At 61.1% G+C, this 48,676-nt stretch carries 46 protein-coding genes and 1 other RNA gene (1 of these 47 running past the window's edge); 21 read left to right on the top strand and 26 right to left on the bottom strand.

The features are described from left to right. On the bottom strand, window positions 1-1,100 hold a 1,100-nt coding region (locus G365_RS24325; protein ID WP_019645143.1), incomplete at its 3' end, for a pseudouridine synthase. Next, entirely contained in the window at window positions 1,097-1,858 is a 762-nt protein-coding gene (locus G365_RS0108755; RefSeq protein ID WP_245554721.1) for a gamma-glutamyl-gamma-aminobutyrate hydrolase family protein, read from the bottom strand. The genes G365_RS24325 and G365_RS0108755, both read right to left, overlap by 4 nt. A 111-nt stretch (window positions 1,859-1,969) precedes the next feature. Here G365_RS0108755 and G365_RS0108750 point away from each other — a divergent pair, with 111 nt between their 5' ends. From G365_RS0108750 to G365_RS0108740, 3 genes are all read left to right on the top strand, one after another. Next, the gene (locus tag G365_RS0108750; protein WP_019645141.1) at window positions 1,970-2,398 is read left to right on the top strand and encodes a nucleoside deaminase; all 429 of its coding nucleotides are present in this window, start codon (window positions 1,970-1,972) and stop codon (window positions 2,396-2,398) included. A 49-nt stretch (window positions 2,399-2,447) separates the two neighbouring features. Continuing rightward, the gene (locus tag G365_RS0108745; protein WP_019645140.1) at window positions 2,448-2,828 is read left to right on the top strand and encodes a carboxymuconolactone decarboxylase family protein; all 381 of its coding nucleotides are present in this window, start codon (window positions 2,448-2,450) and stop codon (window positions 2,826-2,828) included. Between the two features lie 76 nt (window positions 2,829-2,904). Then, window positions 2,905-3,405 carry a hypothetical protein gene (locus tag G365_RS0108740; protein WP_019645139.1) on the top strand — a complete coding sequence of 167 codons (501 nt, stop codon included), beginning with the start codon at window positions 2,905-2,907 and terminating at the stop codon, window positions 3,403-3,405. A gap of 89 nt (window positions 3,406-3,494) precedes the next feature. Here the strand turns inward: G365_RS0108740 and lpdA are convergent, their stop codons facing one another. The 11 genes from lpdA to ffs all read right to left on the bottom strand — a co-directional run bounded on the left by lpdA (window position 3,495) and on the right by ffs (window position 17,470). After that, window positions 3,495-4,895 carry a dihydrolipoyl dehydrogenase gene (gene lpdA, locus G365_RS0108735; protein WP_019645138.1) on the bottom strand — a complete coding sequence of 467 codons (1,401 nt, stop codon included), beginning with the start codon at window positions 4,893-4,895 and terminating at the stop codon, window positions 3,495-3,497. Between the two features lie 147 nt (window positions 4,896-5,042). Beyond that, entirely contained in the window at window positions 5,043-6,311 is a 1,269-nt protein-coding gene (gene odhB, locus G365_RS0108730) for a 2-oxoglutarate dehydrogenase complex dihydrolipoyllysine-residue succinyltransferase (protein ID WP_026345208.1), read from the bottom strand. Between the two features lie 66 nt (window positions 6,312-6,377). Then, window positions 6,378-9,323, bottom strand: coding sequence for a 2-oxoglutarate dehydrogenase E1 component (locus G365_RS0108725; RefSeq protein WP_043741859.1), 2,946 nt, complete (start codon window positions 9,321-9,323; stop codon window positions 6,378-6,380). Between the two features lie 188 nt (window positions 9,324-9,511). Then, window positions 9,512-10,387: a succinate--CoA ligase subunit alpha gene (gene sucD, locus G365_RS0108720; RefSeq protein WP_019645135.1), complete on the bottom strand. Its 876-nt coding sequence runs from the start codon at window positions 10,385-10,387 to the stop codon at window positions 9,512-9,514. After that, window positions 10,387-11,586: an ADP-forming succinate--CoA ligase subunit beta gene (gene sucC, locus G365_RS0108715; protein WP_019645134.1), complete on the bottom strand. Its 1,200-nt coding sequence runs from the start codon at window positions 11,584-11,586 to the stop codon at window positions 10,387-10,389. Before sucC ends, sucD begins: the two co-directional genes overlap by 1 nt. Before the next feature lie 115 nt (window positions 11,587-11,701). Continuing rightward, entirely contained in the window at window positions 11,702-12,664 is a 963-nt protein-coding gene (gene mdh, locus G365_RS0108710; RefSeq protein ID WP_019645133.1) for a malate dehydrogenase, read from the bottom strand. A 521-nt stretch (window positions 12,665-13,185) separates the two neighbouring features. After that, window positions 13,186-14,319 (bottom strand): cell division protein ZapE, encoded by a 1,134-nt coding sequence (gene zapE / locus G365_RS0108705; protein ID WP_019645132.1) that lies wholly within the window; start codon window positions 14,317-14,319, stop codon window positions 13,186-13,188. Between the two features lie 45 nt (window positions 14,320-14,364). Beyond that, window positions 14,365-14,958, bottom strand: coding sequence for a recombination mediator RecR (gene recR / locus G365_RS0108700; protein ID WP_019645131.1), 594 nt, complete (start codon window positions 14,956-14,958; stop codon window positions 14,365-14,367). A gap of 22 nt (window positions 14,959-14,980) precedes the next feature. Further along, a complete protein-coding gene (locus G365_RS0108695; protein WP_019645130.1) occupies window positions 14,981-15,304 on the bottom strand; it encodes a YbaB/EbfC family nucleoid-associated protein in 324 nt (107 codons plus the stop codon). A 22-nt stretch (window positions 15,305-15,326) separates the two neighbouring features. Further along, window positions 15,327-17,318, bottom strand: a complete 1,992-nt coding sequence (locus G365_RS0108690) for a DNA polymerase III subunit gamma/tau (RefSeq protein WP_019645129.1) — start codon at window positions 17,316-17,318, stop codon at window positions 15,327-15,329. A 55-nt stretch (window positions 17,319-17,373) separates the two neighbouring features. Next, window positions 17,374-17,470, bottom strand: an RNA gene (ffs, locus tag G365_RS23495) — signal recognition particle sRNA small type. Between the two features lie 189 nt (window positions 17,471-17,659). Between ffs and nudC the strand changes: the two genes are divergently transcribed. After that, window positions 17,660-18,577: an NAD(+) diphosphatase gene (gene nudC / locus G365_RS0108685; RefSeq protein WP_019645128.1), complete on the top strand. Its 918-nt coding sequence runs from the start codon at window positions 17,660-17,662 to the stop codon at window positions 18,575-18,577. Window positions 18,578-18,587: 10 nt separating this feature from the next. Here nudC and G365_RS20870 read toward each other — a convergent pair whose 3' ends face one another. Next, complete coding sequence (locus G365_RS20870; RefSeq protein ID WP_043741858.1) at window positions 18,588-19,754, bottom strand: DNA polymerase IV; 1,167 nt, start codon at window positions 19,752-19,754, stop codon at window positions 18,588-18,590. Between the two features lie 144 nt (window positions 19,755-19,898). On the opposite strand from G365_RS20870, the gene G365_RS0108675 reads away from it, so the two are divergent. Further along, window positions 19,899-20,456 carry an NUDIX hydrolase gene (locus G365_RS0108675; RefSeq protein WP_019645126.1) on the top strand — a complete coding sequence of 186 codons (558 nt, stop codon included), beginning with the start codon at window positions 19,899-19,901 and terminating at the stop codon, window positions 20,454-20,456. Window positions 20,457-20,625: 169 nt separating this feature from the next. Here G365_RS0108675 and G365_RS0108670 read toward each other — a convergent pair whose 3' ends face one another. Beyond that, window positions 20,626-21,771 carry a porin gene (locus G365_RS0108670; RefSeq protein WP_019645125.1) on the bottom strand — a complete coding sequence of 382 codons (1,146 nt, stop codon included), beginning with the start codon at window positions 21,769-21,771 and terminating at the stop codon, window positions 20,626-20,628. Window positions 21,772-22,217: 446 nt separating this feature from the next. On the opposite strand from G365_RS0108670, the gene G365_RS0108665 reads away from it, so the two are divergent. From G365_RS0108665 to holA, 4 genes are all read left to right on the top strand, one after another. After that, window positions 22,218-22,814 carry a DUF3576 domain-containing protein gene (locus G365_RS0108665; RefSeq protein ID WP_019645124.1) on the top strand — a complete coding sequence of 199 codons (597 nt, stop codon included), beginning with the start codon at window positions 22,218-22,220 and terminating at the stop codon, window positions 22,812-22,814. Between the two features lie 131 nt (window positions 22,815-22,945). Next, entirely contained in the window at window positions 22,946-25,522 is a 2,577-nt protein-coding gene (gene leuS, locus G365_RS0108660; protein WP_019645123.1) for a leucine--tRNA ligase, read from the top strand. Further along, window positions 25,509-26,066 (top strand): LPS assembly lipoprotein LptE, encoded by a 558-nt coding sequence (gene lptE, locus G365_RS22850; protein ID WP_019645122.1) that lies wholly within the window; start codon window positions 25,509-25,511, stop codon window positions 26,064-26,066. The genes leuS and lptE overlap by 14 nt, the downstream gene beginning before the upstream one ends. Then, entirely contained in the window at window positions 26,063-27,109 is a 1,047-nt protein-coding gene (holA, locus tag G365_RS0108650) for a DNA polymerase III subunit delta (RefSeq protein ID WP_019645121.1), read from the top strand. The genes lptE and holA overlap by 4 nt, the downstream gene beginning before the upstream one ends. 117 nt (window positions 27,110-27,226) lie before the next feature. Here the strand turns inward: holA and G365_RS20860 are convergent, their stop codons facing one another. The 7 genes from G365_RS20860 to G365_RS0108615 all read right to left on the bottom strand — a co-directional run bounded on the left by G365_RS20860 (window position 27,227) and on the right by G365_RS0108615 (window position 34,258). Then, on the bottom strand, window positions 27,227-28,471 hold the full coding sequence (locus G365_RS20860) for a ParB/RepB/Spo0J family partition protein (protein WP_245554720.1): 1,245 nt from the start codon (window positions 28,469-28,471) through the stop codon (window positions 27,227-27,229). Window positions 28,472-28,591: 120 nt separating this feature from the next. Continuing rightward, window positions 28,592-29,419 (bottom strand): ParA family protein, encoded by an 828-nt coding sequence (locus G365_RS0108640; protein ID WP_051089862.1) that lies wholly within the window; start codon window positions 29,417-29,419, stop codon window positions 28,592-28,594. Continuing rightward, window positions 29,394-30,017, bottom strand: coding sequence for a 16S rRNA (guanine(527)-N(7))-methyltransferase RsmG (rsmG, locus tag G365_RS0108635; RefSeq protein WP_019645118.1), 624 nt, complete (start codon window positions 30,015-30,017; stop codon window positions 29,394-29,396). The genes G365_RS0108640 and rsmG overlap by 26 nt, the downstream gene beginning before the upstream one ends. A gap of 112 nt (window positions 30,018-30,129) precedes the next feature. Further along, complete coding sequence (mnmG, locus tag G365_RS0108630) at window positions 30,130-32,004, bottom strand: tRNA uridine-5-carboxymethylaminomethyl(34) synthesis enzyme MnmG (RefSeq protein WP_019645117.1); 1,875 nt, start codon at window positions 32,002-32,004, stop codon at window positions 30,130-30,132. 248 nt (window positions 32,005-32,252) lie between these two features. Beyond that, window positions 32,253-33,587 (bottom strand): tRNA uridine-5-carboxymethylaminomethyl(34) synthesis GTPase MnmE, encoded by a 1,335-nt coding sequence (gene mnmE, locus G365_RS0108625; RefSeq protein ID WP_019645116.1) that lies wholly within the window; start codon window positions 33,585-33,587, stop codon window positions 32,253-32,255. Beyond that, window positions 33,587-33,967, bottom strand: a complete 381-nt coding sequence (locus G365_RS0108620) for a (2Fe-2S) ferredoxin domain-containing protein (RefSeq protein ID WP_019645115.1) — start codon at window positions 33,965-33,967, stop codon at window positions 33,587-33,589. Before G365_RS0108620 ends, mnmE begins: the two co-directional genes overlap by 1 nt. 39 nt (window positions 33,968-34,006) lie before the next feature. Beyond that, complete coding sequence (locus G365_RS0108615; RefSeq protein ID WP_019645114.1) at window positions 34,007-34,258, bottom strand: DUF6489 family protein; 252 nt, start codon at window positions 34,256-34,258, stop codon at window positions 34,007-34,009. A 301-nt stretch (window positions 34,259-34,559) separates the two neighbouring features. On the opposite strand from G365_RS0108615, the gene G365_RS0108610 reads away from it, so the two are divergent. The 3 genes from G365_RS0108610 to hemW all read left to right on the top strand — a co-directional run bounded on the left by G365_RS0108610 (window position 34,560) and on the right by hemW (window position 37,309). Beyond that, window positions 34,560-35,012 (top strand): methylated-DNA--[protein]-cysteine S-methyltransferase, encoded by a 453-nt coding sequence (locus G365_RS0108610; RefSeq protein WP_019645113.1) that lies wholly within the window; start codon window positions 34,560-34,562, stop codon window positions 35,010-35,012. A gap of 52 nt (window positions 35,013-35,064) precedes the next feature. Further along, entirely contained in the window at window positions 35,065-36,045 is a 981-nt protein-coding gene (locus tag G365_RS0108605; RefSeq protein ID WP_019645112.1) for a quinone oxidoreductase family protein, read from the top strand. A gap of 79 nt (window positions 36,046-36,124) precedes the next feature. After that, a complete protein-coding gene (gene hemW, locus G365_RS0108600; RefSeq protein ID WP_019645111.1) occupies window positions 36,125-37,309 on the top strand; it encodes a radical SAM family heme chaperone HemW in 1,185 nt (394 codons plus the stop codon). 7 nt (window positions 37,310-37,316) lie between these two features. Here the strand turns inward: hemW and G365_RS0108595 are convergent, their stop codons facing one another. From G365_RS0108595 to G365_RS22845, 3 genes are read right to left on the bottom strand one after another with little or no spacing between them, the layout of a single operon-like run. Beyond that, window positions 37,317-37,724 (bottom strand): helix-turn-helix domain-containing protein, encoded by a 408-nt coding sequence (locus G365_RS0108595; protein WP_019645110.1) that lies wholly within the window; start codon window positions 37,722-37,724, stop codon window positions 37,317-37,319. An 18-nt stretch (window positions 37,725-37,742) separates the two neighbouring features. Continuing rightward, complete coding sequence (gene secB, locus G365_RS0108590; protein ID WP_019645109.1) at window positions 37,743-38,225, bottom strand: protein-export chaperone SecB; 483 nt, start codon at window positions 38,223-38,225, stop codon at window positions 37,743-37,745. Beyond that, window positions 38,222-38,818, bottom strand: coding sequence for an FxsA family protein (locus tag G365_RS22845; RefSeq protein WP_019645108.1), 597 nt, complete (start codon window positions 38,816-38,818; stop codon window positions 38,222-38,224). The genes secB and G365_RS22845 overlap by 4 nt, the downstream gene beginning before the upstream one ends. A gap of 177 nt (window positions 38,819-38,995) precedes the next feature. Here G365_RS22845 and G365_RS0108580 point away from each other — a divergent pair, with 177 nt between their 5' ends. The 7 genes from G365_RS0108580 to G365_RS0108550 all read left to right on the top strand — a co-directional run bounded on the left by G365_RS0108580 (window position 38,996) and on the right by G365_RS0108550 (window position 45,118). Further along, a complete protein-coding gene (locus tag G365_RS0108580) occupies window positions 38,996-39,703 on the top strand; it encodes a Tim44/TimA family putative adaptor protein (protein WP_019645107.1) in 708 nt (235 codons plus the stop codon). An 8-nt stretch (window positions 39,704-39,711) separates the two neighbouring features. Beyond that, window positions 39,712-40,845, top strand: coding sequence for a murein transglycosylase A (gene mltA, locus G365_RS20850; RefSeq protein WP_019645106.1), 1,134 nt, complete (start codon window positions 39,712-39,714; stop codon window positions 40,843-40,845). A 133-nt stretch (window positions 40,846-40,978) separates the two neighbouring features. After that, complete coding sequence (locus G365_RS0108570; RefSeq protein WP_019645105.1) at window positions 40,979-41,773, top strand: (Fe-S)-binding protein; 795 nt, start codon at window positions 40,979-40,981, stop codon at window positions 41,771-41,773. Continuing rightward, window positions 41,773-43,200: a LutB/LldF family L-lactate oxidation iron-sulfur protein gene (locus G365_RS0108565; RefSeq protein WP_019645104.1), complete on the top strand. Its 1,428-nt coding sequence runs from the start codon at window positions 41,773-41,775 to the stop codon at window positions 43,198-43,200. The genes G365_RS0108570 and G365_RS0108565 overlap by 1 nt, the downstream gene beginning before the upstream one ends. Window positions 43,201-43,218: 18 nt before the next feature. Next, window positions 43,219-43,764 carry a hypothetical protein gene (locus G365_RS22840; RefSeq protein WP_019645103.1) on the top strand — a complete coding sequence of 182 codons (546 nt, stop codon included), beginning with the start codon at window positions 43,219-43,221 and terminating at the stop codon, window positions 43,762-43,764. A gap of 27 nt (window positions 43,765-43,791) precedes the next feature. Continuing rightward, window positions 43,792-44,472 carry a LutC/YkgG family protein gene (locus G365_RS0108555; protein ID WP_019645102.1) on the top strand — a complete coding sequence of 227 codons (681 nt, stop codon included), beginning with the start codon at window positions 43,792-43,794 and terminating at the stop codon, window positions 44,470-44,472. Then, window positions 44,453-45,118, top strand: a complete 666-nt coding sequence (locus tag G365_RS0108550; protein WP_019645101.1) for a Smr/MutS family protein — start codon at window positions 44,453-44,455, stop codon at window positions 45,116-45,118. Before G365_RS0108555 ends, G365_RS0108550 begins: the two co-directional genes overlap by 20 nt. A 71-nt stretch (window positions 45,119-45,189) precedes the next feature. Here the strand turns inward: G365_RS0108550 and ggt are convergent, their stop codons facing one another. Continuing rightward, window positions 45,190-46,977 (bottom strand): gamma-glutamyltransferase, encoded by a 1,788-nt coding sequence (ggt, locus tag G365_RS0108545; protein ID WP_019645100.1) that lies wholly within the window; start codon window positions 46,975-46,977, stop codon window positions 45,190-45,192. A 240-nt stretch (window positions 46,978-47,217) separates the two neighbouring features. On the opposite strand from ggt, the gene hrcA reads away from it, so the two are divergent. Beyond that, complete coding sequence (gene hrcA / locus G365_RS0108540) at window positions 47,218-48,258, top strand: heat-inducible transcriptional repressor HrcA (RefSeq protein WP_019645099.1); 1,041 nt, start codon at window positions 47,218-47,220, stop codon at window positions 48,256-48,258. 127 nt (window positions 48,259-48,385) lie between these two features. Then, window positions 48,386-48,676, top strand: the start of a protein-coding gene (grpE, locus tag G365_RS0108535; protein WP_081628498.1) for a nucleotide exchange factor GrpE. The gene runs 345 nt beyond the window's last position; only the first 291 of its 636 coding nucleotides appear in the window; the start codon lies at window positions 48,386-48,388; its stop codon lies beyond the right edge, outside the window.

Below are 48,676 nucleotides of genomic sequence, written 5' to 3'. Positions count from 1 at the left end.
CCCGGCTTGCCACCCTGCGGACGGCCACCTTCGGGACGATCCCCACGCGGGCGGTCTTCTCGCCCGAAATCCCGGCTTTCACCACTGCCGGACCGAGGACGCCCGCCTGCGGCGGAGCGCTCCGGCTTGCCCCGGCGCGGTCCATCCTCAAGACGCCGTTCATCTGCTTTTGCCGCCAGATCAGGACGACGGGACCCCGGACGCACCGGTTTCGGCTTGGCCCGGGCCCAGCCGGTCCGATCAAGCCGTACCGGTTTCACATCATCAGCCGATCCGGCCTTGGCAACGTTATCCAGAAGCTCCGCCAGCATCTTCGGCGGAATTTCTTCCAGCTCTCCCCGTTCCAGACGACCAATGTAGAACGGGCCATAGGAAACACGGACCAGGCGGTTAACACGGTAGCCCAGATAATCCATCACCCGACGGATTTCGCGGTTCTTACCTTCGGTCAGGGTTACGGTCAGCCAGCTGTTAGCGCCCGACTGCCGTTCCACCTCAGCCTGAATCGAGCCATAGGTGACGTCATCGACCGTCACACCCTTCGCCAGAAGCGCCAGACGGGCCGGATCAACCGCACCAAACACCCGGACACGGTAACGCCGGGTCCAGCCGTTTGACGGATGCTCAAACTGCCGGGCCAGCGCCCCGTCGTTGGTCAGCAGCAGCAGGCCTTCCGAGTTCAGATCCAGTCGTCCGACAGAAATCACCCGCGGCATGGTCGACGGCATCGCATCAAACACTGTCGGACGACCCTGCGGATCATGATGGGTGGTCACCAGACCCGGCGGCTTGTGATAGCGCCAGACACGGGTGGTCTGCGGCTTGGCAACCGGCTTACCGTCGACTGTCAGCACATCATGCGGGGTGACCAGTGTTGCCGGGGTTTCCACCGGCTTGCCATTCATCCGCACGCGGCGATCCGCGATCAGTTTTTCCGCATCCCGGCGGGAACAGACACCGGCGCGGGCCAGCGCCTTGGCGATACGCTCCCCGTCTTCGACCACAACCACGTCATCGAAGCCGGTGTCGGCGTCAGCATCCACCTCTTCATCAAAATCGGCTTCGGGTTCGTAGTCGGGGAATTCGTTTTCGTCGATCATGACAGGCGGCTTTCACTGGCGGCCTGCAAAAAGGCCGTAAACACTTTGGTATCAGCATCACTGATGTGGTACTCGGGATGCCATTGCACCCCAAGGCAGAACCGATAGGCCGGATGCTCAATCGCCTCAATCACCCCATCGGTGGCAATCGCACTGATCACCACATCGGGGCCAGAGGCCTTGGCAGCCTGATGGTGGGCCGAATTGACCGGAAACTCCAGCGCCCCGGTGATCCGGTGCAGCAGGCTGCCGGGAGCAACCCGCACCGAATGCCCGGCCTCGGTCCGGGGGTTGGGCTGCTCATGGGCCAGAGGACTGTCAATCTCGTCGGGAATATGCTGGATCAACGTCCCCCCCAGCACCACATGCAAAAGCTGCTGCCCCCCACAGATGCCCAGTACCGGCAGATCACGGGCAAGAGCACCCCGGGTGATCGCCACTTCAAAGGCTGTCCGGCCTTCCTTCAGCACCACGGTGTCATGGCGTGTCTTGGCACCGAACATCGCCGGGTCAATGTCGAAAGCCCCGCCGGGCACCAGCAGGCCATCAATCCGGTCAAGATACTCATCAACCAGTGACGGCTCGTGCGGCAGCAGCAGCGGCAGGCCACCGGCAGCCACCACCGACTCGACATAATTTTTCCGCAGGGCGTACCACGGCATTTTGGAATATCCGCCCCCGTCCTCGGCGTCGAGGGGAATGCCGATCACCGGGCGGCCGCTGGCGCGGACCCCGGCAGAGGAAGTCTGTGTCATCATGGTGGTGTTCATAGCGCCTTCGCCGGGGTGCGGCAATCGAGTCTTGACGCCCCCTATCACACCCGTAACAGTCAGCGCATGCAAGATCCTGTTTTCTCTCTTTCTCTGCCGATGCGTCTGGCGCTGGATGAAGCAGCAGCAGCAGCAGCCCGTGGTGAGGTTCCGGTCGGGGCGGTAGTCGTCCGGGATGGGGTAATCCTGTCCCGGGCAGGCAACCGGACCGAAGAACTGAAAGACCCGACCGCGCACGCAGAATGTCTTGCCCTGCGGGACGCCGCCCGGTCCCTCGGCTCCCCCCGGCTGCCCGGCTGTGATCTGTATGTCACGCTTGAGCCCTGCGCCCTGTGTGCCGCAGCCATCTCGCTGTTTCGCATCCGCCGCCTGTATTTCGGGGCCTATGACCCGAAAGGGGGGGCCGTGGATCATGGCCCCCGCTGGTTTCAACAGCCAACCTGCCTGCACAGCCCCGAAAGCTATGGCGGGCTGGGGGAACGCCCGGCTGCCGCCCTGCTGCGCAGCTTTTTCTCGACGCGCCGATAAATAAGTTTATACTAATATATGTGTATAATCTTATTCCGGAGCCCTGAAAATGAGCATCGAAACCCCCACCACCGGCAAAGACTGGATCGGAATGGCCGACGACCTGCGCGGCGCCATCAAGGAAATGCGGGGTGGGATTCCCGCTGTTGCCAAGGCTTTCAGCGCACTGGCCTCAGCTGCGACCGCTCCGGCAGCGCTTGACGTCAAAACCAAAGAGCTGATTGCCATCGGAATTGCCATCGCCGCCCGCTGTGATGGCTGCATCACCTTCCACGTCAAAGCCGCCATTGATCATGGTGCCACCCGGGAGGAAGTCATGGAAACCGTCGGGATGGCAATCTATATGGGTGGCGGCCCATCGATGATTTACGGATCCCTGACGATTGAGGCTTTCGACCAGTATATGGCTGCGAAAACAGCAGGCGAATAAGGCCATCTGCGGGGCGGACCCGTCCGGCGGCCTATGCTATAACCCGGTGTGAGGAACCCTGCCGGAAAGGACCGCCATGCGCCGCCCCCTGATTGCCCCCACCGTCTGGCTGACCGGCTTAAAAGCCCTGTCGGTGCTGATCCTGATCGCTTTGACCGGCACCCTTGCCCTGCCTCAGGCCGCCCATGCCGAACAGGGGAAAAAGGCTGCGAAGCCAAAAAATCAGATCGATGATGTGCCGGGCAACTTTGTGCAGCTCGACGTGGTCTGGGTTCCGGTGGCAGATCCCGGCGAACGCCCGATTTATCAGGGGATCTTTGTGCGTCTGTATCTGTCGGACACCGAACGTTATGACGGCTGCGTCAAGATTTCCTACATTCCCGAAATGCTGATCATTGCCCTGTCGGACTCACCGATCCGCAAGCGTGACTATTCCGATCCTAAAAAGCTGCAAAGCCTGATCGAGAGTATCATCATGAAAGGAACCGGACGCCGCCTGTATCGGCAGATCGAAGTTTCTACGCAGGATATGCCTTACACCAAAGAAGAAGAAGGCCCGACCAACACCTGCAAATAATGGCAGACCGAAAAGAGAAGGCCCCGGATTGCTCCGGGGCCTTTTTAACAGACCAGACCCCGCACAGGGTCTGGTTCCTCAGCCGGATATCAGATGTGCAGCGGACGCTTGTCCACGGCCAGCATCGCTTCCTTAATTGCTTCCCCAAGCTGCGGGTGAGCGTGCGAGGACCGGGCCACATCTTCGGAAGAAGCGCCGAACTCCATCGCCACCACGACTTCCTGCAGCAGGTCACCGGCCTGCGGACCGATGATGTGACACCCCAGTACGCGGTCGGTCTTGGCATCGGCCAGAACCTTCACGAAGCCTTCGGTGTCAGCATTGGCACGGGCACGACCATTGGCGGTAAAGGGGAACTTGCCGACCTTATAGGCGACGCCTTCAGCCTTCAGCTGCTCTTCGGTCTTACCGACCATGGCAATTTCCGGGCTGGTATACACCACCGACGGAATGGCACCGTAGTTGACGTGACCGGACTGACCGGCAATCAGCTCGGCCACCGCGACACCTTCTTCTTCGGCCTTGTGAGCCAGCATCTGGCCGCCGATGACATCACCGATGGCAAACACGCCCTGCGCCTTGGTCTGATAGTCGTGATCAACCTCAATGAAGCCACGGGCGTTGACCGACAGACCAACGCTTTCCAGCCCCAGACCTTCGGTATACGGGCGACGGCCAATCGCCACCAGAACCACATCAGCAGTCAGGGTCTGGGCTTCGCCGCCGGCAGCGGGTTCAACCGTCAGAGCAACCCCTTCGTTGGTCTTGGCAGCCCCGGTCACCTTGTGACCCAGCAGGAAGTTCAGGCCCTGCTTGGACAGGGTCCGCTGCGCCTGCTTCCGCACTTCACCATCCATCGGCGGCAGAATGTAGTCGAGGAACTCGACAACGGTGACCTCTGCGCCCAGACGGCGCCACACCGAGCCCAGCTCCAGACCGATCACGCCAGCGCCGATGACGATCAGCTTCTTCGGCACCGAGGCCAGCTTCAGGGCACCGGTGGAGGAAACGATGGTTTCTTCGTCGATCTGAACGCCCGGCAGCGGAGTCACGTCAGAGCCGGTGGCGATCACGATGTTCTTGGCGGTCAGGGTCTGCGGCTGTTCGCCGGTGACTTCGATCGTGCCCGGACCGGAAATCCGGCCAGCACCCTTCACATAGGTGACCTTGTTCTTCTTGAACAGAAATTCGATCCCGCCGGTGTTGTCGGTGACGACCTTATCCTTGTGGGCCATCATCTTCGGCAGATTGAGGGTCACGCCCGCCACTTCGACACCCAGATCCCCCACGTGGTGGGCAGCGGCTTCGTACATGTGCGAGGCATGCAGCAGCGCCTTGGACGGAATGCAGCCGACGTTCAGGCAGGTACCGCCGAGAGCGCCGCGCTTTTCAACGCAGGCAACCTTCAGGCCAAGCTGGGCCGCGCGGATGGCGCAGACATACCCGCCCGGACCACCGCCGACGACGACGACATCAAATTGTTCGGACATGTGCAGGATCCCTTACTCAAACGGCCCTACCGGACCAGTCGCGGTACAAAAGCCCCAACCGGGCCCACCGCAGTTGTTTCGACTTCAGAATAAAGACGCCACAGACACAGCGGGGGCCTCTAAGGCCCCCGCTTGCTCTGATCAGTCTCAGATGTCCATCAGGATACGGGCCGGATCTTCCAGGCATTCCTTGACGCGGACGAGGAAGGTCACCGCTTCCTTGCCGTCAATGATCCGGTGATCGTAGGACAGCGCCAGATACATCATCGGGCGGGCCTGGATCGACCCATCGGGCATCACCATCGGGCGCATCTGGGTCTTGTGCATCCCCAGAATACCGGACTGCGGCGGGTTCAGGATCGGGGTGGACATCAGGGAGCCATACACGCCACCGTTGGACACGGTGAAGGTACCGCCCTGCATGTCTTCCATGGTCAGCTTGCCATCACGGGCCTTCTTGCCGAAAGCGCCGATGGTCTTCTCGATTTCAGAGAAGGACAGCTTGTCACAGTCGCGCACCACCGGCACCACCAGACCCTGCGGACCGCCGACGGCGACCGAGATGTCGTAGTAGTTTTTATAGATGATGTCGTCGCCATCGATCTCAGCATTAACCGCCGGGATCTCCTGCAGGGCCTGCACGCAGGCCTTGACGAAGAAGGACATGAAGCCGAGGCGCACGCCATGGCGCTTCTCGAAGTTGTCCTTGTACTGGTTACGCAGCGCCATCACGTTGGTCATGTCCACTTCGTTGAAAGTGGTCAGCATGGCGGCGGTGTTCTGGGCATCCTTCAGGCGCTTGGCGACCGAGCGGCGCAGACGGGTCATCTTGACGCGTTCTTCGCGCGGACCACGGGCAGCAGTGGCGGCAGCGCCCGGCTGCATGGCCGCAGTGGCAGCCTGCGCAGCGGCATTCGGGGCCTGCTTGCCAGCGGCGATGAAAGCCAGCACGTCTTCCTTGCTCAGACGGCCATCCTTCCCGGTGGCCGGGATCTTGGACGCGTCGAGGCTGTTGTCTTCCACCAGCTTCCGCACGGCCGGGGCCAGCGGATAGTCAAGATTGGCAGACACAGCCGCCGGGGCCGGAGCAGCAGCCGGAGCCGGGGCAGCAGCGGCCGGGGCCGGAGTCGCAACCGGGGCAGCGGCGGCAGCCGGAGCGGCAGAAACATTACCGGCAGCGCCTTCGGCGATGATCGCCAGAACCGCGCCAATCGCCACTTCAGCACCTTCAGCGGCGATGATTTCGGCAATCGCGCCGGAGACCGGGGACGGAACTTCGGTGGTCACCTTGTCGGTTTCCAGTTCCACCAGCGGCTCGTCGACCTTAACGGTGTCGCCGACTTTCTTCAGCCACTTGGCAACGGTCGCTTCAGAGATGGATTCGCCCAGAGCGGGGACTTTCAGTTCGGTAGCCATGACGTCCTCAATTTCGTCGTCGTTTTTCGGCATCGGGTGGGGAAGAAGGGGGGAAATCTCCCCCCGTTATCCCAGCTTGGAGGCCCGCGTGAAGGGCTGCGGCAGATCGGCGGTGGCGTAAGTCAGCGCCTGATCCGTCAGCAGAGCCTGTTCGGCATTATGCTTCTTGTAGCTGCCGGTGGCCGGAGAGGCCGAGGCCGGACGACCCACATACAGCGCCTTGCCGGACTTGTGACCCAGCTCTTCGATGATGAAGTCAAGGCGCAGCTTAACAAAGGTCCAGTAACCGCCGTTGGCCGGCTCTTCCTGGCACCACACCACATCGGCGTTCGGGTACTGGGCCAGAACAGCCTTCACCGAGTCCTTCGGCCACGGATACAGCTGCTCAACACGGACCAGAGCCACGTCGTCGATGCCCTTGTCCTGACGCGCCTGCAGCAGGTCATAGTAGACCTTGCCGGTGCACAGCACGACGCGGCGGATCTGTGCGTCGGGCTTCAGGGCAGCGGTTTCACCGATCACACGCTTGAACGACGAACCCGGACCGAAATCGGCCAGATCGCTGACCGCCAGCTTGTGACGCAGCAGCGACTTCGGGGTCATGATGATCAGCGGCTTACGGAAGTTACGCCGCACCTGACGCCGCAGGGCATGGTAGTAGTTCGCCGGAGTCGTCAGGTTACAGACCTGCATGTTGTCTTCAGCGCAGAGCTGCAGATAGCGTTCCGGACGGGCGGAAGAGTGTTCCGGCCCCTGCCCTTCAAAGCCATGCGGCAACAGCACGACCAGACCGGACATACGCAGCCACTTCGACTCAGAGGACGAAATGTACTGATCGAAGATGATCTGTGCGCCGTTGGCAAAGTCACCGAACTGGGCTTCCCACAGGGTCAGACCGTTCGGTTCCGCCAGCGAGTAGCCGAATTCGTAGCCCAGCACCCCGTATTCAGACAGCGGGCTGTCGAGCACTTCGTAATGGGCCTGCTTCGGATCAATGTTGTTCAGCGGCGCGTAGGTGTTTTCAGAGGTCTGATCGACCAGCACCGAATGACGCTGCGAGAAAGTACCACGGCCGCAGTCCTGACCGGACAGACGGACCGGATGGCCTTCCAGCACCAGAGTCCCGAAGGCAAGCGCTTCGCCGGTACCCCAGTCGAAATCCTTGCCGGTGGCAAACATTTCTTCCTTGGCCTTCAGCTGGCGCAGGATCTTACGGTTGACGTCAAAGTTCTGCGGCGGGGTGTACAGCGCCTTGCCGACCTTCTGCAGATCTTCCAGCGACACCTGAGTGTCATATTCCCGGAACTCTTCTTCGCCAGACAGCCAGGTCAGGCCCTTCCAACGGCTTTCCAGCCAGTCAGCCTTATTCGGCTTGTAGGAATTGGCCGCCTCGAATTCCTTTTCCAGATGACGCTGGAAAGCGGCGTAGACTTCTTCCGCCTCTTCGGCGGTCATCACGCCATCCTGCACCAGCTTGGCCGCGTACATCTGACGGGTGGTGGTGTGCCCCCCGATCTTTTTGTACATGGTCGGCTGGGTGAAGGCCGGTTCATCGGATTCGTTATGGCCCTGACGGCGGTAGCAGACGATATCCAGAACCACGTCGGCCTTGAAGGCCTGACGGTATTCAATCGCCACGCGGGCAGCATGGAGCACCGCTTCCGGATCGTCACCGTTGACGTGCAGGATCGGGGCCTGAACCATCTTGGCGATTTCGGTGCAGTAGGTGCCGGACCGGCTGTACTGCGGCGAGGTGGTGAAACCGATCTGGTTGTTGATCACCAGATGGATGGTCCCACCGGTACGGTAGCCCTTCAGCTGGCTCATGCCGAAGCATTCCGCCACCACACCCTGACCGGAGAAGGCCGCGTCGCCATGGATCAGCAGGCCGAGCACGCGCACGCGCTCGGTATCCCCGATCTGGGTCTGCCGGGCACGGACCTTGCCGAGCACCACCGGATCGACGGTCTCCAGATGCGACGGGTTCGGCTGCAGCGACAGATGGACGGTCTTGCCGTCGAACTCGCGGTCAACCGAGGTCCCGAGGTGATATTTCACGTCGCCGGAACCCTGGACGTCATCCGGGTTCGCAGAGTTGCCCTGGAACTCGGAGAACATCGCCCGGTAAGGCTTGTGCATGATGTTGGTCAGGATGTTCAGGCGGCCACGGTGGGCCATGCCGATCACAACGTCCTCAACACCCAGCTGGCTGCCACGCTTCAGGATCTGTTCGATCGCCGGAATGGTGGCTTCGCCGCCTTCCAGACCAAAGCGCTTGGTTCCGGTGTACTTGACCTGCAGGAACTTCTCGAACCCTTCAGCCTGACAGAGACGCTCCAGAATGGTGCGCTTGCCAAGGGCGGAGAATTCGGTCTCGTTACGGCTGCCTTCGATACGCTTCTGGATCCACGCCTTCTGGTCGGGGTCCTGAATATGCATGAACTCGACGCCGATGGTGGAGCAGTACGTCTTCTGCACCAGCGCGATGATGTCCCGCAGCTTGGCCTTTTCCAGACCCAGCACGTTGTCGATGAAGATCTCGCGGTCGAGATCAGCCTCGGTGAAGCCATAGGTCCGGTAGTCCAGTTCCGGATGCGGAACCGGGCCCTGAATCTGCAGCGGATCCAGCGCAGCCATCAGGTGACCCCGCACCCGGTAGGTGCGGATCATCATCAGGACGCGGATGGAATCCAGCACCCGGGCGCGGACGTCCTGCTCAGACAGGCCACCGGCAACCGGGGCGGCATCCTTCGCGGCATCCGGCTTCTTCTTAGGAGCCGGGGGCGCGTCGGGATCAACGCTGCCGATCACTTTCCGGTCGGTACGGCCCCAGGACGGACCCTTCACTTCGCGCGCCAGCGCGGCAGGGTCTTCCATCAGCTCTTTGAACAGGCCGACCCAGCTCGGGTCAACCGATGCGGGATCGTCGAGATACCGTTGGTAAAGCTCGGCGATGAAGGTGGCGTTGGCGCCAGTCAAGAACGAAGCTTCCACGCTTCCCGTCCTATGCATTCTGCCCGTTTTTTCAGTTTGGACCGCCGGGCCGGGGTGCTCCCGGACAGTCGTGATCCCCTGGTTCATGTCTCTCCCGGGCACAGGGGATCAAGGGGCCCGGGACACGTAACATGGTTTTGACAGCGGGCCCGGGCAATCCCGGCAGAAAGAATTTCCACCGGGTCCCCGGGCCAACCGTCAGGACCTTAGCCCTTCATCAGCTGCAGCATGGTGCTGCCCAGTGCCGACGGGCTGTCAGCCACCACGATGCCAGCGGAACGCATGGCGTCCATCTTGGCATCAGCAGTGCCCTTACCGCCGGAAATGATCGCACCGGCATGGCCCATGCGCTTGCCCGGCGGGGCGGTGACACCGGCGATGAAGCCGACCATCGGCTTCTTCACCTTGCTCTGCTTGATGAACTCAGCGGCTTCTTCTTCCGCGGAGCCACCGATTTCACCGATCATGATGATGCCCTGGGTTTCATCGTCAGCCAGGAACATTTCCAGGCAGTCGATGAAGTTCGTGCCGTTGACCGGGTCACCACCGATGCCGATGCAGGTGGACTGGCCGAGACCGGCAGCAGTGGTCTGGGCCACGGCTTCATAGGTCAGGGTGCCGGAACGGGACACCACACCGATCTTGCCACGCATGTGAATGTGGCCCGGCATGATGCCGATCTTGCACTCACCCGGGGTGATGACACCCGGGCAGTTCGGACCGACGAGGCGGGTCTTGGAGTTGACCAGCGCCCGCTTGACGCGGACCATGTCCAGCACCGGAATGCCTTCGGTGATGCAGACGGCCAGTTCCAGCTCGGCGTCAATCGCTTCGAGGATGGCATCAGCAGCGAACGGCGGCGGAACGTAAATCACGGTGGCATTCGCCCCGGTGCGTTCCTTCGCTTCGGCAACGGTATCGAACACCGGCAGATCGAGGTGCTTGGTGCCGCCCTTACCGGGGGTCACACCGCCAACCATCTTGGTGCCGTAGGCAATCGCCTGTTCGGAGTGGAAGGTCCCCTGAGCGCCAGTGAAGCCCTGACAGATGACCTTGGTGTCCTTACCAATGAGAACAGCCATTACTTCGCCTCCTTCACGGCCTTGACGACCTTTTCGGCCGCATCCGCCAGATTGTCGGCGGCAATGATCGGCAGACCGGATTCACTCATGATCTTCTTGCCGAGTTCGACGTTGGTGCCTTCCAGACGCACCACCAGCGGCACGTTCAGGGACACTTCACGGGCAGCGGCAATCACGCCTTCGGCGATAACGTCGCAGCGCATGATGCCGCCGAAGATGTTGACAAGAATGCCCTTCACGTTCGGATCACGCAGAATGATCTTGAAGGCGGTGGTCACACGTTCCTTGGTGGCGCCGCCGCCAACGTCAAGGAAGTTGGCCGGGGAGCCGCCGTACAGCTTGATGATGTCCATGGTGGCCATCGCCAGACCGGCACCGTTCACCATGCAGCCGATTTCGCCATCGAGCTTGATGTAGTTCAGCGAGTGCTGGGCCGCTTCGATTTCGGACGGATCTTCTTCGTCCTCATCGCGCATTTCCTCGATGTCCTTGTGGCGGTACAGCGAGTTGTCATCGAAGGACATCTTGCAGTCCAGCGGAATGACATCGCCTTCACCGGTCACGACCAGCGGGTTGATTTCCAGCAGGGCGACATCCAGACCGAGGAAGCAGTTGTACAGGTTGGTCATCAGCTTGGTGAAAGCCCCGACCTGCTTGCCTTCCAGACCCAGCGCGAACGCCAGCTTGCGGCAGTGGAAGCCGGAAATGCCCGAAGCCGGATCGATATCCTGAACGATGATCTTTTCCGGGGTGTGGGCGGCGACTTCTTCGATGTCCATCCCACCTTCGGTGGAGACCATCACGGAAACGCGGGAGCTGGCGCGGTCAACCAGCATCGACAGGTACAGCTCGCGCTTAATATCGCAGCCGGACTCGATGTAGACGCGCTTGACCTGCTTGCCTTCCGCGCCGGTCTGGTGGGTCACCAGAGTGGCGCCCAGCATCTGGCCGGCGTTTTCCTTAACGTCAGCGGCGGTCTTGACGACGCGAACGCCGCCCTTGTCGCCCGCAGACGCTTCCTTGAACTTGCCCTTGCCACGGCCACCGGCGTGGATCTGGGACTTCACCACGAAAACCGGGGAAGTCAGGCCCTGAGCCACCTTCTCGGCTTCCTCAGCGGTGTAAGCGACACCACCGGCCAGCACCGGAACGCCGAACTTCTTCAGCAGTTCCTTCGCCTGATACTCATGAATGTTCATCTGGTCAGCCTTCTCTTGGTTGGCTTGTCTGTATGAAGGTCCCCGGGGCGGGCAGCGCGTCTGTGCGGCAGCCCGCCCCGGGGACGATCCCTCAGGACCGGTCCCGGGAAGGACCTCAGTCCTTCGGCATCAGTTCCTTGGACTTGGCGAGCAGGCCGCGCACCGCGTCAACGGAAGCGTTGAACATGGTGACTTCATCGGCGTTCAGCTCGATTTCGACAACCTTTTCCACGCCGTTTTCACCGATGATCACCGGCACGCCGACATAGATGCCGTCGAGGCCATACTGACCTTCAACCCAGGCAGCGCACGGCAGAACGCGGCGCTGATCCTTCAGGTACGACTCAGCCATCTGCACGGCGGAAGCGGCCGGAGCATAGAAGGCGGAGCCGGTCTTCAGCAGACCGACAATCTCAGCGCCGCCGTCACGGGTGCGCTGCACGATCTGGTCCAGCTTTTCCTGCGAGGTCCAGCCCATCTTCACCAGATCCGGCAGCGGAATACCGGCGACGGTGGAGTAACGGGTCAGCGGAACCATGGTGTCGCCGTGGCCGCCCAGCACGAAGGCGGTGACGTCCTTGACGGAAACCTTGAATTCTTCCGCCAGGAAGTAACGGAAGCGGGCGGAGTCCAGAACGCCGGCCATGCCGACGACCTTGTTGTGCGGCAGGCCGGAAGCCTCGCGCAGCACCCACACCATCGCGTCCAGCGGGTTGGTGATGACGATCACGAAGGCGCCCGGGCAGTTTTCCTTGATGCCCTTACCGACGGAGGCCATGACCTTGGCGTTGATTTCGATCAGGTCATCACGGGACATGCCCGGCTTGCGCGGCACGCCGGCGGTCACGATCACCACATCAGCGCCCTTCAGGGCGGTGTAATCGTTGGTCACGCCGGTGTAGGCGGCATCGACACCCTCGACCGGGGTGGACTCAGCGATATCGAGCCCCTTGCCCTGCGGAATGCCTTCGGCGATGTCGAACAGGACGACGTCGCCCAGTTCCTTCAGACCGATCAGATGCGCCAGGGTGCCGCCGATGTTACCAGCACCGACCAGAGCGATCTTCTTGCGTGCCATTGAATGTCCCCTCGTATGAGATTGGGCCAGAGAAAAGAAATGGTCTTCACCGCCTCGCTGCTCACCGGCCAGGGACACCGGCCGGACAGGACCGCGGATACTGCACCGCACCATCCCGCCCGGGCCACCCGGAGCGCTGCACCACAATCGAGTCGGCAACCCTTATGGGCGGCTTTTGGTAACGCGATTCCGGTAAGAAAGCAAGGCGATTGCTTGTTTTGCGCCGGTTTCTTTTCCGGCTTCACGCAAGATTATTCCTCGATTTCCAGCCATAAGAACTTGTATTAGCCCATCCCCGGCCCTGTCCTTGCAGGATTCTGCGGAACCCCGCCAATCCCACCCATGCGGGTAGCTACTCCGGGTAGGGAGGTGGGGTGGGTTTCTGCGGTCTCCTCCCCCCCGGCAGAGAGAGGAAGATCCCGTCGAAAAAAAGAGCCGCCAGCCGGAATCCGACTGGCGGCATCTGTCATTTTTATGCCGTTTTTCCCGTAACGGTGCGGGTCGGACCGGGTCCGGGCCGATCACGACAGGTGCTTCTGACCGATATAGGACTCCGCCTGCATTTCCATCAGACGGGAGACCGTGCGTTGAAATTCAAAGGCCCCGTCCCCTTCCGGATAGAGGGTTTCAGGGGCGGATTCCGCTGACATCACGACCAAAGTCCGATGATCATAGAGAGCATCAATCAGCATAACGAAGCGGCGGGCAGCATCGCGATTTGCCGGACCCAATAACGGAACGTTATCGATAAACACCGCATCATATAACGAAGCGATATGGAGATAGTCATTTGCCGCCAGCGGACGCTCGCAGAGATCAGAAAAAGTGAACCTTGCGACATCCCCGCTCGACCGGGGAACCAATATCGCCCGCCCCATGACCGAAAGAGTTGCCGGTCCGACCGGGCGCCCGGCGGTCATCCGCTGGAACAGATCATCCAGAGCCGCAGTGGCCTGCGGCCCCAACGGCTGCTGATAGACCGGTGCGCCCTTGATCCGGCCAAGACGGTAATCCGTTGGCGAGGCAAGCTCGATCAGTTCGAACTTCTGCTTGATCAGGGCAATAAACGGCAGAAACTTCTCGCGCTGCAGGCCATCTTTATACAGGTCGTCCGGCTCACGGTTCGACGTGGTGACCACCACAACGCCCGCCTTGAACAGCTCCTCAAAAATCCGCCCGACAATCATCGCATCGGCAATATCGCGGATTTCCAGCTCATCGAGACACAGCAGCCAGTTTTCTTCGGCAATTTTCCGCGCCAGCGGCGGAATTGGGTCTGCATCATCGCGCCCCTTCTGCTGCCGCCACTGATGCAGGGCAGCATGAAAGTCACGCAGAAACTCATGAAAATGAACGCGGCGACATTCCTTGACCGGGGCAGCCCTGACGAACAGATCCATCAGCATGGACTTTCCGCGCCCGACCGGACCGTGCAGATACAGACCCCGCGGCGGGGGCGGCACATCCGCCTGTCGGCCAAAGCCAAACCGGGCCAGCAGCCCGGCAGGGCCCGTCGGACGGGCCACCGGCTGATAGCCTTTAAGGGCATGGAACAGATCGGACAGTTTCCTGGCCGCCAGTTCCTGCACCGGATCAGCCTTCAGTTCACCCCGGGCCAGCTGGGCCCGGTACAGGGACAGAGGGTCATTAACCATGATGAAAATCGGGATCCGTCACCGGAGGAAAGAACAGGCAGCCCCTCAGACCGGGCGGCGGGCGCGCAGCGCCTGACTGAGAGTGCCATCATCAAGGTAATCAAGCTCGCCGCCAATCGGCACACCATGGGCCAGACCAGAAATCCGGACCGAACACTCCCGCAGACGGTCCGCCACATAATGCGCGGTGGTCTGGCCATCCACCGTTGCCGACAACGCCAGAATCACTTCCGCCACATCCTGCGAGGCGGCACGGCTGACCAGCGACGCAACACTCAGGTCTTCGGGCCCGATGCCATCAAGTGCTGACAGCACCCCGCCAAGAACATGATACCGCCCCGGAAACGCCCTAGTCCGCTCCAGCGCCCACAGGTCATCGACATCAGCCACCACACACAACAGCCCGGGATCCCGGCGCGGATCAGAACAGACCGCGCAGGGATCCCGGGTATCCAGATTACCGCAGACCGAGCAGGACCGGACCCGGTCGCGCACCTCGGTCAGGGCCGCCAGCAGCGGCTCCAGCGCCGTATCGCGCCGTTTCAGCAAATGCAGGGCCGTCCGGCGGGCCGAACGCGGCCCCAGACCGGGCAGCCGGGCCAGCATCTGCATCAGACGGTCAATCTCGGCGCCAGCCATCGCGGCCCCTCCCCGGTGTGGATCAGAACGGCAGCTTCAGACCCGGCGGCAGGGACAGACCACCGGTGACCTTCTGCATTTCAGCCGACATCATCGCCTCAGCCTTCTGCTTGGCGTCGTTATGAGCAGCCAGAATCAGGTCTTCCAGCGTTTCTTTGTCTTCAGGGTCAACGGCCTGCGCTTCCAGGACGATCTTCTTCATATCGCCCTTGCCGTTCAGAGTCACCTGAACCATGCCGCCGCCAGCGCTGCCGGTCACCTCGGTTTCCGCCAGCTTCGCCTGCATCTCAGTCATCTTCTGCTGCATCTGCTGGGCTTGCTTCATCAGATTGCCAAGGTTTTTCATGGCGCTTGCTCTCCACTTTCAATCAGTCAAATTCACCGCCGAATTCGGCGGTATCGTCGGTAAAGTCACCGCCAAATCCGGCGGCATCCGGCACCATCACCGGCACAAAGGCCCCGGAAGAGCCCGGAAGGTCATCCGACGGCTCCAGATCCCTGATGGTTCCAATACTGGCAGACGGAAACGCACGCAAGGCCGCCTGTACCAGCGGATGCGCCTTGGCGCCGGTCATCGTCTGCTCAAACAGGGTCGGGTCCCCGACCGCAGTGGACGTCAGCACCGCCCACCGCTGCCCGGTCCACAGATTGAGGCATTTGGCCACACGGGTGGCAAGATCCTGCGGCGCCTGCGGAGTCGGGCGGTATTCCAGCCGACCCGGCTCATAGCGCACCAGATGCACATCGCGCTCCAGATGGACTGACAGAACCGCCTCGCGGCGGCTTTTAAACATCGCCACCAGCCGGTCAAACGACACCGGGGCAGATGCCCCCCCCGCTGCCGCAGGACCGGGCGGAAGACCGCCCCCGTCATGCGGTGGCGGCTCCGGCGGGCCATCGTAGGCCGGAAGGGCTGAAGGCATGTCTTCCCACGGCGGCACCATCGCCGGGCCGGACTGCGGCGAAGAGGGCGCTGATACCGCAGGACGGGCAGCCTGAGGCTGGGGAGCAGAAGCAGGAGAATTCAGTGGTCCGGGAGACGGTCGGGATCGCGGCACCCCCTCCCCGGCCGGAGGTGCCGAAACGGCGCCCGATGGCCCCGGCGGCATCCCGCCACCAGAGGGAGCAGACCCAACCGGACCACGCGGGGGCGCTTTAGCGACCACATCCGCCGGGGTCGGCAGGTCGGCGGCATAGGTCAGGCGGATCAGCGCCATTTCCGTCGCCTGCATCGGGTTTCCGGCCATTCTGGCTTCCGCCACCGCCTTCAACAGCATCTGCCATGTACGGGTCAGGACAGCCATCGACAGCTTTTCAGCCATCTCCCGGCCACGCACCCGCTCCGCCTCACCCAGCATCGGATCTTCAGCAGCCTGCGGGGTGGCCTTCAGGCGGGTGAGCCAGTGCGTCAGGTCCAGCAGGTCATTCAGGACCACCACCGGATCAGCCCCGGCCGCATGCTGGTCAGCCAGAACCGCCAGCGCCGAGGCAATATCCCCACGCATCAGGGCATCGAACAGATCAAAGACCTGCCCCCGGTCGGCAAGACCCAGCATCTCGCGGACCTGCGCTTCCGTCACCGTACCGCCCCCACCGACGGCACCGGCATGGGCAATGGCCTGATCCAGCAAGGACAGGCCATCCCGCACGCTGCCATCGGCGGCCCGCGCCAGCAAAGCCAGCGCCGCGTCTTCAACCGCTGCCCCTTCGGTTTCGACAATCCGGTGGAAATGTCCAGCAAGCAGATCTGCCCCAACCCGGCGCAGATCAAACCGCTGGCAGCGCGATAGAACGGTCACCGGAACCTTCCGGATCTCGGTGGTGGCAAAGATAAACTTCACATGCTCCGGCGGCTCTTCCAGCGTTTTCAGCAACGCGTTGAACGCCGCCGTCGAGAGCATGTGCACTTCGTCGATGATGTAGACTTTATAGCGGGCACTGGTCGGGCGATAGCGGACCCCGTCCAGAATTTCCCGCATGTCATTGACGCCGGTGCGGCTGGCCGCATCCATTTCGATGACATCGACATGGCGGTCTTCGGCAATGGCGCGGCAGGACTCACAGACCCCGCAGGGCTGAATCGTCGGGCCACCCTGCCCATCCGGGCCGATGCAGTTGAGAGCACGGGCAATAATGCGCGCCGTGGTGGTCTTGCCAACCCCCCTGACCCCGGTCAGCACGTAGGCCTGTGCAAGACGGCCAGACTGCAGGGCATTCGACAGGGTGCGGACCAGCGCATCCTGTCCGATCAGGGTCGTGAAATCACTGGGACGGTATTTTCGCGCCAGAACCCGGTAAGCGGCGGGGCCGGAAGTACCGGAAGCAGTGGCGCCGGAAGCAGAGAGGGTCTGATCGGTCATCCGCCGGCTTCTGGTCTGGCTGAGGAAAAAGAACGGCAGCGCACTGGCAAAGCAGGTGGAAGACTGGACGACGACCCGAACCGGAACTCGTTAGGGCTGCTTCCTTCCGGACCTGACCCGGTTGGCGAGGAGTTCGTCCATCGCCAGCCTTCCAAGGGCACTATATCAGGGGAAGCGGACAGAATAGCAAGGGCTAATCACACCCTGTTCACGCGAAAGCGCCATAATTGCGGACTCGGAACAACAGCGGGATCGATCAGACCTCTTGCAGGGCACAGGCTTCCGCTCCATACCTGTCATCACCCCGGTCTTCAGGGAAAACAGACAGGAAACGGACTCTGATGCTTCCCCGCCCGCTCGCTTATGCTCAGGCCCCGATCGACCGCGCCCACCATCTGCGCTCCGATCCCGCCCATCTAGCCACCCTGTGGTCCCACCCTGATGCCCGTGTCCTGATGATGTGGGGTGGAAAACATCTGACCACCGCCGATGCAGCCCCCCTGCCCCTGCCCCCCACAGCGATTGGTCCTACGCCGGAACAAAGTATTTTTCTCGGCCTTGAAGGGACGATCCCGGTATTTGCTCATGACTGGGGCACGGCAGAAGAGGAACCCACGGGAACCCCACAGGATGCGGTCTGGCGGGATCTGCGCGAGAACGGACCGGACCTGAGTGGGGCCGATGCCAGCCAGCATGTCTATGCCCGGGGCCTGATCCTGTGGCATCGCCGGACCAATTTTTGCAGCGTCTGCGGATCTGGCCTGACGATGACAGATGGCGGTCACGTCCGGCGGTGTAACAACGCTGACTGCGGGGCATCGCACTTCCCGCGGACCGACCCGGCAGTCATCATGCTGGTAACCGACGGCAAAGACCGCGTCCTGCTCGGACGGCAGGCCTCATGGGCCCCCGGAGCCGTCTCCACCCTTGCCGGTTTCGTAGAGCCGGGGGAAACGCTGGAACAGGCCGTCGCACGCGAGGTCTTTGAGGAGGCAGGCATTCATATTGCCGAGGCCCGCTATATCGCCAGCCAGCCCTGGCCCTTCCCCGGCTCGCTGATGGTTGGGTTTGAGGCGGTTGCCAGCAGTGAAACCATCACCGTCGATCCCAAAGAACTGGAATCGGCCCGCTGGTTTCATCGTGACGAAATCAAAACATTCCGTGACGGTTGGTTTGCTGAAGGCGAAGGCTGGGCCCTGCCGCGTCAGGATTCCATTTCCCGCTTTCTGATCCTGTCATGGCTGCATCGCCCCACCTGACCGCATCGGTTTAAAGAGAGAAGAGGTCCGGGGGGTCAGCGGCGCTGGACGGCCCAAGGCCATCAACCCCAAGACCGACCAACCGGAACGCCCGGCCGGTCGCCTCCCGCCGCAACAATGGCTCGGCATGCCGCATCAGTTGCCGGGCCAGTTGTGTCGGGTCCGGCAACCGCGCCTGCCGGGTTAACAGGCGAAAATCCGGGGTCTTTAATTTGATCTGAACAACACTGGCCGACAGATCAGCCCGCTTCAAACGGGTTTCCACCCTGTCGGCCAGCCCTTTCAGGGTTGCCAGCAGCGCATCCGGATCTGACTGGTCAACATCATATGTCGTTTCCGCTGAAATCGACTTTGCCTCACGGTCGGTATTCACCGGTCTGTCATCCTCTCCCCGTGCCAGATGCCAGAGATAGCGGCCCATCGACCCAAAGCGGGCTTTCAGATCCAGCGGACTGGCGACCTGAAGATCGGCAACTGTGGTAAACCCCTGCTCGATCAGTTTGCGTTCCAAGGCCGGGCCAACGCCATGGATGGCCCGGACCGGACGCGGTGCCAGAAAGGCCATCGCCTCCTGCCGCCCGATGATGGAAAAACCACGGGGTTTATTGAGATCACTGGCCATCTTTGCCAGAAACTTGCAGTACGCCAGCCCGATAGAAACGCTGATCCCGACCTCCTGCTCCACCCGCAGGGCAATATTCGCCAGCACCTCGGGGATGTCATCCCGATGCGCCAGATCGAGATAGGCTTCATCCAATGCGATTGGCTGTATCACATCCGTGTAGTACTGAAAGATCCGGTGAATTTCTGTACTGACCCGCTTGTATTTGCCGTGATCGGGCGGCAAGACCACTGCCTGCGGGCATAATTCCCGTGCCTTATACATCGGCATCGCCGACCGGCAGCCATACCGGCGGGCAATATAACAGGCTGTTGACACAACAGAGCGCGGCCCGGTCCCACCAATCAGCAGCGGCTTGTCTTTCAGGGCCGGACTGTCACGCTTTTCAATCGAGGCATAAAACGAGTCGCAATCAATATGAGCAATCGCCAGTGACCGTAACTCCGGATGATGCAGCACACGCGGAGATCCACAGGCGGGGCACCGCTGCACGTCTTCCAACCCTCCTGCGGTGGTCAGACAGTCTCGGCAGATCACTTCTCTGGACGGGGTCATACCCAGCTCCGCTGCCCCTGCTTCAAAAGAGAACAAAGAGAAAACATTCTATCGGACTCTTGCCGTTCAGGCAATGCAGCGCCACACTGGGCAGCCCGTTCCTGTTTGCCAAGGCAGGTCCCTGAAATCCGCAGGAGTACAGCTATGTCCGTTCCGTCCGACGTGGTCAGCCCCGGACGCTTCACGCATCAGATCCCCGAAGGCGATGACCGCCAGAGGCTGGTCTGTGACACCTGCGGTTTCATCAATTATGAAAACCCGAAAATCGTGGTCGGGGCAGTCTGCACCTGGCAGGACAAATATCTGCTGGTCCGTCGGGCGATTGAACCCTGTGTCGGATTTTGGACCATGCCAGCTGGATATATGGAACTGGGCGAGACCACCGAAGCCGGTGCGGCCCGTGAAGTGTGGGAAGAAGGCTGCGCCCGGGTCACGGTCGGTGCCCTGATCGGGTTGTTCAGCCTGCCGCGTATCGGACAGGTACATATGATCTACCGGGCAGAAATGGATACCCCGGATCATGCCCCCGGCACAGAAAGCCTTGAGACAAATCTGGTGGATTGGGGCGACATCCCGTGGGATGAACTGGCTTTCCCCACTGTGGTCTGGGCCCTGCAGGCACACCGGCAGTTTCTTGGGAAAAGCGGATTCGGGCCGATGGGAGTCCCTGCGGAAGCATTATCCGGCGGGGTTTTCCGGTAAACTCCCCTCTTCCTCTCAGATCAAAAGACTGACGACCTGAAAAACGGTGTCAGTCTTTTTTTACGTCCATCGCAGCCGATACCGATCAGACAAAAACGGAGATACAAAAAGAAAAAGGGCCCCCGAAGGAGCCCTTTTCCCATTTCAAGCCTGCGGAACAGGCAGGAAATTAGAAGGTCAGAGACAGACCGGTAGCAGCAACCCAACCGTCGTTGGAGTTGAGCGCGCCAGAAACGCCATTGTTATCGGTCGAGTCGAAGGAAACATAAGCCAGACCGCCGACCAGATCGACGCCCGGACCCATGTTGTAAGAGGTGGACAGCTGCCACATCTGCGCTTCGCTATCACCGATGTTCTGGTTGATGGTCTGACTCTCTTCGACAGAGATGTCGAAGTAGGTCAGAGCAATACCGTACGGACCGGTCTTGTAGGAAACGCCAGCTTCCCAGGAACGACCGTCCTGATCCTTGCGGCCTTCGATACCGTCCTGCTGCAGGGCACGATAGGCACCGCCGACTTCAAAGCCAGCGTAACCGAACTTCAGGCCAGCCTGGTACTGGTTGTGAGAGTCGACGGTGTTACCGTTATCAGCGGTCAGCCAGCCAATATCAGCACCGACGGTGACATCGCCGAACTTACCGGCGTAGGCGAGACCAACGCCGTAGCCATCAGACACAACGCCAGCAGACTGGTTGGTCGCGCCAGCCTGGTTTTCACCCTGGTCAACCGACGGAACATAAGATGCGCCGAAGGTGAAACCAGCGAAAGACGGGGAAATATAGCTGATGGACTCAGAATCGCCACCGGTGTTGATGCCGGTATCAGCAAGAAGCTCCACGTTCTTAGCAGAGGTCGGACGCAGGACGTAGGCACCGCCCAGAACATCGTTATCCGCAGCGCCGCCATTGAACAGACGACCGCCGACAACCGGAGCATTGTTGTGGATCATCATCAGGGCGTTGTCATCAGCGCCGGTCTTGATGGTACCGAAGTTGCCGGAGACGGCAATCGACCACTCGTCGTTAGTCTTGTCGGCGGAACGACCACCGGCTTCAAATTCGTACTTCACGGCAACGGTCAGGCCGTTGTCGAGAGTGGTCTTACCGGAGAAGTGGATTTCGTTGTCGCCCTTAACGTCGACAGCGGAGACTTCCTGGTCCAGGGCAGTGACATAGCCGTCGTCGTTGGAGGCGTAGCCAACCATGACGGCACCGTAGCCACCGACGGACAGCTTAATCGGGTCGGCAGCGTTGGCGGAGCCAGCGAAAGCAGCGGCGGCGACGAGAGCGCTGGTGCCGATGAGGATCTTTTTCATTCTTCCCAAATCCCTAATTTGGTTCAGTGGAACGAGGTCGTTGAACCGCTGCGACCCCCTGGGGGCCATGAACACAGCCCCCTACCGGAGCGGCGATCACATCACGGTGAGGTCATCAAGCCACTTTACGCCGGGCGGGGCAACCGGCCTGCGCCGGGCGTTGTGCCAATTTGCCCACAGTGTGTTTTCCGTGCAACAGATCTACCCCCTTCTATTAACTCTTTCTAAACACTCAGCGGCCTGCCCCGGTGGAAAATGCCGCCCCCGGCATGGCACACCCCCTTCCCCATGCCGGGGCAGGACTGATATATAGAGTACCGCGCCGAATCTCCCGCCTGCGGGAAGGCCGACTCCAAAAGTTTGCCGGGCCACTTTCTGCCGGTCCCTATGATGACCTCTCTGGCAGATCTTCCGGTGTCCCGCTTGCCTTAAGGTTACCGATCGCGATGACGAAAATGGACACTCCCCGGTCTGCCACTGCCCCCTCTCAACGGTCCCGCCGTCGTTCGCTGGCCCTGCTGGGCGGCCTGACAGCCGTGGTTCTGGCCCTGTCAGGATGTGCCGGCGCCGATGCCGACACCCGCCCCTATGAAAAGAATTCCGACGGTCGATGGACCCGCGGCGGTGAAGGCGGATCCGGATCGGTCTTCGGCAAAGGCGGGATGAATATTCTCGGTGGCGAGAAAAATCAGGAACAGGACGGCGGCAGCGGTAACGGCGTCAACGTCAATGCCTTCCTGTGGCGCGCCGCCCTTGACACCATTTCCTTCATGCCGCTGTCATCCGCTGACCCCTTTGGTGGCGTCATTATCACCGACTGGTATTCCACACCGGAAACCCCGCAGGAACGGTTCAAGGTCAACGTCTTTATTCTGGGCCGGGCCCTGCGCTCTGACGGTGTGAAGGTCTCGGTGTTCCGTCAGGCTGTTGATCCCTCCAGCGGCCGCTGGGCGGATACCCCGGTCAGCGCCGGGACGGCGACTGAAATGGAGAACGCCATTCTGACCCGGGCCCGCCAGCTGCGCGTCGCCGTCTCGAAGTAAGGCGTCCGCCTGCCCTTTCCTTTCCGCCGGGGCGCGCTGAGGGATTTCCCCCGCCCCGTTTTCTGTCTCTCTGCCGCAACAGACCATCGATGGTGGCCTGCTACGGCCCATGTTTCAGGTGAAGTGTCATCATGGCCCGCGAGGATCGTTACAACGTCAAGGCAACCGAACAGAAGTGGCAGGCAGCCTGGGAACAGGCCCGCTGCTTCGAGGTGACCGAAGACACCTCCCGCCCCAAATATTATGTGCTGGAAATGTTCCCCTATCCGTCGGGGCGCATCCACATGGGCCATGTCCGCAATTATACGCTAGGGGATGTGGTTGCCCGCTTTAAGCGGGCGCAGGGCTTTAACGTGCTGCACCCGATGGGCTGGGATGCCTTTGGCCTGCCGGCGGAAAATGCCGCGATTGAGCGTGGCGCCCACCCCGGTACCTGGACCTACCAGAACATCGACACCATGCGCGCCCAGTTTAAGCCGATGGGTCTGTCGATTGACTGGTCGCGGGAAATTGCCACCTGCGCCCCCGAGTATTACCGGCACGAGCAAAAGATGTTCCTCGACTTCCTGAAGGCCGGCCTGGCCTACCGCAAGGAGTCGTGGGTCAACTGGGATCCGGTCGATAACACCGTTCTGGCCAATGAGCAGGTGATCGACGGGCGAGGCTGGCGGACCGGGGCACTGGTTGAACGGCGCAAGCTGAATCAGTGGTTCCTGAAGATCACCGCCTATGCCGATGATCTGCTGGAAGCCATCAAAGGGCTGGAGCGGTGGCCGGAAAAGGTCCGTACCATGCAGTCCAACTGGATCGGCCGCTCGGAAGGGGCCCGTGTCCATTGGGATCTGGTGGACCGTGATGGCTCCGTCGAAGTCTTCACTACCCGCCCGGATACTCTGTTCGGGGCCTCGTTCCTGGCCCTGTCACCGCACCATCCGCTGACTGCCGAACTGGCTGCGGGCAATGCCGCGCTGACCGAGTTCATTGCCGAATGCGACCGCCTCGGGACCTCGGAAGAGGCGATTGAGACTGCGGAAAAGAAGGGCTTTGACACTGGTTTGCGGGTACGCCACCCGTTCAATCCTGACTGGACCGTGCCGGTCTATGTCGCCAACTTCGTGCTGATGGATTACGGCACCGGGGCGGTGTTCGGCTGCCCGGCGCACGACCAGCGCGATATGGATTTCGCCCGGAAATATGGCCTGCCGGTGAAAGCCGTTGTTGCCCCCAAGGGGGAAGACACCGCTGCGTTCGTGGCGGCCCTTGAAGCCTCTGACACCGCCTATTCGGAAGATGGGGTTGCCATCAACTCCGACTTCCTGAACGGCCTGAGCCAGACTGAAGCCAAGTCTGTGGCCATCCGTCAGGTGGAGTCGCTGGCAAAAGGCCATGGTACCGTGCAGTACCGTCTGCGCGACTGGGGCGTTTCCCGCCAGCGGTACTGGGGCTGCCCGATTCCGGTGATTCACTGCGAAGACTGCGGTGTGGTGCCGGTGCCGGAACAGGATCTGCCGGTGCAGCTGCCCGACGATGTCACCTTCGACAAGCCGGGCAATCCGCTGGAGCGCCATCCGACCTGGAAAAACACCACCTGCCCATGCTGTGGTAAGGCCGCGCGCCGGGAAACCGACACCTTCGATACTTTCTTCGAGTCGTCCTGGTACTTCGCCCGCTTCTGCGCCCCGAAAAACCCCGACGTGGCGTTTGACCGGGCTGCGGTTGATTACTGGCTGCCGGTTGACCAGTACATTGGTGGCGTGGAACATGCGGTGCTGCACCTGCTGTATTCCCGCTTCTTTACCCGTGCCCTGAAGGAATGTGGCTATCTTGACGTGAAGGAACCGTTCGACGGTCTGTTCACCCAGGGCATGATCTGCCACGAGACGTATCAGAGCGAAGACGGGAAGTGGCTGGACCCGGCAGAAATCGAAAAGACCGATTCGGGCCTCTGGATCCGATCCGCCGACCAGACTCCGGTCACCGTTGGCCGCTCGATCAAGATGTCCAAATCAAAGAAGAATGTCGTCGACCCTGACAAGATCTTTGATGCCTATGGTGCCGACGCGGCCCGCTTGTTCATGCTGTCTGACAGCCCACCGGAACGGGATCTGGACTGGACCGACAGCGGAATCGAAGGGGCATGGCGCTTCATCAACCGTCTGTGGCGGATGGCTGGGGAGATTCAGCCCACCGAGGCGACCATTCCGACCGACTCGGCCTCCGCCGCCGGTAAAGTGGTGCGGATGGCGCACAAGACCATCGCCGCCATCACCGAGGATCTGGAAAAGCTGCGCTTCAACACTGCAGTTGCCCGCATCCGCGAGCTGGCTAATGCCGTCGGCGCACTGGAACAGACAGACGAAGCAGCCTCTGCCGCCTACCGCTTCGGTATCGAGACCCTGATCCGTATCAGCGCCCCGATGATGCCGCATCTGGCCGAAGAGCTGTGGGCGGAACTGGGGAATGCCAGCCTGCTGACGGATACCGCATGGCCATCCTATGATCCGGCTCTGCTGGTGGAAGACAGCGTGACTCTTGCCGTTCAGGTGAAGGGTAAACTGCGCGGCACCATCGAGGTTGCAAAGACTGCTGAAACCGCCGAAATCGAAGCCGCAGCGCTGGCTCTGGAAACCGTACAGGCCCAGATCGCCGGTCAGCCGGTCCGCAAAATCATCATCGTCCCGGGCAAAATCGTCAATGTGGTGGTCTAAACACAGCCTGCTCCGCACCGCTCTTCTGGGCTGCACGCTTGCCACGGCTTCGGTCGTGGCAGGCTGCGGCTTTCAGCCGATGTACGCGCGCTCGAACAATGGCGACGGCCTCAAGACAGCTCTTGCGGCTGTTGATGTTGCCATTATTGAAGACCGCTCCGGACAGATGCTGCGCAATGCTCTTGAACGGCGCTTTGAGCAGGGTGCGGGCAACAGGGTCCAGAAGCGTTTTCGTCTGGTGGTCGAGCTTTCGGAAGATAAAGTTGCCTCTGCCTTCCGCAAAGATGCGACCAACACCCGGGAAACACTCACCTTACGAGCGATCAGCACCCTTGAAATGGGGGGTAAAACGATCTGGCGGAGACCCGACAGCGTCGTTACAGCCTACAACATCACGCCGGACCATTTTTCTGTTGAAATGGCAGCGCGGGACGCCCGTGAACGCGGCATTGAACAACTTGCCAATCAGATCACAGATTCTGTAGCAATCTTTCTAAAACAGAATCCGAACCCTACTCCCCTGACAACTGGCACCCGCCCATGAAGATCAGCGCTGACCGCGCCGACTCTTTCTGTGCCCGTCCGGACGCCAAGATCCGGGCTGTTCTGATCTATGGACCGGATGACGGTTTGATCCGTGAGCGGGTCACCACCCTGATGAAAACAGTGGTTGCTGATCTGTCAGATCCTTTCCGGGTCGCCGATCTCAACGGGGCCACAGTCGCCAAAGACCCAGCGTTACTGGCTGATGAAGCCGCTGCCATGGCCCTGACGGGCGGGCGGCGGGTGTTGAAAATACGGGACGCGGGCGATTCCCTCGCCAAGTCTTTCGAGACATTCTTGAACGCCCCGGTCGGTGACGCGTTGATTGTGGTGCAGGCTGATGATCTCGCCGCCAAATCAACGCTTCGCAAACTGTTTGAAACACACACTCACGCCGCAGCAGTCCCCTGCTACGCAGATGATGATGCGGCGCTGACCTCAGTCATTAGCCGCACTCTTGCAGGCGCCGGACTGAGTGCTGACAAAGAGGTTCTCGACTATCTGACCGCAAATCTGGGTGGTGACCGGGCCGTGACCCGGCAGGAATTGGAAAAGCTGGTCACTTATATGGGGATCACCGACAGGCAGACTCGCCCGGTGTCACTGGATGATGCCATGGCCTGCATCGGTGACATGTCCGCGCTGGCGCTGGATGATCTGATCCTGGCGGCCGCAGAGGGCGACTCGGCGACGGCCCAGAGGCTTCTGGACCGAATGTTCGCCGAAGGAACAAATCCGGTGCCAATCCTGCGCGCCGCCTCGCGCCATTTTCAGCGGCTGCATCTGGCGGGCAGCGCCCTAAGCCACGGCCATACGCAGGACTCAGCTCTCGGACTGCTCAAGCCCCCGGTCTTCTTCAAGACCAAGCCCCGCTTTGTTGCCCAGTTACGTCTCTGGGGCCCTGCCCGGGCGATGACCGCACTGGATATTCTGCTGCATGCAGAAATGGACTGTAAAACAACGGGGATGCCGGAGCAGGAACTGACGTCCCGCGCCTTCCTTAGCATCGCCAATGCCGCACGGGCCAGCCGCCGCAGTACCTGACCCATACCCTTCGAAAAGCTGGCTTTGTTTTCAGCCTTGATCAGCATAAACAAAGGGCCCCATCACGGGGCCCTTTGAGTTGGAAAAGACAGCGACTGTCAAAAATACACTGTCTCTTTAAGAGGATTTCAAATCGTCTTCTGACGTCTGGCTCTTTGCCTCACCATCCCCGCCTGCGCGATCATGACGCAGAAAGTCCTCCAGCAGGCTGTCAACGGTTACACTCAACACAGTGGTCTCAGGGTCGCTCTGCTCGAGACCATCTTCTGACGCCGCAAAAACAGAAGCCGCATTCAGCCGCTCCGCAGACTCTTTTTCGACCTCATCAAAATCAAAGTCTTCAAAGTCATCGTCTTCGAGGACACCGAAATCCTTATCGATCTCTTCCTCGAAGGTATCATTGGCCAAAAGGTCCGCTGCTTTCACATCTTCAACGGATGGCTCATCGACAACAGCAGGGGCTTTCGCTGTAAAGAGTGCCGCAAAAGCCTGATCCGCAAGGTCGTCAGCGTCCTCCTCAATCACCGGTGTCGCGTCCGTACGACGGCGGTCAGCGGCATTGTCCGTTGGGTTATTCAGCCGATACAGAATGTCGTCGAGCTGCTCCAGCGTAGAATAATGAATAACGACCCGGCCACCACGGCCTTCGAACTCGATATTCACCTTAAGACCAAGAATTCGGGCAAGATCCCGTTCCAGGGCAAGGGTGTCGGTATCTTTGGAAACGGACACCGATGGTTTCTCGGTCTTCTCCGTTTCCGGGCGGACCTTCCGGGCTTTCACCCCGCCCTTTTCTGTTGCCAGCTTCTCAGTCTGGCGAACGTTAAGGCCTTTTTTCACCACCTGCGTCGCAAGAGTTGCCGGATCGTCTGCGTTCAACAAGGCGCGGGCATGCCCGGCCGTCAAACTGCCGCCCCGCATCATCTCTTTAACCGGGTCCGGCAACGCCAGAAGGCGAATCATGTTGGCAACATGGCTGCGGCTTTTGCCAACAGCTTTAGAAAGATCGTCCTGGGTATGCTGGAATTCTTCCTGAAGACGACGATACCCTTCCGCTTCTTCCAAGGGGGACAGGTCGCGGCGCTGCAGGTTTTCCACCAACGCCACTTCGGCAGCATCACGGTCGGAAAAATCCCGGATGATCACCGGTACAGTATGACGCTGGGCAATCTGTGCTGCCCGCCACCGCCGTTCACCGGCGATGATTTCGTAACGGTTGGAATCTTCAGGCAGAATCCGGACCAAAATCGGCTGAATGATACCCTTTTCACGGATACTGTCCGCGAGGTCATTCAGAGCTTCCTGATCAAACTGCGTCCGGGGCTGAAACCGGCCAGACTGCAGGAACTCCACCGGCACCATAACCGTCCCCCGGTTATCAGCGCCCCCGTCCCCGCCAGTGCTGAAGGCAACGTCACCTTCATCCCCCAACAGGGCTGACAGCCCGCGCCCGAGAACACCCCGCTTACGCCGATCTTCCATTTAGGTGCGAGCCTCCCGACGATCACGTTTCAACACCTCGCCTGCCAGATGCACATAGGCCTGAGCCCCGGCAGATTTAAAATCATAGAGCAAGACCGGCTTCCCATGGGAAGGGGCCTCGGAAATGCGGACATTCCGCGGGATCACCGTCTCAAAGACTTTAGCGCCAAAATAGCCCCGGACATCGCTTTCGACCAATCCCGACAGATTGTTCCGCCGGTCATACATGGTCAGCACGATCCCCTGAATTTCCAGACGGGGGTTAAAGCTGCGCCGCACCCGCTCAATGGTCTTGATCAGATGCGAAATCCCCTCAAGGGCAAAAAACTCACACTGCAACGGCACCATCACCTCATCAGCGGCGACCAGTGCGTTCAGGGTCAGCAGCCCTAATGCCGGGGGGCAATCAATCAGAACATAATCATAAGCATCAAGGCGACCCTGCAGGGCTGAGCGCAGGCGATATTCGCGCTTTTCGACGTCCACCAGCTCCAACTCAGCCCCGGCGAGATCAACGCCGGACGAAATCAACTGCAGGCCCGGCACCGTGGTATCAGAGATCGCCTCCTGCACCCGGGCCTCTCCGGTCAACAGGGCATAGCTGTTGATCCGGCGCTTTGACCGTTCAACGCCCAGACCCGTCGAGGCATTGCCCTGCGGATCCATATCAATGATCAGGACCCTTTTTTTCACCGCTGCCATCGCTGTTCCCAGATTAATGGCGGTGGTGGTTTTACCGACCCCCCCCTTCTGGTTGGCGATGGCGATGATCTTCGGGCCGTAAGACGACACCGGGGCAGCGTTAGACGTTGTCTGCTGGTTGCTCACGGCGAACCTCGCTCAGTCGCAGAATGGTCGCGTCGGCATCCGTCAGGCTGGGCTGACGGTCCATGCGCAGTGTCCATATTTTGTTAAGGTCGGTCAACTCCGCCTCAACATTTTGCCCTTTGGGGAACAGGCAAACCGTGTGCGGTGCAAGAAAAGGGGCCGCAAATTCAAGAAGCTGAGGCAAAGCCGCCAAAGCGCGCGACGAAACCACATCAACCGGAAAGGCAGTAATCGCCTCGATTCTTTTATTGTGGATTGTCACTGACACACCGGCAGCCCGCGCAGCCTCACGCATAAAGGCGCATTTTCTTTGGTCTGATTCGACCAGATGGACGTCAGGCACCCCCATGATGGCCAGCACCAGACCGGGGAACCCTGCTCCACTGCCAAAGTCAATCAGGGTCTTTGCCCCAGCCGGAAGCAGAGGCCACAGCTGAGCAGAATCCAGAAAATGCCGACGCCACACATCCCCCATCGTCGAAGGTCCGACGAGGTTGATTTTCGGCTGCCATTTGCACAGCAGATCGGCATAAGCGGTCAAACGATCCACTGTTTCACGTGAAACAGTGGTTTGGGCCTGAAAGGCCTCTGATGTCATCGGTGCAGTCACAATGAGGTTCGGTCTGTTTCACGTGAAACAAAAAAGGGGCTGTGCTCCATGCCGGAACACAGCACCCCTTATAATAGACTATGGCCGGAAAGGCCAAGGCTTACGCGGCAGATTTCTTCATCTTCTTCACATGCCCCAGCAAGGCTGTCAGGGCCGCCGGGGTCATACCGGGGATCCGTGCCGCAGCCCCCAGCGTCGCCGGGCGGGCATTGGTCAGCTTCAGACGAATTTCAGCTGACAGGCTGCCAACCGTCGCATAGTCCAGATCATCAGGCAGGCTCAGGCCTTCATCCTTCCGATAGGCGGCAATATCCGTAGTCTGGCGGTTAAGGTAGCCCGCATACCGCCCTTCAATTTCCAGCTGCTCGGCAACGGCAGGAGGAATCTCCATCAGTTCCGGCCACAGGGTGTTCAGGGTCTGCCATGTCACTGTCTGATAGCTGAACAGATCAAGTGCCGACCGCCGGACCCCATCCTGATTGACATGCAGCCCAGCAGCCGCCAGTTCCTTCGGGGTTGCGGTCAGGGCCTGCATCCGGGCACGGGCTTCATCCAGAGCCTCCCGCTTTGCCACAAAAGCGGCAGCCCGGGCGTTGCTAATCACACCGGCTTCCATACCCATCGGGGTCAGCCGCAGATCGGCATTGTCAGCCCGCAGCAGCAAGCGATACTCCGCCCGGCTGGTGAACATCCGATACGGCTCCTGCGTCCCCAAGGTCACCAGATCATCAATCATCACCCCGAGATAGCCATCCGCCCGATCCGGGACAAACGCATCATCCCGATCCGCGCCCGATGCCAGAAGGGCGGCATTGACACCGGCAACCAACCCCTGAGCCCCGGCTTCTTCGTATCCGGTTGTTCCGTTAATCTGCCCGGCCAGAAACAGTCCGGGGGCCTTCTGCACCTCAAGGGAGGGCCGCAGTTCACGCGGATCGACAAAGTCATACTCAATGGCATAGCCGGGACGCAGGATGACCACCTGCTCCAATCCCGGGATCGAATGGATCAATGCATCCTGTACCTCGGCAGGCAGACTGGTCGAAATCCCATTCGGATAAACCGTCGGATCATCCAGACCTTCCGGCTCCAGAAAAACCTGATGCCGTTCTTTATCCGCAAAGCGGACAATCTTGTCTTCCACAGACGGGCAATAGCGCGGCCCGACACTCTGGATCTGGCCGGAGTACATCGGAGACCGATGAATATTATCGCGGATGATCTGGTGCGTCTGGTCGGTAGTATAGGTGATCCCACAGGCAATCTGCGGGGTGGTGATCCGATCGGTCAGGAATGAAAACGGCTGCGGCGGATCATCCCCCGGCTGCATCTCAAGACCAGCCCAGTCAATAGTCCGCCCGTCCAGACGGGCCGGGGTTCCGGTCTTCAGGCGGCCCAGACGCAGGGCCAAACGCTCCAGCGTTACCGACAGGCCCAGAGCCGGGGCTTCATCAATCCGGCCAGCCGGCCAGGTCTGCTCCCCCAGATGGATGAGGCCACGCAGAAAGGTGCCGGTGGTCAGCACCACAGCTCCGGCCCCGATGGAACGGCCGTCAGCGGTCTTGACCCCAATCACGCGGTTATCATCAGCCAGAATCAGATCTTCGACCGCTGCCGCCCATTGCGTCAGGTTTTCCGTTTCCCGCAGAATATCCTGTACCGCCTGACGGTACAGCTTGCGGTCTGCCTGCGCCCGTGGCCCGCGCACGGCAGGCCCCTTGCTCTGATTGAGCATACGGAACTGGATTCCGCCACGGTCAATTGCCCGGGCCATAACCCCATCCAGTGCGTCAATTTCACGCACCAGATGCCCTTTCGCCAATCCGCCAATGGCCGGATTGCAGGACATCTCCCCAACCGTTTCCAGCTTGTGGGTCAACAGCAGGGTCTTCGCCCCCATGCGGGCAGCAGCAGCAGCCGCTTCGGTACCGGCATGGCCACCGCCGACCACAATCACGTCAAAGGAGTCGTTCATCCCATTTCACCCGGGCTTCGCATGCGCTGCGGCCCGCGCCCTGCCCCGCCTCCGGGTGGCACGGATCCCACAAACGGCATCCTGTCAGAAAATCGGACCAAGCAACGCCTGATCCGGAGGGATCAGGACTGAGGTCCACAATCGACCCTAGACATACGCCGATCCGCCCCCCGGTTCAAGAACCGAGGGACGGTGCCGTGTCTGTGCCCATGAGGGAAACAGGGGATTTCAGGACGCCCTAAACGACGTCATTTCCCGATACAGAAATCGCGGAAGATCACATCCAGCAGATCATCCACCTCAACCCGCCCGGTGATCCGCCCCAAAGCCCGCGCTGCCAGACGCAGATCTTCGGCCATCAGCTCCAGATCCGGGGCAGTCAGACTCCGCTGCAGGCTCTCCACGCACTCCTCCAGAGCGACACGATGCCGCTGACGGGTCAGCGCCGGAGCCCCCTGTGTTTCGAGCAGGGATCGCACCCGATCTGTCAGGGCCGCCAGAAGACCGGCCATCCCCTGACCTCCGGCAGCGGAGATCCGATGCGGTCTCCGCCCGGCAATCCGGAGATCCTCCGGCAGAGACGTGGTCTCCGTTTTATTCAGGATCACTTCCGTCCGGTCGTCGATCAGGGCCAGCGTTGTCTGATCCCACCCGGGTGCCAGACCGGCATCAAAGACCGCCAGCCGTAGATCGGCATTTTCGGCCCGCTGTAAGGCCCGCCGGATCCCTTCCGCCTCGACCTCTTCCGCCGCCTCCCGCAGCCCGGCAGTGTCAGCCAGAATGACCGGATATCCACCGAGGTCGAGATGGACCTCGATCACATCCCGGGTGGTTCCCGCCGCAGCCGAGACAATCGCCGCCTCACGCCGGGCCAAGGCATTCACCAGACTGGACTTCCCGGCATTGGGGGCACCGACGACCGCTATATACAATCCGTCCCGGATCCGCTCCCCACGGTGCCCGTCTGCAAGATGGGCACTCATTGCCCCGGCCAGAGCCGAAATTCCTGCGCGGACAGCCTGATCCAGATGATCGGGAATCGGCTCATCCGGAAAATCAATGAAGGCTTCCAGATGGGCCAGATGCCGGATCAGATCAGATCGCCACCCGTCAAACAGACGGGCCAAAGCCCCGTCCATCTGTCGCAGGGCCTGCCGGTGCTGGGCTTCGGTCTCTGCATTGATCAGATCGGCCAGTCCTTCGGCCTGCGTCAGATCCAGCTTCCCGTTCTCAAAGGCGCGGCGGGTGAACTCCCCCGGTTCAGCCGGACGCAACCCCGGAAGGGTACACAGGGCTGACAGCAGACTGTCGATAACAGCCTTACCGCCATGCCCCTGCAATTCGGCAACATCTTCTCCGGTAAAACTGCCGGGAGCGGGAAACCACAGGGCCAGACCGTCATCAAGGGGCTGCCCCCCCAGCGGATCACAAAACCGGACCCGCGCGGCCTGCCGGGGTTTCGGCAGCTTCCCGCACAGGGCCTGCAGTGCCGCCCCGGCCTGTGGGCCGGAAATACGGATAACCGCAACCCCGGCCCGCCCGGGCGCCGTCGCCAGGGCAAAAATTGTTTCCGGGCGGCTCATCACGCAGACGCGGCCTGCCGGGCTTCAAAAGCCGCCCGTTCCGTATCGGTCGGCAGAAGCATCAGACGCTCGACCCGCTTTCCGTCACGCAGATGGGTCAGCAGAATCTCGTCGATATCCTCTTTCGTGCGGGGTGCATACCATACCCCTTCAGGATAGATCACCATCACCGGCCCCAGTTCACAGCGATCAAGGCACCCAGCCTGCTGAGTTCGGATCCGCTGATCATTGAGCCCGAATTCCTTAGCCCGGGCCTTCATATAATCGCGCAGCTTCACTGAGCCATGTGCAGCACAGGATCCCCGGGGGTGGCCTTCCGGTCGTTCGTTGGTACAGAGAAAAACATGAGCGGTATAAAAAAGATCAGTGGTATCCGACACAACGTGTCCCTTTCATCAAAATCGCGGAGCAGGCTTTCGTCAGACAGATCCCTTGGATCCGCCCCCCTTGGTAAACTGCGACCAGAAAAACTTCTGCATCTGCTCCAGCCCCTGCACTTGCGCCGGAAGCCAGGTCTTGAACAGGGTTTCTGGATCCATCGCCTGCAGATTGGCGGTCATCTGCTTCTGGATCTCGTTCATCATCGCGTCCTGCATCGGCTTGACGTCCGGCAATCCCAGAAAGTCCCGGGCTTCTTCAGGGGTGCAATCAATATCGACAGAAATTTTCATCGGACATCTCCGGACGCAACGCCTGCGTCTGACCGGGCCAGATCCCCGGACAATCCCATATCAGGCAACTCACTCAAGGTAAGGCAGGGCTGAAACAGTGGCAACCGTCAACCGGATATCCGCCTCGAGTGCCCTCTCCCCCCCTCCGGCCGCCTTCTTTCAGGCCCCTGCGTCTCTGGGGGTAACAGGACATCAGATTGTCGGCAGACGAAAAAGCCTCTAGGCTGGAAATCATATCCACCCCATCTCTGTTGCCCGGTCCGCTGGATCGCCGCCTTTTATCAGAAAGGACGTCCCCTTCATGCCACAGCTTTCCTTCAACAGCCCGCTTGGCGCCCTGACCCTGACGGAAGAGGACGGTGCCATCCTGTCACTGGACTGGGGCTGGGGGATGGGGAATGAAGAGACCCCGCTGCTGACAGAAGCCCGCGATCAGGTCGATGCCTATTTCGACCGGAAACTGACCGTCTTTGATCTCCCCCTGTCTCCCCCCGGCACCGCATTCCAGAAAAAAGTGTGGGAGGTGATGTCTGCGATTCCCTACGGTCAGACCCTGACCTATGGCGGAGTGGCAAACCAGTTGGGCACGAGCCCCCGCGCCGTCGGTCTGGCCTGCGGACGAAACCCGATCCCGATCATCATTCCCTGCCACCGTATCCTCGGCAGCCACGGCAGCCTTGGCGGTTACTCCGGCCTTGATGGTGTGGAAACCAAACGCACCCTGCTGCAACTGGAAAAAGCCCTGCTGGCCTGAGCATCGCGTTCCTTCCTCCGCCCCCCTTTCAAAATCACGAGGAAACAGCCTGATGAGCACCGTAATCCGTCTTCACGAAACCGGTGGCCCGGACGTCCTGCGGGTTGAGACCGCCTCTGTCGGAGCCCCCGGGCCCGGTCAGGTGCGACTGGCCCAGAGCGCCTGCGGCGTGAACTATATCGACACCTATCACCGCTCAGGCCTGTATCCCATTCCGGGGGGGCTGCCGAATGGTCTTGGCCTTGAAGGCTGCGGCATCATCGAAGCCGTTGGCGAAGGCGTTGACGGCCTGCAAGCCGGTGACCGCGTGGCCTACGGTACTGGCCCGATCGGCGGCTATGCCTCCGCCCGGGTGATGCCTGCCGCCGGCCTGGTGAAAGTCCCGGATGCCATTACCGATGTGCAGGCCGCCGGGATGATGCTGCGCGGCCTGACCGTCCAGTATCTGATCCGTCGGCTGTTTAAGGTCGAGCCGGGGATGACTGTTCTGTTCCATGCCGCCGCCGGTGGCGTCGGGCTGATCGCCTGTCAGTGGCTGAAAGCTCTGGGGGCCACCGTGATCGGCACAGTCAGCACCGATGAAAAAGCCGAGCTGGCCCGTGCCCATGGCTGTGATCATCCGGTGATTTATACCCGCGAAGATTTCGTCAGCCGGGTGAAAGAGATCACCGACGGCAAAGGCGTGCCGGTGGTTTATGATGGTGTTGGCAAAACGGTGTTTGAGAAGTCCCTTGATTGTCTGGCCCCCCGCGGCCTGATGTGTACCTTCGGCAATGCTTCCGGCCCGGTTCCGGATGTCAGCCCGCTGACCCTCAGCCAGAAGGGATCCCTGTTCCTGACCCGCCCGACACTGGCCCACTACACCGCCAACCGGACGGAACTGGAAGAAGGCGCTGCCGACCTGTTCTCGGTTGTCGCCAGCGGTGCCGTGAAAATCGAAGTTGGACAAACGTTTGCCCTGACCGATGCACGGGGCGCCCACGAAGCCCTGGAAAGCCGGGCCACCACCGGCTCGACCGTTCTGACCGTCTAAACAGTTCCCTCCCCCCACTGCCCTCCCCGGTGTTTCACGTGAAACACCGGGGTTTGCTTTTCGCCCCCGATTTACCGACATGAGCTGTGATCCGATGTTTGGTCTCTATATCCACTGGCCCTATTGCCTGTCGAAATGCCCGTACTGTGACTTCAACAGTCATGTCGCAGACCGCATTGACCATCAGGCATGGCGGCGGGCCCTGCTGACCGAACTGGATCATTATGCGGCCCGCACCCCCGACCGGATCCTGACATCGATCTTCTTCGGCGGGGGCACGCCGTCTCTGATGGCCCCGGAAACCACAGCCGCGCTGATTGAGCGTGCCCGGCGGCACTGGCCGACAGCCAACGATATTGAAATCACGCTGGAGGCTAATCCGGGGGCTGTCGACCGGGATAAATTCCGTGCGTTCCGCGATGCCGGGGTCAACCGGGTCTCGCTCGGAGTACAGGCCCTTGATCAGGATGCACTGGTCTTTCTAGGCCGTCGCCACGATCGGGAAGAAGCCTTGCGGGCGATTGAGTCCGCTGCAGCTCTGTTCTCGCGGTTTTCCTTCGACCTGATCTACGCCCGTCCGGGGCAAACCCCGGAAGACTGGCGAGCGGAGCTGCGCCGGGCGTTGCCGCTGGCGTCTGCCGGGCATCTGTCGCTGTATCAGTTGACCATCGAAGAAGGGACGCGGTTTTACCTCGATCATGCCGCCGGACGCTTCCACATTCCCGACGATGATCTCGCCATTGCTCTATGGGATGTGACGCAGGAGGAAATGGAAAAGGCCGGAATGCCTGCCTATGAAGTCTCCAACCACGCCCGGCCGGGGGAAGAAAGCCGCCACAATCTGCTGTACTGGCGCGGCGGGGAGTACGTCGGCATTGGCCCCGGCGCCCACGGACGGATCTGCGAGAAGGGCATCGATTATGCCACCCGCCAGCACCGGGCCCCGGAAATCTGGCTGAAAGAAACCCTGTCTGCCGGTCACGCCACCCGGACCAATGATCCGGTCAGCCCCCGGGACAGAGCCATTGAGCGGGTCATGATGGGCCTGCGCCTCCGCGATGGAATCGACCCGACGCAGTTTGAAGCGCTGGGAGGAATCGCGCTGTCAGACATCATTGATGCCGACATGCTGGCTCTGCTGATCCGGGAAGATCTGATCGCAGAAGCGTCTCTGAACGGAACGGCACCATTGCGGGTGACCGCCAAGGGCATGCCGGTCCTCAATGCCGTGATCGCCGCTCTGGTCACTGATCCGGCAGGCTGATCGCCTGTCAGCCGGAAAACCGGTCGGACCGCCGCCCCTTCCGGCTCTGTGTCCGCATCGGACGGACCCGGACCAGAAGCTCATCCAAGGCGGCAATCGCCTCATCATCAAGGTGACGCAGGCATTCTGCCAGCCGGTTGGCAAAGCCTGTAGCCCGTGGACTAAGGCCCGAAGTATCGAGAGTAACTTTCGGCTGGGACAGCAGCGCCAGACGCTTCAGGGCCTCGGCCTCATCCCAGATCAGGCCAAAATATCCGCAGATTTCCATCACCAGTCCGGGGCCGGGCCGACCGCGCTTGCCGTGTTCCAGCGCAGACAAATAAGCCGCCGACACATTAAGGTCGGCGGCCATTTGCGTCAGGGTCAGGTTCCGTTGCCGCCGCAGGTCACGCAGGCGCGCACCAAAGGGGGTCACGGTCCTTCACCCCGGAAATCAGACATCAGCCTGCTGAGAAGCCTGCATGGCTTCCAGCGCCCGCAGGCGATACAGCGCGACAAAGTCGATCGGCTGCAGCATCAGCGGCGGGAAGCCACCGTCACGGGTGATGTCGGCAATCAGGTTCCGGGCAAACGGGAACATCAGGCGCGGTGCCTCGATCAGCAGCAGCGGCTGGGTGTGATCCGGTTCAGCCGGATTGACCTGCACGACAGCCCCATAGGCCAGTTCCAGAATGAAAGCGGTTTCATCCTGCACTTTACCTTCGATGTTGAAGTGCAGAACCACTTCAAACACGTTGCCGCCAAGCTGGCGGGCCTTAACATCCACCGAGATCGGAATCTCCGGCGCCCCATCCATCTTACGGAAGATTTCCGGGCTGTTCGGAACTTCGAACGACAGGTCCTTAATGTACTGCCCCTGCATCACGATGGGCGGCAGACCCTGTTCTTCCTGTCCGGTGGTATCGGTATCGGTCATGGGTTGGGCTCTCCGTTAAAAGGCTGGTCAGACCTATCACGGTTCGCCTTGTGCGACAACAGCGGCGGCACCCCGGCGGGCCCGCCGGACGGCCTGGAGGGCGGGGTCTGCGGGGTCACATCCCGGTATTCCCCATCAATATCCTGCCCACCACCAGCGGGGGGGAAACCCTCAAAAGGACCTCCCGCGAAAGGGCCTGCACTGGCGGCTCCCGCACCAGATCCTGCTGCCCCGGTGGCAACAACGGTCATCCGCCGCAGGGCCAGCACCATCAGCACCTTCCGAACCGGGGGCAGCAGCAGAGGCAGCGCCAGAAGATCGGTGAAAAAACCGGGGATCAGCAGAAGAAGCCCGGCCAGAGCCAGGAACAGCGTATCCCCCAGATCGGCGATCAGCCGGGATGGGTCCCGCCCGCCCCGGCTGCGCAGCACGGCCCCAAGGCCGCGCCCCCGCAACAGTGCTGATCCGATAAACATCGACAAAATCAGCAAACCAAGGGTTGGCAGTGTTCCCAGCCAGTCGCCGACAATAATGAAGCCAGCGATTTCCAGAAACGGAAGGGCAATCAGAAGGGTAAGAATCAGGGGGGCCATGCTTGCTCTTTCACAGGTCAGGGCTTATTTAGGGAGTCAACAGGTCTCCGTCCAGCCTGCCGCGGCACTGTAACTGTCCGCCTATCCCGGCGTCAGACAGCCTTACGGTTCAAAAGCGGACTGTGTTAAGGTCGGGGATGTCTTTTCACCTTTCAAGAGTGACACGTCAGGGACGCTATGGGCCAGAGCATTCAGTTCATCGATATCATCTTCCTCGGACTGGTGGCCGGATTCCTGATCCTGCGCCTGCGCAGTGTCCTCGGACGCCGGAATGGCAGCGAGACCCCACCGCGCGATCCCTATGGCCTCAACCGCCAGCAGCAGGATGGTGAAAGCACCACCCCGGCTCAGGCCGGTACCGGTGGCAACGTGGTTGACCTCAGCAGCCGCCGCCCGGTTGCCCCGCAGACCCCGGTGATCCCGGAAGGTCCGGCAGCAGAAGGCCTGACCCGGATCACCATGGCGGACCCTTCGTTCGATCCCGACAGCTTCCTTGGCGGGGCCCGCCGGGCCTTTGAAATGATCCTGACCGCCTTTGCTGCCGGGGACCGTGCCACCCTGCGCCCGCTGCTGGGCGATGCTGTCTACCGGAATTTTGAAGCCGCAATCACCGACCGCGAAAGCCGGGGGGAACAGCTGACCACGGAAATCGACGCCATGCGGGGTCTGTCGTTTGTCGCTGCCAGCCTGACCGGCGATGTGGCATCGGTGACGGTGCGTTTTGAAACTGACCAGATCTCGGTTCTGCATGACCGGGACGGGGCGGTGATCGACGGCAGCCAGACTGAAACCGTCCGCCTGACCGATGACTGGACCTTCTCCCGCACCTTGTCTTCCGGCGATCCCAACTGGGCGCTGGTGACAACGGCCACCCCGGAGGCATGAGGGGACCGGTGAGACCTGCCGTTAAAATCCGTCTGCTGTCGCTGGTCGCCGGGGCGTCTCTGCTTGCGGCCTGCGGCACCAGCACTGATACATCCTCCAGCCGGTCCCCCTCTGCCAGCGGGGGACTTTCGCTGATTCCGATCAGCTATGACGCCCTGCCCGGCTGGGGACGGGATCAGCAGAATGAAGCCCTGCCCGCTTTTGCCCGATCGTGCGAAGCGTTTTCCAAACAGCCGAACCCTAAAAAGTGGCTGGGGGATTTTACCATCACCGGCTCTGTCGGAGACTGGCAGGCCCTCTGCACAGCGATGAAGCGGCGTTTTCCCTCGGGCACCGGATCGGCATCGGATGCCCGCGCCTTCTTCGAGGCCAATCTTGACCCCTACATGGTACAAGGGGACAACGGCGGGGACAGCGGCACCTTCACCGGCTATTACGAAGCCGAGCTGCGCGGCTGCCGGACCCGCACCGCCAGCTGCACAGTGCCGATCCACGGCATGCCGAAATCCACCACCAACCTGCCGGACCGCGCCGCGATTGAAACCGGCGCACTGGATGGCAAGGCCCCGGTGCTGTTCTGGGCAGAAGACCCGGTGGATGTGCATATCCTGCATATTCAGGGATCAGGACGCATCACCCTGTCCGATGGTACCGTTGAGCGTGTCGGGTATGCCGGTAACAACGGTATGACCTTTAAGGGGCTGGGCAAGATCATGCTCGACCGGGGTCTCCTTGGCCCCGGCCAGACCACCATGCCCTACATCCGGGACTGGCTGAAACGGAACCCGGGACAGGCCACCTCAATCATGCGGGAAAACCCCCGCTATATCTTCTTCCGGCGTATTAACGGGGATGGGCCGGTCGGGGCATTTGGGGTGCCGTTAACCACCAAACGCTCGCTGGCGGTAGACACCCGGTTTGTCCCGCTCGGCATTCCGATCTGGCTGGATACCGTCGATCCTGACGGGGAATCGCTGCGCCGCCTGATGCTGGCGCAGGACGTCGGCAGTGCAATTAAAGGGGTGGTCCGCGGCGACTTCTTCTGGGGCTCCGGGGAGCAGGCACTGGAAAAAGCCGGACGGATGAAAAGCACCGGACGCTGGTATCTGCTGCTTCCCAAAAGCCGCCGCCCGACCAGCTAGCGCCTCCTTCCTTCACGTTACCTCATTTCTTTCAACGGGCCTGACAGCAGTCAGGCCCGTCTGACTGTTCTCAGGGTCCGGCCACCCTGCTATGGTAAGGGCTTGACGTCCCGGCCATCTGGAAATCAGCAGCATGCCTCAGGCACCCTTCCCCACCAAGGCGGCATCCCAGCCGCATGTCGGTCTGTTCGTGACATGCCTTGCCGATGTCTATCGCCCCGGCGTCGGCTTCGCGAGCCTGAAACTGCTGAAACAGGCCGGGTGCCGGGTCTCGGTGCCTGACGCTCAGACCTGCTGTGGACAACCGGCCTGGAACTCCGGGGACAGACCGACCACACAGGCAATTGCCAAAGCCACCATCGCCGCCTTTGAGACATTCGATTATGTGGTCCTGCCTTCAGGATCCTGCGGTGGAATGCTGAGAGACTATCCGGCAGTTCTGGATGGTGACGCGCACTGGCAGGGCCGGGCCACCGCACTGGCTGAAAAAACCTGGGAACTGACCAGCTTCCTCGCTGATGTGATGCGGTTTGAAGGGATCTCCGCCCGTCTGGACGGGGCTGTCGCCTATCATGACAGCTGTACCGGCCTGCGCCGCCTGAAGATCAAGGCTCAACCCCGGGCCCTGCTGGCGCAGGTTAAAGGGCTGACCGTCCGGGACCTGCCCAACCCGGAAGAGTGCTGCGGCTTTGGCGGCACCTTCTGTGTTAAATACGGCGATATCTCCAATCAGATGGTCAGCGACAAAGTCGCAGATATCCTCGCCACCGGGGCCGATACCCTGCTGGCCGGAGATGTCGGCTGTCTGTTGAACATGGCAGGAAAACTGAAAAAAATAGGAAGCCCGGTCAAGGTCCGCCATGTGGCTGAGGTTTTGGCTGATATGGCCGACCAGCCGGCGATCGGCGAGGCGGAGGGCCCCCGCTGATGCAGTCGACCACCCGCCAGTTCAAGGATAACGCCCGCGCGGCCCTGAATGACGCCACGCTGCGTCAGCCCCTGCAAAAACTGAAGGTCGGCTTCCGGGTCCGCCGGGCACAGGCAGCAGAAAAGCTTCCGGAATTTGAAACCCTGCGCGATCAGGGCCGGGATCTGAAAAATCACGTTCTCGAAAACCTCGACTTTTATCTCGAGACTTTCGCAACCGCGGTCGAAGCCTCTGGCGGGGTGGTTCACTGGGCACGGGATGCCGCCGAAGCACGGGAAATCGTGCTGTCGATCTGCCGCGATCACAATGCCCGCACCGTGACCAAAGGAAAGTCGATGATCTCGGAAGAGATCGGACTGAATGCCTATCTGGCTGATCACGACATTACCCCGGTCGAGACCGATCTGGGGGAATACATCATTCAGCTGCGCAACGAGCCCCCCAGCCACATCATCGCCCCGGCAATCCATGTGCAGAAAGAAATGGTGGCGGATGCATTCAGGGCGACCCACACCCACCTGCCCGCTGACCGCCCTTTGAGTGAACCGCGTCAGCTGCTGGATGAGGCACGGGCCGTACTGCGTGATAAATTTCTCGCCGCCGATGTGGGAATCACCGGTGCCAATTTTCTGATCGCAGAAACCGGATCCACTGTTATCGTCACCAACGAAGGCAACGGCGATCTGACCCAACTGCTGCCAAAGGTGCATGTGGTTCTGGCAAGTCTGGAGAAAATTGTCCCGACGCTGGAAGATGCCGCCCTGCTGCTGCGGCTTCTGGCCCGCTCGGCGACCGGGCAGGAAGCCTCCAGCTACACGTCATTCTCCACCGGGCCGCGTCGCCCCGGTGATCCCGACGGGCCGGAACACTTCCATGTTGTTCTGCTCGACAATGGCCGGTCCCGTCTGCTGGGGACAGAGTTTGAAGAAATGCTGCGCTGCATCCGCTGCGGGGCCTGCATGAATCACTGTCCGGTCTACGGGGCAATTGGCGGCCATGCCTATGGCTGGGTTTATCCCGGCCCGATCGGGTCTGTACTGACCCCTGCCCTGATCGGTATCGAAGAAGCAGCCCCCCTGCCCAATGCTTCGACACTGTGCGGGCGTTGCGAAGCGGTCTGCCCCATGCGGATCCCACTACCGAAACTCCTGCGCCACTGGCGAGAACAGGAATTTTCCCGCCATCTTCCCCCCGGCCGGACCCGTCTGGGCTTGCGGGTTTACCGGTGGTTTGCTACCCGTCCTGCCCTGTGGCGACTGGCAACCCGGGCTGCTGCGCTTGGCCTGCGGATGATGGGGCGGAAAACCGGCTTCCTGACCCGCCTGCCGTTTGCAGAAGACTGGACCCGTCACCGGGTGATGCCGGTCCCGCAGGGACAAACCTTCATGGCCCGATACCGGGCAGAGACTGACACCCCTGAGATTTAAGCAGAGGATCCGCCACAGATGGTCAAGCTAACGGCCGAGGAACGGGACCTGCACACCCGCATCGTCGGGGCCCTTGAAAAAAACCTGATCACCGTGCTGATCAACTTCCGGACCCTGAACACCCCGGGCAGCCCGGTGTTCAGCCCGTGGGAAGCGATTGCCCCGCTGCTGATCCTGCTGATGACATCGCTGGTGGTGATGGTTTTTGTCGGCATCATCGGCGGTATCATTGCCCTGCTGTTTGCTTTGCTGGTCTATGGCGTGATGGTCCGCCCCAAGCTGATCAAAAACATGCATGCCCGCGCCACCCGGATGATCCTGTACAGCCCACAGACCTTTAGCACCCTGTGGGAGTTCGGCGGGATCGCCCTGTGCCTGACCGAACGGCCGACGGCACTGGTGCAGGCCCCGGATGGCAGCTGGCAGGCGTTCGTCCGCCGCCTGTTGCCGAAAGCCGGGGAAACCCTTGACACTGCTGAGCTGCGTCCTGATTTTACCTCCTCTGTGGCAGCAGATGGCATGACCCTGAACGCCCCGGTACGGGACCGCCGTACCCCTTCCTGATCGCCCCCAACAGAAAAGGTTGCGGCCATGACGTCCTCCCGTACCGCAATTCTGGAGTCTATCCGTCGGGCCCATGGCCGGGGGGACCTTTCCGCAGACCGGCAACAGGCCCTGCGGGACCGCCTGAAAGCTCACCCTGCCGCCACCATTCCTGCCCGCAGCGCCGGGGATCAGGACCATCGGATAACCCTGTTCACCGATATGGTCACTGCCGTTGACGGTACTGTTGACCGGATTTCCGGCTGGGATGCGCTGCCGCAGGCTGTCGGGAACTGGCTGAAATCGCGCAATCTGCCGACCACACTGGCCATCGCCCCTGATCCCCGCCTTGATGCAGTTGCCGTCCATCCGCTGTATACCGTTCATCGCGGGGCAGCCCTGCCGGAAGATCTGATCGGCCTGTCCATCGCCGAAGCCGGGATTGCCGAAACTGGATCCCTGATGCTGGTTTCCGGCCCCGAAACCCCGACATCCCTGAACTTTCTGCCGGATGTCCACATTATCGCCCTGCCAGCTTCTGCATTGGTCGGGCCATTTGAAGAGGCATGGGCAAGGCTGCGGACACGCTTTCCGGATGGACTGCCACGGACGGTTAATCTGATCACCGGGCCGTCCCGTACAGGGGATATTGAACAGACCCTGCTGTTGGGGGCACACGGCCCCCGCCAGCTGCATGTTGTGATTGTCGATGATGTCCCGTCCGCGTAAGCGCAGCCTCTTCAGCCCCGAAGACCTTAAACTGTGGCAAAGCATTGCCCGCAGTGCCACGCCCTTGCCGGGGCATACCCTTCTTGATGATGCCGCAATTGAAGCCCTGATCGCCGGTGAAACAGATCCGGTTGCCGATCTTGTTTCACGTGAAACACTGACAGCCCGCCCGGCAAAGCCAACCTCTTCCTCCGAGCGCACCCCTGTCGTTCTGCGTGATGATTTTCAGATCGGCAGCCTTGGTCCGTCGGCCCCCGCGCCTGCGGCCGGGATGCCCAATATCAAAGGCAAGCGACAGCTTCCCCATCTGGCCCATGGGTATAGCCCCGGGGTTGACCACCGCACGGCCCAACGGTTCAAACGGGGCCGGATGGACATTGATGCCAGGATTGATCTGCATGGTATGGGACAGGAAGTTGCCCACTCTGCCCTGATCCGGTTCATCAGCGGCAGTGCCTCAGCCGGACTGCGCTGCGTTCTGGTGATCACCGGACAAGGAGACCGGGGTCAAGGTGTGCTGAAGCGGATGGTTCCCCGCTGGCTGAATGATGAAACGCTGCGCCCGATTGTCCTGTCCTTCAGTCAGGCGCAGGTCGAACACGGCGGTTACGGAGCCCTCTACGTCTTGCTCCGCCGGAACCGCTGACACAAGGACCCCACAAGGCAAACGGCCCCGGATTTCTCTCCGGGGCCGTTTCTGTTTTTCTGCCAGTCCTCTTATTCCCCCAGCACGATCCCTTCCCGACGGGGATCCGCTCCGCCGACCAAGGTCACCTTGCCGCCTGTCCGGTTGATCTGAATAGCATGCAGACCGCTGTTGAGGTCGCTGATCCGTACCTCATGGCCACGGGCCTCGAAATCAGCCTTCAGCGCTTCCACGCTGCTGCCCTTTTCAAGATCCGTAACCTTGCCATTGCGGTTGATGACATGCCCCATGTCGATGGCGGCCTGCGGGGTCATTCCCCAGTCCAGAACACCGACAATCGTGCGAGCAACATAGCCGATGATCTGGCTGCCACCGGGAGATCCGACTACCAGAATCGGCTGACCGTCCTTCAGCACAATGGTCGGCGCCATCGAGCTGCGCGGACGCTTGCCCGGTGCAATCGCATTGGCGACCGGCTTTCCGTCCTTGGTCGGAGTAAAAGCAAAGTCAGTCATTTCGTTGTTCAGCAGAAAACCACCGGCCAGAACCCGGCTGCCAAACCCGGCTTCGATGGTGGTGGTCATCGACAGCATGTTGCCGTAGCTGTCTGCAATCACAATGTGACTGGTCCCGGGGCGGCCGAGATTGGTGTCAGCCGCAAAATCAGCCCGCTTCCGTGGCGGATTGCCTGCCTGTACGGGGGCCAGAGCCTTTCCCGGGTCAATCATCGCCCCACGGTCGGCAAGATACCCTTCATCGAGCAGCCCCATCGGCACATCGACGAAATCAGCATCGCCCATATACGTATTGCGGTCGGCAAAGGCGATCTTTGATGCTTCGGCAAACAGGTGCAGGGCCGCCGGGCTCGGGCCCATCGCCTTCAGGTCATAGCGCTCCAGCATCTTCAGGATCATGCCAACCGTCATCCCGCCGGACGACGGCGGCCCCATACCGCAGACATCATAAACCCGGTAGCGGACACAGACCGGCGGGCGCTCTTTGGCCTCATACCCCAGAAGATCCGCTTTCGTCAGCACCCCTCCGGCAGCCTGCACAGCAGAAACCACCGCATCCGCCAGTGGCCCCTGATAGAATCCGGCTGACCGCTCTTTGGCCACTTTCTCAAGACTGTCTGCAAAGGCCGGATTCTTCAACTTGCTGCCCGCCGGAAGTGGGTCCCCCGACGGGGTCAGGTACAGGGCTGCGGTCTCAGGAAACCGCCCCATACCCTTCGCTTTCGCATCGGCAATCGCAGCGGTCAGACGGGGGGAAACCAGAAATCCTTCCCGGGCCTGCGCGATCACCGGTTCAAACAGGCTTGCCCACGGCAGACGGCCATGGGCCTGCTGCGCGGTATCAAGCACCCGTACCGTCCCCGGTGTGCCGACAGCCGTCCCATGGGCAACAGCGTCAAAGAATTCCTTCTCCTTGCCATCCGCTGCCAGAAAGACATCCGGCTTCAGGGCCAGCGGGGCAGTCTCCCGACCGTCATAGGTGGTCATCCTGCGGGTTTTGGCATCCCAGTAGACCAGAAAGGCCCCGCCACCGATGCCGGAAGACTGTGGCTCCACCAGATTGAGCATCATCTGTACGGCCACCGCAGCATCCATCGCCGTACCGCCGCGCTTCAGAACGTCATATCCGGCCCGGACCGCATAAGGGTTCGCCGCTGCCACCATCATGCGGTGGGCTTCCACCCCTTGCTTAACTGACAGACCATTGCCCTGCTCCGGCTGTTGCAACTGCTGCGCTCTTGCCGATCCCATCATCGGGCCTGCCAGCGCCGCCGCCAGTACAAGTCCTGTCATCAACGGACGCAGCCGCAGCGACTGGTATCCCTTTTTTACGCCGTATGTCATCGTGAAGCCCCTGATTGATGTTCTTGTCTCCGGCTATTGTCTCAGCCGGATAAAAAGCGTAGCGATGCGGTCACCACACCAGCAACCGCAGAATTGTCATACCGGCATTTTTTAAACCGGAAGGAAGAGTAACCGGTCTGCCGGTGCAATTGACGATCCGCGCCCCCGCAACTACATTCCCCAGAGAGGCCCGCACTCCGGCAGGGCCATTGCTCCGCACGGGATCTGCACGGACCACTCATGACCTCCATCGCTGAACTGAACGAGCGCAGTCGCGAGGTCCTCCGGCTTATCGTCGATGCCTATGTGCAGACCGGCGAGCCGGTAGGATCCCGAACTCTCTCCCGCCTGATGAACGACAGCGTCTCGCCTGCCACCGTCCGGAATGTGATGGCGGATCTTGAAGACCTTGGCCTGCTGTACTCGCCCCATACCTCAGCCGGGCGCCTGCCGACGGAACAGGGGCTGCGGCTGTTTGTCTCCGGCCTGCTGGAAGTCGGCAGGCTGAGTGATGACGAGCGGATCGAAGTGGAGACCAAATGCCGCAGCGCCGGCCGCAGTGTCGAACAGGTTCTGGGCGAAGCCTCGCTGATGCTCTCTGGCCTGTCGCACGGGGCCGGGCTGGTTCTCGCCCCGAAAAGTGAGAGTGCCCTGCGCCATATCGAATTCGTCAGTCTGGGACCGGGCCGGGCGCTGGTGGTGATGGTCAGCGCCGACGGGGTGGTGGAAAACCGCCTGATCGAAGTGCCGCACGGGGTGCCGCCCAGTGCGCTCAATCAGGCCAGCAACTATCTGAGTGCCCATCTTAACGGACGGACACTGGATGAAACCCGCGTCACCGTGCTTGCGGATCTCGACTCCAAAAAAGCCCAGCTTGACGAACTCACCAGCCGCGTGGTGCAGGCTGGCCTCGCCACCTGGAGCGAAACCGGATCCGATGCCGCGCTGATCGTCCGCGGTCAGTCCAACCTGTTAAATGATGTGCATGCCGTCGGGGATCTGGAACGGATCCGTACCCTGTTTGATGCCTTGGAGACGCGGGAGCATATGCTGCGCCTGCTGGATCTGGTGCAGGGGGCCGATGGGGTGCAGATCTATATCGGATCGGAAAATCAGCTGTTCAGCGCCGCCGGATGCTCCCTGATCGTTGCCCCTTACCAGAACAGCCGGGAACAGATCGTCGGGGCCATCGGCGTGATCGGCCCGACGCGGATTAACTATGCCCGTATCATCCCTCTGGTCGATTACACCGCCAAGGTGATCGGCAGGATGATCGGTTAGCGCACCGGATGCCAAAGCGGACAGCGCTTTTCCGTCCGCTGCGGCAGAGGAAGCGGTGAGAGCGGTGGCCCTGCCCCGCCCTTTCCCGTACAGTCACCCTGATCTTTTTGAAAACAGCAGAACGACCATGACCACTCATTCCACTGACTCCATCCCTGACGATATCCTTGCCGCCGCCGCGACCGAACAGGCCCCCGAAGGCGCTGCCGGATCGGCGGAGCCCGTGCAGAGCGCCGACGAGAAAATCGCCGCGCTGGAAGCCGAGGTCGCCCAGCTGAAGAACGAATATCTGCGGGCTCTGGCTGATACCCAGAACGCCAAGCGGATGGCGCAGAAGCAGATTGAGGACAACAGCAAATATGCGATGTCCAATTTCGCCAAAGAGCTGCTGCCGGTGGCCGATAACCTGACCCGCGCC

The sequence above is a fragment of the Novispirillum itersonii subsp. itersonii ATCC 12639 genome, assembly GCF_000381985.1.
In the GTDB taxonomy this organism is placed as follows: domain Bacteria; phylum Pseudomonadota; class Alphaproteobacteria; order Rhodospirillales; family Rhodospirillaceae; genus Novispirillum; species Novispirillum itersonii.
This window is presented reverse-complemented; position numbering and strand designations above follow the sequence as displayed.

What these genes read in the sequence shown, in the direction of transcription:
- G365_RS0108550 (WP_019645101.1), top strand. Translation starts at nt 44,453, where the DNA reads ATGATGTCCCGTCCGCGTAAGCGCAGCCTCTTCAGCCCCGAAGACCTT.
- G365_RS0108740 (WP_019645139.1), top strand. Translation starts at nt 2,905, where the DNA reads ATGCGCCGCCCCCTGATTGCCCCCACCGTCTGGCTGACCGGCTTAAAA.
- sucC (WP_019645134.1), bottom strand. Translation starts at nt 11,586, where the DNA reads ATGAACATTCATGAGTATCAGGCGAAGGAACTGCTGAAGAAGTTCGGC.
- hemW (WP_019645111.1), top strand. Translation starts at nt 36,125, where the DNA reads ATGAGCTGTGATCCGATGTTTGGTCTCTATATCCACTGGCCCTATTGC.
- G365_RS20860 (WP_245554720.1), bottom strand. Translation starts at nt 28,471, where the DNA reads ATGGTGCCGGTGGAGTTCCTGCAGTCTGGCCGGTTTCAGCCCCGGACG.
- leuS (WP_019645123.1), top strand. Translation starts at nt 22,946, where the DNA reads ATGGCCCGCGAGGATCGTTACAACGTCAAGGCAACCGAACAGAAGTGG.
- G365_RS0108555 (WP_019645102.1), top strand. Translation starts at nt 43,792, where the DNA reads ATGACGTCCTCCCGTACCGCAATTCTGGAGTCTATCCGTCGGGCCCAT.
- sucD (WP_019645135.1), bottom strand. Translation starts at nt 10,387, where the DNA reads ATGGCTGTTCTCATTGGTAAGGACACCAAGGTCATCTGTCAGGGCTTC.
- G365_RS22845 (WP_019645108.1), bottom strand. Translation starts at nt 38,818, where the DNA reads ATGGCCCCCCTGATTCTTACCCTTCTGATTGCCCTTCCGTTTCTGGAA.
- G365_RS0108610 (WP_019645113.1), top strand. Translation starts at nt 34,560, where the DNA reads ATGCCACAGCTTTCCTTCAACAGCCCGCTTGGCGCCCTGACCCTGACG.
- G365_RS0108580 (WP_019645107.1), top strand. Translation starts at nt 38,996, where the DNA reads ATGGGCCAGAGCATTCAGTTCATCGATATCATCTTCCTCGGACTGGTG.
- holA (WP_019645121.1), top strand. Translation starts at nt 26,063, where the DNA reads ATGAAGATCAGCGCTGACCGCGCCGACTCTTTCTGTGCCCGTCCGGAC.
- mnmE (WP_019645116.1), bottom strand. Translation starts at nt 33,587, where the DNA reads ATGAGCCGCCCGGAAACAATTTTTGCCCTGGCGACGGCGCCCGGGCGG.
- G365_RS0108570 (WP_019645105.1), top strand. Translation starts at nt 40,979, where the DNA reads ATGCCTCAGGCACCCTTCCCCACCAAGGCGGCATCCCAGCCGCATGTC.
- G365_RS0108670 (WP_019645125.1), bottom strand. Translation starts at nt 21,771, where the DNA reads ATGAAAAAGATCCTCATCGGCACCAGCGCTCTCGTCGCCGCCGCTGCT.
- ggt (WP_019645100.1), bottom strand. Translation starts at nt 46,977, where the DNA reads ATGACATACGGCGTAAAAAAGGGATACCAGTCGCTGCGGCTGCGTCCG.
- G365_RS20870 (WP_043741858.1), bottom strand. Translation starts at nt 19,754, where the DNA reads ATGACCCCGTCCAGAGAAGTGATCTGCCGAGACTGTCTGACCACCGCA.
- mnmG (WP_019645117.1), bottom strand. Translation starts at nt 32,004, where the DNA reads ATGAACGACTCCTTTGACGTGATTGTGGTCGGCGGTGGCCATGCCGGT.
- secB (WP_019645109.1), bottom strand. Translation starts at nt 38,225, where the DNA reads ATGACCGATACCGATACCACCGGACAGGAAGAACAGGGTCTGCCGCCC.
- rsmG (WP_019645118.1), bottom strand. Translation starts at nt 30,017, where the DNA reads ATGACATCAGAGGCCTTTCAGGCCCAAACCACTGTTTCACGTGAAACA.
- G365_RS0108745 (WP_019645140.1), top strand. Translation starts at nt 2,448, where the DNA reads ATGAGCATCGAAACCCCCACCACCGGCAAAGACTGGATCGGAATGGCC.
- lptE (WP_019645122.1), top strand. Translation starts at nt 25,509, where the DNA reads ATGTGGTGGTCTAAACACAGCCTGCTCCGCACCGCTCTTCTGGGCTGC.
- hrcA (WP_019645099.1), top strand. Translation starts at nt 47,218, where the DNA reads ATGACCTCCATCGCTGAACTGAACGAGCGCAGTCGCGAGGTCCTCCGG.
- odhB (WP_026345208.1), bottom strand. Translation starts at nt 6,311, where the DNA reads ATGGCTACCGAACTGAAAGTCCCCGCTCTGGGCGAATCCATCTCTGAA.
- G365_RS0108690 (WP_019645129.1), bottom strand. Translation starts at nt 17,318, where the DNA reads ATGACCGATCAGACCCTCTCTGCTTCCGGCGCCACTGCTTCCGGTACT.
- G365_RS0108750 (WP_019645141.1), top strand. Translation starts at nt 1,970, where the DNA reads ATGCGTCTGGCGCTGGATGAAGCAGCAGCAGCAGCAGCCCGTGGTGAG.
- G365_RS0108565 (WP_019645104.1), top strand. Translation starts at nt 41,773, where the DNA reads ATGCAGTCGACCACCCGCCAGTTCAAGGATAACGCCCGCGCGGCCCTG.
- G365_RS0108615 (WP_019645114.1), bottom strand. Translation starts at nt 34,258, where the DNA reads ATGAAAATTTCTGTCGATATTGATTGCACCCCTGAAGAAGCCCGGGAC.
- lpdA (WP_019645138.1), bottom strand. Translation starts at nt 4,895, where the DNA reads ATGTCCGAACAATTTGATGTCGTCGTCGTCGGCGGTGGTCCGGGCGGG.
- G365_RS0108675 (WP_019645126.1), top strand. Translation starts at nt 19,899, where the DNA reads ATGTCCGTTCCGTCCGACGTGGTCAGCCCCGGACGCTTCACGCATCAG.
- zapE (WP_019645132.1), bottom strand. Translation starts at nt 14,319, where the DNA reads ATGGTTAATGACCCTCTGTCCCTGTACCGGGCCCAGCTGGCCCGGGGT.
- G365_RS0108695 (WP_019645130.1), bottom strand. Translation starts at nt 15,304, where the DNA reads ATGAAAAACCTTGGCAATCTGATGAAGCAAGCCCAGCAGATGCAGCAG.
- G365_RS0108665 (WP_019645124.1), top strand. Translation starts at nt 22,218, where the DNA reads ATGACGAAAATGGACACTCCCCGGTCTGCCACTGCCCCCTCTCAACGG.
- G365_RS22840 (WP_019645103.1), top strand. Translation starts at nt 43,219, where the DNA reads ATGGTCAAGCTAACGGCCGAGGAACGGGACCTGCACACCCGCATCGTC.
- nudC (WP_019645128.1), top strand. Translation starts at nt 17,660, where the DNA reads ATGCTTCCCCGCCCGCTCGCTTATGCTCAGGCCCCGATCGACCGCGCC.
- recR (WP_019645131.1), bottom strand. Translation starts at nt 14,958, where the DNA reads ATGGCTGGCGCCGAGATTGACCGTCTGATGCAGATGCTGGCCCGGCTG.
- mdh (WP_019645133.1), bottom strand. Translation starts at nt 12,664, where the DNA reads ATGGCACGCAAGAAGATCGCTCTGGTCGGTGCTGGTAACATCGGCGGC.
- G365_RS0108725 (WP_043741859.1), bottom strand. Translation starts at nt 9,323, where the DNA reads ATGCATAGGACGGGAAGCGTGGAAGCTTCGTTCTTGACTGGCGCCAAC.
- G365_RS0108605 (WP_019645112.1), top strand. Translation starts at nt 35,065, where the DNA reads ATGAGCACCGTAATCCGTCTTCACGAAACCGGTGGCCCGGACGTCCTG.
- G365_RS0108755 (WP_245554721.1), bottom strand. Translation starts at nt 1,858, where the DNA reads ATGATGACACAGACTTCCTCTGCCGGGGTCCGCGCCAGCGGCCGCCCG.